We start from the raw sequence: 45028 nt of genomic DNA on the forward strand, positions 1-45028 counted from the left end.
CTCCCCCGCGTTCTCGGCGGCCAGGTGGGCCAGCATGGTCGCGCCGACGGTCCGGCCGTCCTCGCGGACCGCGCGCTGGACCTCGGCGCCCTCCGGGTTGGAGGTGAGGGCCAGCACGAAGAGGCCGGCGCCGGACTCGCGGGCCAGGTCGACGGCCGGCTTCAGGGAGCCGTAGCCGAGGTACGGGGAGACCGTGAGCGCGTCGGAGAACAGCGGGGCGTCCTCGCGCAGGAAGGCCTCCGCGTAGGCGCCCATGGTGGAGCCGATGTCGCCGCGCTTGGCGTCCATGACCACCAGGCCGCCGGCCGCGCGCAGATCGGCGACGGCGCGCTCCAGGACGGCGACGCCCTTCGAGCCGAAGCGCTCGAAGAAGGCCGCCTGGGGCTTGAAGACGGCGACGGTGCCGGCCAGGGCCTCCACGACGGTGTACGTGAAGCGCTCCAGGCCCGCGATGTCGTCGGCGAGGCCCCAGGAGCCCAGCAGGGCCGCGTGCGGGTCGATGCCGACGCACAGCGGGCCGCGCTCGTCCATGGCGGCGCGCAGGCGGGCGCCGAAGGGGGCCGGGGTCTCCGGGCTGGCAGCGGTCACTTCGCGTCCTTTCGGTGGGCGGCGCCGACGGCCTCGGCGAGGGTGGCGTACGGGGAGGCGGCCAGGCGCGCGGCGAGGCCCTGGTGGATCGCGCGGGCGTAGAACGGGCCCTCGTAGATGAAGGCGCTGTAGCCCTGGATCAGGGTGGCGCCCGCGAGGATCCGCTGCCAGGCGTCGTCGGCGTTCTCGATGCCGCCGACGCCGACGAGGACGATCCGGTCGCCGACGCGCGCGTACAGGCGGCTCAGGACCTCCAGGGAGCGCGCCTTGACCGGGGCGCCGGACAGGCCGCCGGTCTCCGCGGTCAGCGCCGGGTCGGAGGCGAGGCCCAGGCCCTCACGGGCGATCGTGGTGTTGGTGGCGATGATGCCGTCGAGGCCGAGCTCCAGGGCCAGGTCGGCGACGGCGTCCACGTCCTCGTCGGCGAGGTCGGGGGCGATCTTCACCAGGAGCGGGACGCGGCGGTCGGTGACGGCGCGGTCGGCGGCCTCGCGGACGGCGGTCAGCAGCGGGCGCAGCGACTCGGTGGCCTGGAGGTTGCGCAGGCCCGGGGTGTTGGGCGAGGAGACGTTGACGACGAGGTAGTCGGCGTGGCGGGCGAGCCGCTCGGTGGACTTCACGTAGTCGGCGGCGGCCTCGGCCTCGGGGACCACCTTGGTCTTGCCGATGTTGACGCCGACGACGGTCCGGAAGACCGGCTCGCGGGCGGCGAGGCGGGCGGCGACGGCGGCCGAGCCCTCGTTGTTGAAGCCCATGCGGTTGATCAGGGCGCGGTCCGGGACCAGCCGGAAGAGGCGCTTCTTGGGGTTGCCGGGCTGGGCCTCGCCGGTGACGGTGCCGATCTCGACGTGGTCGAAGCCGAGCATCGCCATGCCGTCGATGGCGACGGCGTTCTTGTCGAAGCCGGCGGCGAGGCCGAAGGGGCCGTGCATCCGCAGGCCCAGGGCCTCGGTGCGCAGCGCCTTGTGGCGGGGGGCGAGGACGGCCGCGACGAAGGTGCGCAGGACCGGGACGCGCGCGGCGAGCCGGATCCAGCGGAAGGCCAGGTAGTGGGCCTTCTCGGGATCCATCCGCTTGAAGATCAGGTTGAAGAAGAGCTTGTACATCGTCCGAAATATCCCTCGTGCGCTCATGAAGAGGGGGACACCGCGGTGCTGCCGGTGTCCCCCTGCTTCTCTCGGGCTGCTAGTCGCGGGCCGCGGTCAGGTGCTCCGCGTGCTCCTGGAGCGAGCGGACGCCCACGTCGCCGTGGTTGAGGGCGTCGATGCCCTGGACCGCCGCCGCCAGCGCCTGGACCGTGGTCAGGCAGGGGACGGAGCGGGCCACCGCCGCCGTGCGGATGTCGTAGCCGTCGAGGCGGCCACCGGTGCCGTACGGGGTGTTGACGATCAGGTCGACCTGGCCGTCGTGGATGAGCTGGACGATCGTCTTCTCGCCGTTCGGGCCCTCGCCCTCGGACTGCTTGCGCACGATCGTCGCGTTGATGCCGTTGCGCTTGAGGACCTCGGCGGTGCCGGAGGTGGCCATCAGCTCGAAGCCGTGGGCGACCAGCTCGCGGGCCGGGAAGATCATCGAGCGCTTGTCGCGGTTGGCGACGGAGATGAACGCGCGGCCCTTGGTGGGCAGCGGGCCGTAGGCACCGGCCTGCGACTTGGCGTACGCCGTGCCGAAGACGTTGTCGATGCCCATGACCTCGCCGGTGGAGCGCATCTCCGGGCCGAGGACGGTGTCCACGCCTCGGCCGTGGATGTCGCGGAAGCGCGACCACGGCATGACGGCCTCCTTGACGGAGATCGGCGCGTCGAGCGGCAGGGTGCCGCCGTCGCCGGTCTTCGGCAGCAGGCCCTCGGCGCGCAGCTCGGCGATGGTGGCGCCGAGCGAGATGCGGGCGGCGGCCTTCGCGAGCGGCACGGCGGTCGCCTTCGAGGTGAAGGGGACGGTGCGGGAGGCGCGCGGGTTGGCCTCCAGGACGTACAGGATGTCGCCGGCCATCGCGAACTGGATGTTGATCAGGCCGCGCACGCCGACGCCCTTGGCGATGGCCTCGGTGGAGGCACGCAGGCGCTTGATGTCGTAGCCGCCGAGGGTGATCGGGGGCAGCGCGCAGGCCGAGTCGCCGGAGTGGATGCCGGCCTCCTCGATGTGCTCCATGACGCCGCCGAGGTAGAGCTCCTGGCCGTCGTAGAGCGCGTCGACGTCGATCTCGATGGCGTCGTCGAGGAAGCGGTCGACCAGCACCGGGCGGGTCGGCGAGATCTCGGTGGACTCCGCGATGTACGACTCCAGGCGGGTCTCGTCGTAGACGATCTCCATGCCGCGGCCGCCGAGCACGTACGAGGGGCGTACGAGGACGGGGTAGCCGATCTCGTCGGCGATGGCCTTGGCGCCGGCGAAGGTGGTGGCGGTGCCGTGCTTCGGCGCGGGCAGCCCGGCCTCGGCGAGCACCTGGCCGAAGGCGCCCCGGTCCTCGGCGGCGTGGATGGCCTCGGGGGAGGTGCCGACGACCGGCACGCCGTTGTCCTTGAGCGCCTGGGCGAGGCCCAGCGGGGTCTGGCCGCCGAGCTGGACGACGACGCCGGCGATGGGGCCCGCGAGGGACTCGGCGTGCACGATCTCCAGCACGTCCTCAAGCGTCAGCGGCTCGAAGTACAGGCGGTCGGAGGTGTCGTAGTCCGTCGAGACGGTCTCGGGGTTGCAGTTGACCATCACGGTCTCGTAGCCCGCGTCGCTGAGCGCGAAGGAGGCGTGGACGCAGGAGTAGTCGAACTCGATGCCCTGGCCGATGCGGTTCGGGCCGGAGCCCAGGATGATGACCGCGGGCTTCTCGCGGGGCGCGACCTCGGTCTCCTCGTCGTACGAGGAGTAGAAGTACGGGGTCTTGGCGGCGAACTCGGCGGCGCAGGTGTCGACCGTCTTGTAGACCGGGCGGACGCCGAGGGCGTGCCGGACCTCGCGGACGACGTCCTCGCGCAGGCCGCGGATCTCGGCGATCTGGGCGTCGGAGAAGCCGTGGCGCTTGGCCTCGGCGAGGAGCTCGGGCTCCAGCTTCTCGGCGGCGGCCAGCTCGTCGGCGATCTCCTTGATGAGGAAGAGCTGGTCGACGAACCAGGGGTCGATCCGGGTGGCGTCGAAGACCTCCTCGGGGGTGGCGCCCGCGCGGATGGCCTGCATGACGGTGTTGATGCGCCCGTCGGTGGGGCGGACCGCCTCGCGGAGCAGCTCGGCCTTGTCGCCGGTCTCGCCGGTGAAGGCGAACTGCGAGCCCTTCTTCTCCAGGGAGCGCAGGGCCTTCTGGAGCGCCTCGGTGAAGTTGCGGCCGATCGCCATGGCCTCGCCGACCGACTTCATGGTCGTGGTCAGCGTGGAGTCGGCGGAGGGGAACTTCTCGAAGGCGAAGCGCGGGGCCTTGACGACGACGTAGTCGAGGGTCGGCTCGAAGGAGGCCGGCGTCTTCTCGGTGATGTCGTTGGGGATCTCGTCCAGCGTGTAGCCGACGGCGAGCCGGGCGGCGATCTTGGCGATCGGGAAGCCGGTGGCCTTGGAGGCGAGCGCGGAGGAGCGGGAGACGCGCGGGTTCATCTCGATGACGATGATCCGGCCGTCGGCCGGGTCGATCGCGAACTGGATGTTGCAGCCGCCGGTGTCGACGCCGACCTCGCGGATGATCGCGATGCCGATGTCGCGCAGCCGCTGGTACTCGCGGTCGGTGAGGGTCATCGCCGGGGCGACGGTGATGGAGTCGCCGGTGTGGACGCCCATCGGGTCGAAGTTCTCGATGGAGCAGACGACCACGACGTTGTCGTTCTTGTCGCGCATCAGCTCCAGCTCGTACTCCTTCCAGCCGAGGATGGACTCCTCCAGGAGCACCTCGGTGGTCGGGGAGAGCGTGAGGCCCTGGCCGGCGATGCGGCGCAGCTCGTCCTCGTCGTGGGCGAAGCCGGAGCCGGCGCCGCCCATGGTGAAGGAGGGGCGGACGACGACGGGGTAGCCGCCGAGGGTGTCGACGCCCTTGAGAACGTCGTCCATGGAGTGGCAGATGACCGAGCGGGCGGACTCGCCGTAGCCGATCTTGGCCTTGACGGCCTCGACGACGCCCTTGAAGAGGTCGCGGTCCTCGCCCTTGTGGATGGCCTCGACGTTGGCGCCGATGAGCTCCACGCCGTACTTCTCCAGGACGCCCTGCTCGTGCATGGAGATCGCGGTGTTGAGCGCGGTCTGGCCGCCGAGGGTGGGCAGGAGGGCGTCGGGGCGCTCCTTGGCGATGATCTTCTCGACGAACTCGGGGGTGATCGGCTCGACGTAGGTGGCGTCGGCGATCTCCGGGTCGGTCATGATCGTGGCCGGGTTGGAGTTGACCAGGATGACCCGCAGGCCCTCGGCCTTGAGGATGCGGCACGCCTGGGTGCCGGAGTAGTCGAACTCCGCTGCCTGGCCGATGACGATCGGGCCGGAGCCGATGACCAGGACGGACTGGATATCGGTGCGCTTAGGCACGCTCGGCCTCCATCAGGGCGGTGAAACGGTCGAAGAGGTACGCGGCGTCGTGCGGGCCCGCGGCGGCCTCGGGGTGGTACTGGACGGAGAAGGCCGGCTGGTCGAGCAGCTGGAGGCCCTCCACGACGTCGTCGTTCAGGCAGACGTGCGACACCTCGACCCGCCCGTAGGGGGTGTCGGAGACCTTGTCGAGGGGCGCGTCGACGGCGAAGCCGTGGTTGTGCGCGGTGACCTCGACCTTGCCGGTGGTGCGGTCCTGGACGGGCTGGTTGATGCCCCGGTGGCCGTACTTCAGCTTGTACGTGCCGAAGCCGAGCGAGCGGCCCAGGATCTGGTTGCCGAAGCAGATGCCGAAGAGCGGGGTCTTGCGGCGCAGCACCTCCCGCATGACGGCGACGGGGCCGTCGGCGGTGGCCGGGTCGCCCGGGCCGTTGGAGAAGAACACGCCGTCGGGGTTGACGGCGTAGACGTCCTCGGCGGTGGCGGTGGCGGGCAGCACGTGGACCTCGATGCCGCGCTCGGCCATCCGGTGCGGGGTCATGCCCTTGATGCCGAGGTCGACGGCGGCGACGGTGAACTTCTTCTCACCGATCGCGGGGACGACGTACGTCTCCTTGGTGGCGACCTCGGCGGAGAGGTCGGCGCCCTTCATCTCGGGCTGCTGGCGGACCTCGGCGAGCATGGTGCCCTCGTCGGGGAGCGCGTTGCCGGAGAAGATGCCGACGCGCATGGCGCCGCTCTCGCGCAGGTGGCGGGTGAGGGCGCGGGTGTCGATGCCCTGGATGCCGACGACGCCCTGCGTGCGCAGCTCCTCGTCGAGGGAGCGCCTGGCGCGCCAGTTGGAGGAGACGCGCGCGGGGTCGCGGACGACGTAGCCGGCGACCCAGATGCGGGAGGACTCGGGGTCCTCGTCGTTCACGCCGGTGTTGCCGACGTGCGGGGCGGTCATCACGACGACCTGGCGGTGGTACGACGGGTCGGTGAGGGTCTCCTGGTAGCCGGTCATGCCAGTGGAGAACACGGCCTCGCCGAAGGTCTCCCCCACGGCCCCGTAGGCGCGGCCGCGGAAGATGCGGCCGTCCTCCAGGACGAGTACGGCGGGAACCTTGTCGGCTCCCCTGGTGGAGGTCGTCATCGTGCGCCTTCCGTCGTGTGTGCGTGGTTCGTGGTGCTCATGGAGTTGACGGCCTCGACCCAGGCGGCGTGCTCGGCCGCGTGGTCGGAGCGGAAGCCGGAGTCGAGCAGGGTGTCGCCGTGCTCCCAGGTGACGACCAGCAGGCCGCCCTCGGTGAGGACCTTGCCGGCGATGCCCTTGTCGAGACGGGCCTCGCGCAGGGCGGCGGCCGGGATGAGGAAGTCGTGCGCGCCGGGGCGGACGACCGCGATCCCCTGGTCCGTCAGGGTGAGCTCGGCGCGGCTGCGGACGCCCAGGCCGTGGGCGACGATCCGGTCGAGCCACTGCCCGGCGGTGGTGGAGCCGTGGTAGCGGCCGGCCAGCGTGAGCTTCGCCTCACCTGGCTCGGCGGGCGGCTCGGGCAGGGCTGGGAGGCCGGACTGGAGGCTGCCGCGCCACTTCCATCCCTGGCGCATCAGCCAGTAGACGAAGACGACGAACAGCAGCAGTCCCGCGACCCAGCCGATGCGGCCGGCCCAGTCGGTGACCTCGGCGGATTTGCGTTCGGCCAGATGGATGAGTGGTGTCACGCCAGCTTCCCGTCGACGAGCGTTGCCCGACCCCGCAGGAACGTGTGGGTGACGCGCCCGGGCAGCTCACGGCCCTCGTAGGGGGTGTTGCGGCTGCGGGAGGCGAAGTCGGCGGGGTCCACGACACCACGGTAAGCCGGATCCACCAGCGTCAGGTTGGCGGGCTCACCTGCCGAGACGGGGCGGCCGTGCCCGGTGGCCCGCCCGATGGCGGCCGGCTTGACGGACATCCGGTCGGCGACACCGGCCCAGTCGAGCAGCCCGGTCTCGACCATCGTCTGCTGGACGACGGACAGCGCGGTCTCCAGGCCGACCATGCCCATGGCGGCGGCGGCCCACTCGCAGTCCTTGTCCTCGTGCGGGTGCGGGGCGTGGTCGGTGGCGACGATGTCGATCGTGCCGTCGGCGAGCGCCTCGCGCAGGGCCAGGACGTCCCGCTCGGTGCGCAGCGGCGGGTTCACCTTGTAGACCGGGTTGTACGAGCGCACGAGCTCGTCCGTGAGGAGGAGGTGGTGCGGGGTGACCTCGGCGGTGACGTCGATGCCGCGGGACTTGGCCCAGCGGACGATCTCGACGGAGCCGGCGGTGGAGAGGTGGCAGATGTGGACGCGGGAGCCGACGTGCTCGGCGAGCAGCACGTCGCGGGCGATGATCGACTCCTCGGCGACGGCCGGCCAGCCGCCGAGGCCGAGCTCGGCGGAGACGACGCCCTCGTTCATCTGGGCGCCCTCGGTGAGGCGGGGCTCCTGGGCGTGCTGGGCGACGACGCCGCCGAAGGCCTTCACGTACTCCAGGGCGCGGCGCATGATCACGGCGTCGTCGACGCACTTGCCGTCGTCGGAGAAGACGGTGACGCCGGCGGCGGAGTCGTGCATGGCGCCGAGCTCGGCGAGCTTCTTGCCCTCCAGGCCGACGGTGACGGCGCCGATGGGCTGCACGTCGCAGTAGCCGTGCTCGCGGCCGAGGCGGTAGACCTGCTCCACGACACCCGCGGTGTCGGCGACCGGGTGGGTGTTGGCCATGGCGAAGACGGCCGTGTAGCCCCCGGAGGCGGCGGCGCGGGTGCCGGTGAGGACGGTCTCGGAGTCCTCGCGGCCCGGCTCGCGCAGGTGGGTGTGCAGGTCCACGAGGCCCGGCAGCAGGATCTGCCCCTCGGCCTCGATCACCTGGGCGCCCTCGGCCGACAGGCCGGTGCCCACCTCGGCGATGGTCTCGCCGTCGATCAGGACGTCCTGGGCCTCGCCGCCGAGGACCTTCGCACCGCGGATCAGGATCTTGCTCATGTTCAGTTCTCCTCGGTGCGGGGGGTGGCGGGGGCGGCGGGCTCGTAGCCGCCGAGCAGCAGGTAGAGCACGGCCATGCGGATGGAGACGCCGTTGGCGACCTGCTCGACGACCGTGCAGCGGTCGGAGTCGGCGACCTCGGCGGTGATCTCCATGCCCCGGACCATGGGGCCGGGGTGCATGACGATGGCGTGCTCGGGCATCTTCGCCATCCGCTCGCCGTCCAGGCCGTAGCGGCGCGAGTATTCACGCTCGGTCGGGAAGAAGGCGGCGTTCATCCGCTCGCGCTGCACGCGCAGCATCATCACCGCGTCGGACTTCGGCAGCACGCTGTCGAGGTCGTACGAGACCTCGCAGGGCCAGGTCCCGACGCCGACGGGGACCAGGGTGGGCGGGGCCACCAGGGTGACCTGGGCGCCGAGGGTGTGCAGCAGGTCCACGTTGGAGCGGGCGACCCGGCTGTGCAGGACGTCGCCGACGAGGGTGATCCGCTTGCCGTCGAGGTCCTTGCCGAGCCCGGCGTCGCGGCCGATCAGGCGGCGGCGCATGGTGAAGGCGTCCAGCAGGGCCTGGGTGGGGTGCTGGTGGGTGCCGTCGCCCGCGTTGATGACGGGGGCGTCGATCCAGCCGGAGGTGGCCAGGCGGTACGGGGCGCCGGAGGCGCTGTGCCGGATGACGACGGCGTCGACGCCCATCGCCTCCAGGGTCTGCGCCGTGTCCTTGAGGGACTCGCCCTTGGAGACGCTGGAGCCCTTGGCCGCGAAGTTGATCACATCGGCGGAGAGGCGCTTCTCGGCGGCCTCGAAGGAGATCCGGGTACGGGTGGAGTCCTCGAAGAAGAGGTTGCAGATCGTCCGGCCACGCAGGGTCGGCAGCTTCTTGATCGGCCGGTCGGCTACCCGGGCCATCTCCTCGGCGGTGTCGAGGATGAGGACGGCGTCGTCGCGGGTGAGGTCGGCGGCCGAGATGAGGTGACGCATCATCGGGGTTTCTCTCCGGGGTGGGGAGGATGAGGGCATACGGGTGCGCAGGGCTGTGCCCCGGACCCGTCGGGGGCCGGTCCGGCTAGGAGGCGGGCTTGCCGCCGAGCAGCACGGTGTCGCGACCGTCCTCCTCGGCGAGCTGGACCTTGACCGTCTCCCGCAGCGACGTGGGGAGGTTCTTGCCGACGTAGTCGGCGCGGATCGGGAGCTCGCGGTGGCCTCGGTCGACGAGGACGGCGAGCTGTACGGCGCGCGGGCGGCCGATGTCGCCGAGGGCGTCGAGGGCGGCGCGGATGGTGCGGCCGGAGAAGAGGACGTCGTCGACGAGGATGACGAGGCGGCCGTCGATGCCGTCGCCCGGGATGTCGGTGCGGCCGAGGGCGCGCGCCGGCTTCAGCCGCAGGTCGTCGCGGTACATCGTGATGTCGAGGGAACCGACCGGGACCTTGGCGCCGGTGACCGATTCGAGCTTCTCGGCGAGCCGGCGGGCGAGGAAGACGCCGCGGGTCGGGATGCCGAGGAGGACCACGTCGTCGGCGCCCTTGGCGCGCTCGACGATCTCGTGGGCGATGCGGGTCAGGACCCGCTCGATGTCCGCGGCCTCGAGGACGGGCCGGGCATCGGTCTGCTGCTGTGCGTGCTGCTGTGCGTCCATATGAAACGGACCTCCTTCTCCGCCTCACGGGACGGATCTTAAAGGACGTCGGATTTGCGCCATCCACCTTACCAGGGGCGGACGGGTGCCCTGCTCACCACCCTCGCGCCACTCCGGGCGCCGCCCCCCGGGAGGGGGCGGTATGGACCATTCGGCTTGACGGGAGAGTGTCACGCTGCGTAACCTCACAGTGAGTTACCAGCCGCGCGGCGCCGCCGCAATCGTCACAGCGTCCGGGAGCGTTATGTCCAGCGAATACGCAAAGCAGCTCGGGGCCAAACTCCGTGCGATCCGCACCCAGCAGGGCCTTTCCCTTCACGGTGTGGAGGAGAAGTCCCAGGGCCGCTGGAAGGCGGTCGTGGTCGGTTCGTACGAGCGCGGCGACCGCGCCGTGACCGTGCAGCGTCTGGCCGAGCTGGCGGACTTCTACGGGGTCCCGGTGCAGGAGCTGCTGCCGGGCACCACGCCGGGCGGAGCCGCCGAGCCGCCGCCGAAGCTGGTCCTGGACCTGGAGCGGCTCGCCCACGTCCCCGCCGAGAAGGCCGGCCCCCTCCAGCGCTACGCGGCGACCATCCAGTCGCAGCGCGGCGACTACAACGGCAAGGTGCTGTCGATCCGCCAGGACGACCTGCGCACCCTGGCCGTCATCTACGACCAGTCCCCCTCGGTCCTCACCGAGCAGCTGATCAGCTGGGGCGTGCTGGACGCGGACGCGCGCCGCGCCGTCGCCCACGAGGACAACTGACCCCTCACGGGGTCGGGTGCCCCGCACCCGCGCAGAAACGTGCCGCCGGGCCCCTGGGAGTCGCTTCGACTCCCAGGGGCCCGGCGCTTTCGTGTGCGCGCCCCCAGAGGGCACGGAGGCGCCGCTCCCCGGGCGCGGCTCCCGGACACGGCGAAGGGGCCCGCAGCACGAGTGCTGCGGGCCCCTTCGAGCGCCGTACGTACGGGCGGGCGTCGGGCGGGGACTAGGCGTCCGCGTCCCGGCGCAGGCGCGGCTTCAGGTCCTTGAAGCGGCCCAGCAGCCCGTTGACGAAGGTCGGCGACTCGTCCGTGGAGAACTCCTTGGCGAGCTGCACGGCCTCGTCGATCGCGACCGCGTCCGGCGTGCCGTCCTCCCAGATCAGCTCGTACGCGCCGAGGCGCACGATGTTCCGGTCGGCGGCGGGCATCCGGTCGAGGTCCCAGTCGACCGCGTAGGTCGCGATGAGGTCGTCGATGCGGTCGATGTGCGAGGAGTAGCCCTCGACGAGCTGCATGGTGAACTCGTTGACCGGCGGCTGGTGCTCGTCCGACCGGGCGAGCCGGACCTGGTCCGCGAGGACCTCCTGGACCGAGGTGCCGCGCTGGTCGGCCTCGAACAGGATCTGGAAGGCCCGCCTGCGGGCCTTGCTCCGGGCGGCCACGGTTAGTCGTTCACCCGGCCGAGGTAGTCGCTGGTGCGCGTGTCGACCTTGACCTTCTCGCCGGTGGTGACGAAGAGCGGGACCTGGATCTCGTGACCGGTCTCCAGCTTCGCCGGCTTGGTGCCGCCGGTGGAGCGGTCGCCCTGGACGCCCGGGTCGGTGTGCTCGATCGTCAGGACGACGGCGGCCGGGAGCTCGACGTAGAGCACCGAGCCCTCGTGCTGCGCGACCGAGGCGGTGAAGCCCTCGATGAGGAAGTTGGCGGCGTCGCCGACGGCCTTGCGGTCGACCATGAGCTGGTCGTACGTGTCCATGTCCATGAAGACGAAGTAGTCGCCGTCCATGTACGAGAACTGCATGTCGCGGCGGTCGATGGTGGCCGTCTCGACCTTCACACCGGCGTTGAAGGTCTTGTCGACGACCTTGCCGGAGAGCACGTTCTTGAGCTTGGTGCGCACGAAGGCCGGGCCCTTGCCGGGCTTGACGTGCTGGAACTCGACGACGGACCAGAGCTGGCCCCCGTCGAGCTTGAGCACCATGCCGTTCTTGAGGTCGTTCGTGGAAGCCACGGTTGCGGAATCTCCTGGACTGACGTGGACCGAGGAGGCGTACGCGCCCTACAGCGCGAGCAGCTCCTTGGTCGTGATGGTGAGTAGCTCGGGTCCGCCGTCCGCCTCCTGGCGTACGACGAGCGTGTCATCGATCCGGACCCCGCCCCGGCCCGGGAGGTGGACCCCCGGTTCGACGGTGACCGGCACACAAGCGTCCAGTTTACCCATGGCCGCGGGTGCGAGCTGCGGGTCCTCGTCGATTTCCAGGCCCACCCCGTGCCCGGTGAGCGGTGCGCAGGCGTCCGTGTGGCCCCCGGCGAGCAGAATCTGGCGGGCCGCGCGGTCGATGTCGCGGTACTCCGCACCGGGCAGGAGCGCCTCCCGCCCGGCCCGCTGAGCGGCGAAGACGAGGTCGTACAGCTCGATCTGCCAGTCGGCCGGAGTGGTCCCGATCACGAAGGTGCGGCCGATCTCGCAGCGGTAGCCGCGGTAGTTCGCACCCAGGCAGACCGAGAGGAAATCGCCCTCCTCCACCCGCCGGTCGGTGGGCCGGTGCCCGCCCCGCCCGGAGTGCGGCCCGGTGGCCACGGAGGTGGGGAAGGCGGGGCCGTCGGCGCCGTGGTCGACCAGCCGCCGCTCCAGCTCCAGGGCGAGGTGCCGCTCGGTCCTGCCGACCAGGATCGACTCCAGCAGTTCTCCGAGGGCCTGGTCGGCGATCTCGGCGGCGATCCGCAGACAGGCGATCTCGTCCTCGTCCTTGACGATCCGCAGCTGCTCCACGGCGCCCGCCAGGTCCGCCAGGCGCAGCGAGGGCGCGACCGAGCCCATCGCCCGGTGCCGGGCGACGGTCAGGTGGTGCTCCTCTACGGCCAGGGCCTCCGCGCCGGCCCGGCGGGCGATGTCGGCCGCGGCGACCGCCGGATCACCGCCGCCGCCGGTCAGCGGCTGCTGGCGGAGCAGCTCGTCGAGCCGCCCGTCCGCCGGGTCGGCGCCCGGGGCGGTCGGGCAGAGCAGCACGTCCTCCTCGGGGCCGAGCAGCAGCACGGCCCCGGCGGGCGAACCGCCGGTGAGATACCGGACGTTGGCGGGGCGGGACACCAGCGCCGCCGGGCTGCCCGCCGCCGCGCACCGGTCGCGCAGTCGCACCCGTCGGTCCGCATACACCTCTGACATGTTCCGAGCGTACGAGCGCCCGCGCACCCCGGCCTGTTCAGCGGGTCCGACCGGGCGGGGCCGGACGCGGCGGCACGGCGGGCCCCGGCCCGGCCGTCAGCCGGCCGGGGGCCCCGCGAGCGCGCGGGCCAGGACCTCGTCGAGGACCCGGGCGGTGGTCTCGACGTCGTGCGTGGAGTTGTCGATGATCGGCAGGCCGGAGCCGTACCAGCCGGCCATCCGGCCGTGGATGGCGGCGACCTCCTCGTCCGACAGGCGCCGGTTGCCGCTGCGCTCCGCGTTGCGCTCCAGGACGACGTCGAGGCCGGGCAGCAGGACGACGGGGAGCAGTCCGGGGCCGACGTGCCGCTTCCAGCCGCCGAGGCCGACGACGGGCCAGTCGGGGAAGACGGCGTCGTCGAGGATGCAGGAGATGCCGTTGGCCAGGAAGTTGCGGGCGGCGAAGCCGCAGGTGCGGCGGGCGAGCCGGTACTGCGCCTCGGAGTGCTCGTTCCAGCCCGCCTGCGGGTCGGCGAAGCCGGAGCAGACCCATTCGCGCACGTCGTCGAGGCTGATGTGGGCCGTGGGGACGGGGCGGCGGCGTGCCCAGTGGCGGGCGACGGTGGTCTTGCCCGCGCCGGCCGGGCCGATGAGCAGCACGGCGAGGGTGGCGGTGGCGGTGCCGGCCACGGCGGGCGGCATCGCCCTGTGGACCGTGCCGGGGGCGCCGGTCCAGCCGGGCGCGGGCGGTGGGCCCTGCGGCGGTCCGGGCGGCGGCGCGCCCTGCGGGGCCGGGTAGGGGTAGGGCTGCTGTGGAGGGGCGGGCGGGACGGGGGGCGGCGCGCCGTGGGCGGCGCCGGGCGCGTGGGCCTGGGGGCCGTGCGCCCAGGCCGCGGGGCCGGCGGGTCGGTGCGGTGGCGACGGAGCCCCCATGCCGTGCTGCATCCCGGTGCCCACTCCGTCCCGTACGCCTGCTGCTTCCACTGTTGCCGGAACGTTACCGCCCCCGGCTTCCCGAGGGGAAACGACCGGGGGCGGTCAGGGGTGCCCGCGAGCGGGCACCGCGCGGCGGTCAGGCGGCCTGCTCCGCGGCGAGCGCGCGCAGGGCGAGCAGGTAGGAGCCGATCCCGAAGCCCGCGATGGTGCCGGAGGCCACGGCGGCCACGACCGAGGTGTGCCGGAACTCCTCACGGGTGTACGGGTTGGAGATGTGCACCTCGATGAGCGGCGCCGTGCGCTGGGCGGCGGCGTCGCGCATGCCGTACGAGTAGTGCGTGAAGGCCCCGGGGTTGAGCACGACGGGGAGCGAGCCGTCCGCGGCCTCGTGCAGCCAGCGGATCATCTCGCCCTCGTCGTTGGTCTCGCGCACCTCGACGTCGAAGCCGAGCTCCTCGCCGAGGGTCCGGCAGGAGTCGACGAGCCCCTTGTAGGAGGTGGCTCCGTAGATGTCGGGCTCGCGGGAGCCGAGCCTTCCGAGGTTCGGGCCGTTGAGCACGAGGACCCGGCGGGGCTCGCTCACGCGGACACCTCGCCGTAGGCCGCGATCAGGACGGCCGGGTCGGGGCCCTCCAGGACCGTCGGCTTGCCGATGCCGTCGAGCACGATGAACCGCAGCAGGTCGCCGCGGGACTTCTTGTCGACCTTCATGGTCTCCAGCAGCTTGGGCCACTGGTCGCCTCGGTAGGTCAGGGGCAGTCCGACGGACTCCAGGACGGCGCGGTGCCGGTCGGCGGTGGCGTCGTCGAGGCGGCCGGCCAGGCGGCCCAGCTCGGCGGCGAAGACCATGCCGACGGAGACGGCGGCGCCGTGCCGCCACTTGTACCGCTCGTTCTTCTCGATGGCGTGCGCCAGGGTGTGCCCGTAGTTGAGGATCTCGCGGCGCCCGGCCTCCTTGAGGTCGCCGGAGACGACCTCGGCCTTCACCTGGATCGAGCGCACGATGAGCTCGGCGGTGTGCGGCCCGGCGGGGGTGCGGGCGGCCTCCGGGTCGCCCTCGATCAGGTCGAGGATGACCGGGTCGGCGATGAAGCCGGCCTTGATGATCTCGGCGAGGCCGCTGACGTAGTCGTGCACCGGCAGCGAGTCCAGCGCCGCCAGGTCGCACAGCACGCCGGCCGGCGGGTGGAAGGAGCCGACGAGGTTCTTGCCCTCGGCGGTGTTGATGCCGGTCTTGCCGCCCACGGCCGCGTCGACCATCGCGAGCACGGTGGTCGGCACGGCGATCCAGCGCACGCCCCGCAGCCAGGTCGCGGCGACGAAGCCGGCCAGGTCGGTGGTGGCGCCGCCGCCGACGCCGACGATGATGTCGCTGCGGGTGAAGCCGGTCTGGCCGAGCGCCTTCCAGCAGTAGGCGGCGACCTCGGCGGTCTTGGCCTCCTCGGCGTTGGGCACCTGGATGGCGACGGCCTCGTACCCCTGGTCGGCGAGGTCGGCGCGGAGCGCCTCGCCGGTCTCGGCGAGCGCCTCGGGGTGGATCACGGCCACCCGCTTGGCGCCGGGGCCGATCAGGGCGGGGAGCTCGCCGAGCAGCCGCCGGCCGACCAGCACCTCGTACGGATCGGTGCCCGCCGAGCCGCCGACCTGGATACGGGTCACTTCCTGGTCCGTCATACGTCCTTCAACTCCAGTGCGTCGAGGATCGCCTCGGCGACCTCTTCGGGCGTGCGCTCGTCGGTGGCGACGACGGCGCTCGCGACTTCTTCGTACAGGTGGCGGCGGGCGTCCATCAGCTCGCGCCACTGGCGGCGCGGGTTGACGGCGAGCAGCGGCCGGGCGGCGCCGAGCCCGACGCGGCGGACCGCCTCCTCGACGTCCATCGAGAGGTACGCGACGGGCAGCCCGGCGAGCAGCTCCCGGGTGCCGGGGTCGAGCACGGCGCCGCCGCCGAGCGCGAGGACGCCCCGGTGCTCGGTGACGGCGGTGCGCACGGCGGCCCGTTCGAGGGCGCGGAAGTGCTCCTCGCCGTCCTCGACGAAGATGTCGGAGATCTCGCGGCCCTCGGCGGCCACGATGTCCGCGTCGGTGTCCCGGTAGGCGGCGCCCAGGCGGGCGGCGAGGAGCGCGCCCACCGTGGACTTGCCGGAGCCCATCGGGCCGACGAGGACGACCAGCGGGCCGCCGGTCACCGGATCTGCAGGTTGTCGAGGTAGGACTGGACGTTGCGACGGGTCTCGGGGACGCTGTCGCCGCCGAACTTCTCCAGCACCGCGTCGGCGAGCACGAGCGCGACCATGGCCTCGGCCACGATGCCGGCGGCCGGGACGGCGCAGACGTCGGAGCGCTGGTGGTGGGCCGCGGCGACCTCGCCGGTGGCGACGTCCACGGTGGCGAGGGCGCGGGGCACGGTCGCGATGGGCTTCATCGCGGCGCGCACGCGCAGCAGCTCGCCGGTGCTCAGGCCGCCCTCGGTGCCGCCGGCCCGGCCGCTGGCGCGGGTGATGCCGTCGGGGCCCTTGACGATCTCGTCGTGGGCCTGGGAGCCGGGCACCCGGGCGAGGTCGAAGCCGTCGCCGACCTCGACGCCCTTGATGGCCTGGATGCCCATGAGCGCGGCGGCGAGCCGGGCGTCGAGGCGCCGGTCCCAGTGCACGTGCGAGCCGAGGCCGACGGGCACGCCGTAGGCCAGGACCTCGACGACGCCGCCGAGGGTGTCGCCGTCCTTGTGGGCCTGGTCGATCTCGGCCACCATCGCCTTCGACGCGTCGGCGTCGAGGCAGCGCACCGGGTCGGCGTCGAGCTTCTCGACGTCGGCGGGGGTCGGGTAGACGCCGTAGGGGGCCTTGGCGGCGGCGAGCTCCACCACGTGGGAGACGATCTCGATGCCGGCCGCGGCCTTCAGGAAGGAGCGGGCGACGGCGCCGAGGGCGACGCGGGCGGCGGTCTCGCGGGCGCTGGCGCGCTCCAGGATCGGGCGGGCCTCGTCGAAGCCGTACTTCTGCATGCCGGCGAGGTCGGCGTGGCCGGGGCGGGGCCGGGTCAGGGGCGCGTTGCGGCCCGTCTCCTTGAGCTCCGCGGGGTCGACGGGGTCCGCCGACATGACCTTCTCCCACTTGGGCCACTCGGTGTTGCCGACCATGACGGCGACCGGCGAGCCGAGGGAGAGGCCGTGGCGGACGCCGCCGAGGAAGGTGACCTCGTCCTGCTCGAACTTCATCCGGGCACCGCGGCCGTAGCCGAGGCGGCGGCGCGCGAGGTGGTCGGCCACCAGCTCCGTGGTGACCGGAACGCCTGCGGGAAGTCCTTCGAGGGTTGCAACCAGCGCGGGTCCGTGGGACTCCCCCGCCGTCAGCCAACGCAGCCTGCTCAACGATGCTCCTCATGCTCGCGCCTGGGCTCTGCTCCGGCGCGACCTGGGTGCGCGGCCCTGGTCCGCCTCCCCTGATCCTCCCACGTCCCGGCGGCTGATCGATCGCCGGTCCACAGGTCGGAACGCATCTGTCAGGTGTCGGGTGGGGTTTCGGCCAGCTCCCCCGGCGCACTCCGCCGGGCCCGCCACCGGGTCACCACGCAGTACAGGAGGAACGCGCCGCCGAGCGCGAGGACCGGGTACCGGACCGGCGCGGGCAGTGACCCGATCCCGACCCGGAACAGCCCGGCCGCCAGATCCACGAGATCCCAGCCCGCGTCCCACCTGGACGCGAGCAGGACGTCCGCCGCCATGCTCACTCCCCCGTTCCCCCGTTCAGCCCCATACCGGTCGCGGTCCCGGTCCTCATCCCCGTCCCGGTCCCGGTCCCGGTCCCGGTCCCCGGCTCATCGCTCAGCGCTCAGCGCTCAGCGCTCAGCGCTCAGCGCTCAGCGAGTGCCCGTTCCCCCGCCGCACGCATCGCGGCCAGCGGTCCGGGCACCCGGCCGGTCATCTGCTCGACCTGGAGCACCGCCTGGTGGACCAGCAGGTCGAGCCCCCCGACCACCTTGCCGCCGCGCTCCGCCCAGGCCGCCGCGATCCGGGTGGGCCACGGGTCGTACAGCACGTCGAAGAGGGTGCCCGGCGCCTCGGGCACGTGCGCCACGAGGGCGTCCGTGGTCCCGGCCGGGGTGGTGGCGACGACCAGCGGCGCCGCGAAGGCACCGGCCGCGTCCTCCCAGGCGGCCGTGCGCACGTCGACGCCGAGCCGCTCGCCCCAGCCGCGCATCTCCGCCGCGCGCGCCTCGCTGCGCACGTACGCGGTGACCGGCCCCGCGCAGATCAGGGCCAGGGCGGCCAGCGCCGAGGAGGCGGTGGCCCCGGCGCCCAGGATCGCGGCCGAGTCCACCTTCTCCACACCCCGCTCGCGCAGCGCGGCGACGATCCCCGGGATGTCGGTGTTGTCGCCGACCCGCCGCCCGTCCTCGGTGAACACGACCGTGTTCACCGCCTCGACCGAGGCCGCCGCCTCGGTGACCTCGTCGAGCAGCGGCATGACCGCCCGCTTGAGCGGCATGGTGAGCGAGAGCCCCGCCCAGGAACCGTCGAGCTCCGCCACGAACCCGGGCAGCGCGGCCTCGTCCACCTCGAAGCGGCCGTAGGACCAGTCGTCGAGGCCGAGCTCCCGGTAGGCGGCCCGGTGCAGCACCGGGGAGAGCGAGTGGGCGATGGGCGAGCCGAGCACGGCCGCCCGTCGTCGGAGGGTCATCTCAGGTCCCTGCGTTGAACTTCTCGACGAGCCGGTCGTGCTCGGCGAGCGTCTTGGCGAACTCGGTCTTGTTCATGCCGTCCGTGGCGACGAAGTACATCCAGCCGTCCTTCGTCGGGTGGAGCGCGGCGGTCACCGCCTCCAGACCCGGGTTGCCGATCGGTCCCGGCGTCAGACCCCGGTGCTTGTACGTGTTGTACGGGTCCGGATTGGTCTTGACCTCGTTCCGGGTGATCTTGATCTTGCTCTGGCCCATCAGGTAGTTGTACGTCGAGTCGAACTGGAGGAGCTGGAAGGTCTCCTTGTTGTCCGGCGAGAGACGGTTGTAGATGACCTCGGCCATCTTGGTGAAGTCGTCGTGCGTCTTGCCCTCGGCCTGGATCATGCTCGAGACCGTGACCAGCTCCCACGGGCCCTTCAGCCCGAGCTCGCGCGACTTCGCCTCCAGGTCCAGCTTCAGGTACTCCGAGTTGGCCCGGCCGACCATCTTCCGCAGCACGTCCTCGGGCTTGCTGCCCTTGGCCACCGGGTAGCTCGCCGGGAAGAGGAAGCCCTCCAGCGGGTCCTTGACGTCGGGGTGGTTCTTCGCCCAGTCGGGCAGGCCGAGCGAGCCCGCCTGCTTGAAGGCGGTCTCCTTCGTGGTGCCGGGCTTGAGTTCGAGGCGCTTGTCGAGCTCGGCGTAGACCCAGGAGTTGCGGCGGCCCTCGGGGATGACGAAGTTGGCCTTGCTCGCCGGGCTGAGCATCAGCGCGACGGCACTCTCCGACGACATCCCCTTGCGCAGGGTGTAGGCGCCGGCCTGGATGGAGATGCCCTTGGGGTTCTTCTGCTGGGCCGAGACGAAGGCGTCGACGCTCTTGACCACGCCGGCCTTCTTGAGGATGTTGCCGATCTCGTAGCCGCCGGCTTCGTCCGGGATCACGATCTGGACATCGCCGCTGCCCTCGCCGACGTAGTCGGGCGCCGCGCCGAACTGGCCCTGCCAGAACTGGTAGCCGAAGTAGCCGATGCCGCCGACGCCGCCGCCGATGACGAGCGCCACGACCAGGCAGGCCATGCCGTTCTTGGCCTTGCGGCCCTTCTTGCCCTTGCCCTTGCCGCCGCCCCGGCGCCCGGAGCGACGGCCCGCGGGCTCGTCGTCGTACTCGTCCTCGTGGCCGTCTTCGTAGCCGTCGTGGTCGCCGTGACCGTCGCGCTCGTCGCGCGCGACCTGCTCGTCACCGGCGTACGCCTCGGCGGCGCCGTCGTCCGTACGGCCCCGTCTGCCGCGGCGTCCGCCGGGTCTCGCGGGCGGCGTCCCGTCCGGTGCGGCGTCCTCGCCGGTGAAGAAGGGGTGCGACTCCTCCGGCTCGCGCGCCGCCTCCGCCTCCCAGTCCGTGACCGGCTGCTGGGGCGGGACCTGGCGCCGGCCGGGGGGCTGCGGCGGCGGGTAGGCCTCGGGGGTGCCGTAGAGGTCCGGCTGCTGGCCGCCGTAGGGATCGGCGGGCGCGGCGTTGTACGGCATCGCCGCCTGCCCGGTCTCCCAGGTGCCGTCGTACTGCTGTGCGGGATACCCGGGCGTGTCATACCCGCCCGGGTTCCCGTACTGCTGTTCGCCGTAGCCCTGCGGATACTGCTGCTGGGGGTGCTGCGGCTGCTCGGGGTGCTGCGGCTGCTGCGCCTGGTGCGGCTGCTGGTAGGCGCCGTGGCCATAGGTCTGGCCGTACGGATCCTGCTGCTCCGGGTATCCCTGATGACCGGGATGCGCCTGGTGCTGTCCGTACTGCTGCTGCGCCTGATGCGGGTACTGCTGCTGGCCTTCCCACCCCTGGTCCCCGTACAGCGGGTCCGTGGGGTGCCACGGTTCGGAGCCCGGGCTCCGGCCATACTCAGTCATCGATCCCCAAACAGCCGCGAGGCTTCCGGACGATCCGCCTCTACGTAGTGCGGCAGCTGTTCGAACACCGCCGCATCGCGCGGAACGTTACCGTATCGCGATCAGATGACCACTTCGACGCCCTCGCCGGGCGGATTACCTGATACCCGTTCGGACTCAAGAGCGTTCTGCAGGATGATCACAGCGGCGGCCTGGTCGATGACGGACCGCCCCTTCTTGGACTTCACCCCGGAGGCCCGCAGCCCCTGGGTCGCCGTCACCGTGGTCATCCGCTCGTCGACCAGCCGGACCGGCACCGGGGCGATGCCCTTGGCCATCTCCCCGGCGAAGGCCCTGACCTTGGTCGCGGCCGGACCCTCCCGCCCGCTGAGCGAGCGGGGCAGGCCCACGACGACCTCGATCGGCTCGTACTCCTCGACGATCTGGCGCAGCCGCCGGTGGGCGGCCGGGACGTCACGTCCCGGCACGGTCTCCACCGGCGTGGCGAGGACCCCGTCGGGGTCGCACGAGGCGACCCCGATCCGGGCGTCCCCGACGTCCACCGCGATCCGGCGTCCGCGACGCATCGTCACGCGGTCTCCACCACGAGACGCTCGACGGCCTCGATGGCCTCGCCGACGGCCGCCGGGTTCTGACCGCCGCCCTGGGCGACGTCCGGCTTGCCGCCACCGCCGCCGCCGAGGGTCTTGGCCGCGGTGCGGACCAGCTCGCCGGCCTTGAGACCGCGCTCGCGGGCGGCCTCGTTGGTGGCGATCACCGTCAGCGGCTTGCCGTTGGCGGTGGTGAACAGCGCCACGACGGCCGGGCGGTCGGCGGAGATGCGGCCCCGCACGTCGAGGACCAGCTTGCGCAGGTCGTCGGCGCCGGTGCCGTCCGGGACCTGGCCGGTGACCAGGGCCACGCCGCGCACGTCCTTGGCGGAGTCGACCAGACCGGCGGCGGCCTGCAGGACCTTCTCCGCGCGGAACTTCTCGATCTCCTTCTCGGCGTCCTTCAGCTTGCCGAGCATGGTGGAGATCTTCTCCGGCAGCTCCTCCGGGCGGCCCTTGACCAGCTCCTGGAGCTGGGCGACGACCGTGTGCTCACGGGCGAGGAAGTTGTACGCGTCGACGCCGACCAGGGCCTCGATGCGGCGCACGCCCGAGCCGATGGAGGACTCGCCGAGCAGCTTCACCAGCCCCAGCTGGGCGGTGTTGCCGACGTGGGTGCCGCCGCACAGCTCCTTGGAGAAGTCGCCGATGGTGACGACGCGGACCTGCTCGCCGTACTTCTCGCCGAACTCGGCGATGGCGCCCTGGCGCTTGGCCTCGTCGATCGGCATGACCTCGGCGTGCACCTCCAGCTCGCGCGAGAGCACCTCGTTGATCTTCTGCTCGACGTCGGTGAGGACGGTGCCGGGCACGGCGTTCGGCGAACCGAAGTCGAAGCGGAAGCGGCCGGGCTGGTTCTCCGAACCGGCCTGGGCGGCGGTCGGGCCGAGCGCGTCACGCAGCGCCTGGTGGGTGAGGTGGGTGGCCGAGTGGGCGCGGGCGATGGCCCGGCGGCGCTTCACGTCGATGGTGGCGTAGGCGGTGGCGCCCACGGTCACCTCGCCGACCTGCACGGAGCCCTTGTGCACGGAGACACCCGGCACCGGCTGCTGCACGTCGCGGACCTCGATGACCGCGCCGCTGTGCAGCTTGATCCGGCCCTGGTCGGCGATCTGGCCGCCGCCCTCCGCGTAGAACGGGGTGCGGTCGAGGACGACCTCCACCTCGTCGCCCTCGGAGGCGGCCGGCGAGGAGACGCCGTTGACCAGCAGGCCGACGACGGTGGTCTCGCCCTCGGTGTTGGTGTAGCCGGTGAACTGGGTGGCGCCGTTGCCGTCGGCGATCTCCCGGTACGCCGTCATGTCGGCGTGGCCGGTCTTCTTGGCCTTGGCGTCGGCCTTGGCGCGGTCCCGCTGCTCCTTCATCAGGCGGCGGAAGCCGTCCTCGTCCACGGAGAGGCCCTGCTCGGCGGCCATCTCCAGGGTGAGGTCGATCGGGAAGCCCCAGGTGTCGTGGAGCAGGAACGCCTTCTCGCCCGCGAGCACGGAGCCGCCGGCGGCCTTGGTCTCGGTGACCGCGGTGTCGAGGATGTTCGTGCCGCCCTTGAGGGCCTTGAGGAACGCGGCCTCCTCGGCGAGCGCGACGGTCTCGATGCGCTTGCGGTCGGTGACCAGCTCCGGGTACTGCTCGCCCATGGTGTCGATCACGGTGTCGACGAGCTCTTGCACGACCGGGCCGGTGGCGCCGAGCAGCCGCATGTTGCGCACGGCGCGGCGCATGATGCGGCGCAGCACGTAGCCGCGGCCCTCGTTGCCCGGGGTGACGCCGTCGCCGATGAGCATCACGGAGGTGCGCATGTGGTCGGCGACCACGCGCAGCGACACGTCGCTGTCCTGGGCCTTGCCGTAGGCGACGCCGGTGAGGGCGGTGGCCTTGTCGATGACGACCTGGAGGGTGTCCGTCTCGTACATGTTCTGGACGCCCTGGAGGATCATCGCCAGGCGCTCCAGGCCGAGGCCCGTGTCGATGTTCTTCGAGGGGAGCTCGCCGAGGATCGGGAAGTCGTCCTTGCCCGAGCCCTCGCCGCGCTCGTACTGCATGAAGACCAGGTTCCAGATCTCCACGTACCGCTCGTCGTTGACGGCCGGGCCGCCCTCGACGCCGAACTCGGGGCCGCGGTCGTAGTTGATCTCGGAGCAGGGGCCGCAGGGGCCGGGGACGCCCATGGACCAGTAGTTGTCCTTCTTGCCGAGGCGCTGGATGCGCTCGGCCGGGACGCCGACGACGTCGCGCCAGATCTGCTCGGCCTCGTCGTCCTCCTGGTAGACCGTGATCCAGAGCTTCTCCGGCTCCAGCCCGTAGCCGCCGTGCTCCACCGGGGTGGTCAGCAGCTCCCAGGCGAGCTTGATGGCGCCTTCCTTGAAGTAGTCGCCGAAGGAGAAGTTGCCGCACATCTGGAAGAAGGTGCCGTGCCGGGTGGTCTTGCCGACCTCCTCGATGTCCGGCGTGCGCACGCACTTCTGCACGCTGGAGGCGCGCGTGAAGGGCGGCTTGACCTCACCCAGGAAGTAGGGCTTGAACGGCACCATGCCTGCGGGGACGAGCAGCAGAGTCGGGTCGTCCGCGATGAGCGACGCCGAAGGGACGACGGTGTGACCGCGCTCCTCGAAGAAGCTCAGCCAGCGGCGGCGGATTTCAGCCGACTCCATCAGTGGTCCTCATTCCGGTTGTACGAAAACGAATACGGGGTGGTGGTGCCAGGGTCCGTGCGCGGTCCGAGCGCGGCCCTGCGGCGCGGCGCCGGCAGCTCAGGGCCGGGGTCCTGGTCCGCCGGGGCGTCCAGGCCGAGGGCCGAGCCGAGCTCGGCCTCCCGCTGGAGCATCCCCGCCCTCACGTCGAGGGCGAAGTCCTTGAGGCGGTGGCCGGTCTCGACCGCCTTGTCGGCCGCCTGGGCGGCGAGGCTCTCGGGGGTCAGCTGCTTGAGCTTGCGGTTGACCTTGGCGGTGGCCCAGACACCGGCTGCCGCGCCGGCGGTGAACCAGAACGTACGGCGGAACATCCTGCTCAGCCCTTCTGCTTCCGGCGCCTCGCGGAGGGCACGGTACGACCGACGATGACAGTACGCCGGTCCTCGGCGGGCGGCGCGGCCTGCTGCCGGTCGCGCCCCAGCGCCCGGCGCACCCCGTAGCCGAAGGCCGCGACCTTGACCAGGGGGCCGCCGAAGGTGGAGGCGACGGTGGTGGACAGCGCCGAGGCGTTGGAGGTGACCTCCTGGACGTCCGAGGCGATGGCGTCGACCCGGTCGAGCTGGGTCTGCGCGGAGCGCACGGTCGCGGAGGCGTCGGCCAGCAGCGGGACGGCCTGCTCGGTCACGTCCGCCACCAGCTTGGTGGTGGCCTTGAGCGTCTGCGCCAGCCTCACCAGCACCACGGCGAGGAAGGAGACCAGGATCGCCCAGAACACGGCCACCAGGATCCCGGCAACCTCACCACCGGTCACTCCGCACCGCTCTCTGCTGTCGCTCTCGTCATCGGCTTCCGACGGACGTCGGGCCTGTGTACCTCAGACCTCCGACCCTATCGCGCCGGAGCTCTCCCGCCGCACCCCATTACCGCGCGCGGGAGGGGAGTTGCGCCGGTCCGATTGTACGGAGCGCGCGCGGATGAGTACGCTCCGTGTCCCATGCGACGGAGCAATCTCCCTGCCGAGCTCAACCGGTTCGTGGGCCGGGCCGCCGAACAGGACGAACTGGCCCGCCTCATCGAGGAGTTCCGCCTGGTCACGGTCGTCGGGGTCGGCGGGGTCGGCAAGACACGGCTGGCCCTGCGCACCGCCGCGGCTCTGCAGAAACGCTACGCCGACGGTGTCCGGCTCGCCGAGCTGTCCATGCTCTCCGGCTTCTCCGGGCTGTCTGGGCTGTCTGGGCTGTCTGGGCAGACCGGGCCGGCCGGGCCGCGCGACCCCGCGCTGGTCGCCCACGCCCTGGTCGAGGCGCTCGGCCTGACCGACCACACCCTGCGCGAGCCGCGCGAGGCGCTGGCCGAGCACCTGGCGGAGCTGCGGCTGCTGCTCGTGGTCGACGGCTTCGAGCACCTGGTCGACGCCTGCGCGGAGCTGCTGCGGGAGCTGCTGCTGCGCTGCCCGGGGCTGACGGTGCTCGCGGTGGGCCGCCGCCCGCTCCGGGTGGACGGCGAGGCCGTGTTCGCGCTGGCCCCGATGGACGGGGCCGACGCGGCGGCGCTGCTCGCCGAGCGGGCGGCGGAGGCGCTGGGCCGGTGGGCGCCGGCCGACCCGGAGCCGGTGCGGGAGCTGTGCCGGCGGCTGGACGGGATCCCGCTCGCGCTGGAGCTGGCCGCCGGACGGCTGCCGCTGCTCTCGGTGGAGCAGGTGCTCCAGCGGCTGGACGACCGCTTCCGGCTGCTGGACGGCGGGCGGCGCGGGGCGCTGCCCCGGCACCGGACGCTGCGCACGGCGATCGGCTGGAGCCACGAGCTGTGCACGCCGGAGGAGCGGCTGCTGTGGGCGCGCCTGTCGGTCTTCGCGGGCCCCTTCGACCTGGAGGCGGTGGAGTACGTGTGCTCCGGCGCCGGGCTGCCCGTGGAGCGGGTCCTGGACGTGCTCGGGGAGCTGCTGGCGCAGTCGCTGGTGGCGCGGGAGGAGTCGGCGGCCGGGCCGCGCTACCGGATGCTGGCCACGGTCGCCGCGTACGGGGCCGAGTGGCTGACCTCGCTGGGCGACGCCGAGCGGATGCGCCGGCGGCACCGGGACTGGTACATGGGGCTCGCCACCTGGTGCGAGCTGGAGTGGTTCAGCCCGCGGCAGGCGGAGGTGGCGGCGGTCACGGACGTGGCGCTGCCGAATCTGCGGGCGGCGCTGGAGCTGTGCCTGGAGTCCCCGGAGGACGTGCCGCTCGCGCAGCACCTGGCGGGGACCCTCTGGTTCTACTGGGCCGGGTGCGGGCGCCTGTCGGAGGGCCGGCACTGGCTGGACCGGGCGCTCGGCGCGGGCCCGGTCCCGGCGGAGCAGGAGGACGCTCGGCTGAAGGCGCTGTGGGTGCTGGGGTACGTGGCGGTCCTGCAGGGGGATCCGACGGCGGCGGTGGCGGCGCTGCACGAGTGCGGGGCGCGGGCCGGGGCGGCGGGCAACGCGCTGGCGGCGGCGTACGCGACGCACCGGCTGGGGTGCCTGGCGCTGCTGTCGGACGACATGCCCCGGGCGGAGGAGCTGATCGGGCGGGCCCTGGAGTCCTACCGGGAGCTGGGCGAGCTGAACAGCAACGTGCTGATGGGGCAGGTCGAGCTGGCGATGGCGCGGGCCTTCCAGGGCGACCTGGAGGGGGCGGTCGCGCTGTGCGCGGAGGTCCGGGAGATCTGCGAGGAGCGGGGCGAGCGGTGGACCCGGGCCTACGCGCTCTACGTGCTGGCGTACGCGGCGCTGACCGAGGGCGGGCACGCGCGGGCGCGGGAGCTGCTGGCCGAGTGCGTCGCCATCGACCACGCCTTCCACGACCTGGTGGGGCTGGTCCTCGCGTTCGAGCTGCTCGCGCTGGTGACGGCGGGCGAGGGGGACGCGCGGGAGGCGGCGGTGCTGCAGGGCGCGGCGACCCGGCTGTGGGACTCGGTGGGGCTGCCGCTGTTCGGCTCGGGCCACTTCAACGGGCCGAGGGCGCTGTGCGAGCGGCAGGCGGGCGAGGCGCTGGGCGGGGCGGGCTACGGGCTGGCGTTCCGCGAGGGGCGGGCGCTGTCGCTGGACGAGGCGGTGGAGCGGGCGCTGAGCGGGCGTCGGGATCCGGCCATCCGGGGCGACCGGGACGGGGCGGCGGCGCCGCGCCCGTTCCGTACCGCGCGCGCGAGGGTCCCCGGACACGCGGAAGCCCGCCGGCTCCCCCACCGGTGAGGCGGGGGAACGGCGGGCCGATACCGCGGGGGCGGTACTACTGCCGTGCCGGAATCAGCGGGCGTAGTACTCGACGACCAGCTGCTCGTCGCAGATGACCGGGATTTCCTTGCGGTTCGGGTCGCGGTCGAGGCGGAAGGCCAGGGCCTTCAGGTTGACCTGCAGGTAGCGCGGGGTCTCACCGTCGGCGGCGAAGCCACCCTCACGGGCGACCTCGAACAGCGGCTTGGTGCGGCTGCGCTCGCGGACCATCACGACGTCGTCGGGACGGACGCGGAACGACGGCTTGTCGACCTTGGTGCCGTTGACCTGGATGTGGCCGTGGACGACCATCTGACGGGCCTGGTAGATGGTGCGGGCGATGCCCGAACGCAGGACCAGGGCGTCGAGGCGACGCTCGAGCTCGACGACCAGCGCCTCGCCCGTCTTGCCCTCGGCCTTCTTCGCGCGGTCGTAGGCGCGGGCCATCTGGCGCTCGCTGATGTCGTACTGGGCGCGCAGACGCTGCTTCTCGAGCAGACGGACCTTGTAGTCCGAGTTCTGCTTGCGGCCACGGCCGTGCTCGCCCGGCGGGTAGGGGCGGGCCTCGAAGTACTTGACGGCCTTCGGCGTCAGCGCGATACCGAGCGCACGGGACTTCTTGACCTTGGGACGCGACTGGTTAGGCACGTTCTCCAGACCTCCGTTGTAGGTTAGGTTAGGCTCACCTTACTTAAGGAGATCGCATGTCTCGCCCGGGGAACACCACACGCATCACGGACGGCAGCACAAAGACCGATGCAGTTTCCACCACGGAAGCCGTGGAGGGCATCGATGCGACGGAGGTCCGATCAGCTCATGGTCAGCCGCGTCCAAACGGGCTTGATCTCGCACGGATGCCGTCAGCAGCCGAGCGCACACGAACTCTCGTACAGAGTACATGCTCCGCGGTGCTGCTGATTCCGGGGGCCGCCGGCCTCCGCCCCGAGCTGCTCTCCCCCGAGGCCCGCGCGGTCGGCCCGGAGGGCGAGGTGTTCCTGCTCTTCCCCGCGGACGCGCCGCCCGTGCGGGCCGCGACCCACGCCCAGGACGACGAACTGCCGGTGGTGCTGGAGCTCACCGACGTGGCCCCCGTCTCCGTCCCCCACCGCATCCGGGGGCGGGCCTGGATCTCCGGCTGGCTCACCTGTGTGCCCGGGATCGCCGAGCCCGGCCGGATGATGCTCCGCCTGGAGCCCGGGGCGGCCAGCGTCGACGACCTGTGGGGCACCGGCGAGGTGGACCCCGAGGAGTTCGCGGCGGCCGTCCCCGACCCGCTGCGGATCCACGAGACCGAACTCCTCCAGCACCTGCACGCCGCCCACGACGACCGGCTGCGCGAGCTGACCGCGCTGCTCGGCACCCACGCCGCCGGCCTGGTCCCCACCCGGGACGTGGCCCCGCTCGCCCTCGACCGCTTCGGTCTGCGGGTCCGCTTCAGCGCCGGACCCGAGTCCTGCTTCGACGCCCGCTTCGACTTCCCCCAGCCGGTCCGCGACGTCACCGGGCTGCGCCGCGAGATGCACCGGCTCTTCGAGGCCGCCCGCTCCTGACCCCGTCCGGCCCCCTCACGGACAGGTCCCCAGCAGCTCCTCCAGCGCCCGCTTCTCCGGCGGCGAGACCGACAGGCCGTACCTCGCCTTGATCCCGGTCCACCGCCGGCCGTACTCGCACCAGTACGCCCGGCGCGGAGGCCGCCACCGGTCGGGCGTCTTCGCGCTCTTCTCGTAATTGGTCTCCTTGCCGGTGGCCAGCAGCACGTCCAGGTCGTTGGCGTACGCGAGCCGCCGCGCGTCCGTCCACGCCCAGGCGCCCGCCCGCCAGGCCGCCGCGAGCGCGACCACGTGGTCCGTCTGGATCCGCGAGGCCCTGCGGTACGAGTACGGCAGCCGCTCGCCCGTGTACGGATCGTCCAGCACCCCCGACACCACCAGACACGGATCGCGGTCCCCCGTGCGCAGCTCGCCCAGGTCCCGCCGCAGCACGTCGTCACGGGTGTCGCAGCCGTTGCGCCCGCCGGGGGCGTCGGTGTCGTCGGACCAGGTCTCGCCGAACCTCGCCCGCTCGTACGTGTCCCCGTGCTCGCCCCACGCCACCCGCAGCCCCGCGAGCAGCCGCCGCGCCTCGGCCGCCGGGGGCGGGAAGCCGGGCGTGCCCGCCACCGGAACCGGGCTCGGAGCCGGCCGGACCGCGCCGGCGCCGCAGCCCGCGAGCCCCGCACCGGCCAGCAACAGGGCCCCGAGGCCGCCGAGGACGCGCACCGCACGGATCATGGTCCGAGCGTAGGAGCCCTCAGCCGCCCTCGCCCCTCAGCCGCCCCCGCACCATGTTCACCACATCCGCGTAGCGCGCCTCCGCCCCGTAACGGGTCGGCTCGTAGTACCGCTTGCCGTGCACCGGGTCCGGGGCGTACTGCTGGGCCGCGATCGCGCCCGGCACGTCGTGCGGATACACGTACCCCTGGGCGTGGCCCAGCTTGGCCGCGCCCTTGTAGTGCCCGTCCCTCAGATGGGCCGGGACCGGGCCCGCGAGCCCCTCGCGGACGTCGGCCCGGGCGGCGAAGATCGCGTTCGTCGCCGCGTTCGACTTCGGGGCGAGCGCCAGGGCGATCGTGGCGTGGCTCAGGGTCAGCGCCGCCTCCGGAAAGCCGATCATCGCGACGGCCTGGGCGGCGGCCACGGCGAGCGGCAGCGCGTTCGGATCGGCCAGCCCGATGTCCTCGCTCGCCGAGATCATCAGGCGCCGGGCGATGAACCTCGGGTCCTCCCCCGCCTCGATCATCCGGGCCAGGTAGTGCAGCGCCGCGTCCACGTCCGAGCCCCGGATCGACTTGATGAGCGCGCTGGCCACGTCGTAGTGCTGGTCGCCGTCCCGGTCGTAGGTCACGGCGGCCCGGTCGACGGTCTCCTCGACCGTCTCCAGGGTGATCTCCGCCTCGCCCTTGGCGAGGGCCGCGCCCGCCGCCGCCTCCAGGGCGGTCAGGGCGCGCCGGGCGTCGCCGCCGGCGATCCGCAGCAGGTGCGCCTCGGCGTCCCCGGGCAGCGTCACGGCCCCGCCGAGCCCGCGCTCCTCCGTCAGCGCCCGGCGCATCAGCCCGCTGAGGTCCTCGTCGGTGAGCGGCTCCAGGGTGAGCAGCAGCGAGCGGGAGAGCAGCGGGGAGATCACCGAGAAGTAGGGGTTCTCCGTGGTGGCCGCGATCAGGGTCACCCAGCGGTTCTCCACGGCGGGCAGCAGGGAGTCCTGCTGGGCCTTGGAGAAGCGGTGGATCTCGTCGAGGAAGAGGACGGTCTCCTTGCCGTAGCCACCCACCGCGCGGCGGGCGCCGTCGATGACCGCGCGGACCTCCTTGACGCCGGCGGTGATCGCGGAGAGCTCCACGAACCGCTTGTCGGTGGCCTTGGAGACCACGTACGCCAGGGTCGTCTTGCCGATGCCGGGCGGGCCCCAGAGGATCACCGAGGAGGCCCCGGCGGGGCCGCCGTCGCCGCCGACCAGGCGGCGCAGCGGCGAGCCGGGCTTGAGCAGGTGCCGCTGGCCCACCACCTCGTCGAGGGTGCGCGGGCGCATCCGGACGGCCAGCGGGCTGCTGGACGGGTCGTTCTCCTGGCGTTCTTCGGCGGCTGCGGTAAAGAGGTCGGGCTCCACGGTCATGAAGCCTAGGTCACCGCACTGACAGCGCGGGTGCCGTCAGCTGGTCCAGAAGTCCCACCAGCGGGTCAGGATCAGCATCCCGATGATCCCGATGTGCAGCACCGGCAGCACCCAGGTGAACTCGTCGAAGAAGGTGCGCAGCCCGCCGGGGGCGCGGATCACGCCGTGCCGCACGTTGTGCGAGGTGGTGTACCAGAACATGACGATGGTGGCGACCCAGGCCAGGCAGCACCACAGGCACAGCGAGTTGATCTCGTACAGCGACTGGTACATCAGCCAGGTGCAGAAGCCGACGCCGAAGAGCATGCCGGCGTTGAGGCCGAGCCAGTACCAGCGCCGGTAGCGGGCGCCGGCCAGCAGGCCCACGGCGATCGCGATCACCATGCCGTACGTGACGAGGCCGAGCATCGGGTTGGGGAAGCCGAAGACCGAGGCCTGCTCGCTCTTCATGATGTTGCCGCAGGAGACGATCGGGTTGAGGCTGCACCCGGGGGTGAAGTTCGGGTCTTCCAGCAGCTTGATCTTGTCGATCGTGATGACCCACGCGGCGAGCAGTCCGGCCGCGCCGGTGATCACCAGGAGCCAGGCGAAGGCGCGGCCGGCGCCGACGGCGCGGGGGTCCTCCCGCACGGCGGTCTCGTTCGCTGCCGCTGCTTTGGTCATGTCGCTCTGCTCGCTTCGCTCTACTCGTGCGCTGGGCGCGTTCGGCCGACCGGGGGCACGGCCATTGTGCCGCACAGGGTGTCACGGGCCGTGTCCGAGGGCCGTAAGCACGGCTCCGGGACAGCCCGGACGCCCCCGGACGCCCCCGGGCATGCGGAGGGGCCCGGTCCGCACGTGGCGGACCGGGCCCCTGACCCGTACGGGGCGCGGTCAGGCCAGCTTGGCCCTCACCGCGTCGACCAGGGCGTCCAGGGCGACCGGGCCCTGCTCGCCGGACTCCATGTCCTTGAGCTGGACCACGCCCTCGGCCAGGTCCCGCTCGCCGGCGACGACCGCGAGGCGGGCGCCGGAGCGGTTGGCGTCCTTCATGGCGCCCTTGAGGCCCTTGCCGCCGAAGGCGAAGTCGGCGGCGATCCCGGCCTTGCGCAGCTCGGTGACCTTGCCGAACAGGATCCGGCGGGCCTCCTCGCCGAGGGCGACCGCGAAGACGCTGGTGGCGGCGGGGAGGTCGAGCTCCACGCCCTCGGCCTCCAGTGCGAGGACGGTGCGGTCCACGCCGAGCGCCCAGCCGACGGAGGGCAGCGCGGGGCCGCCGATCATCTCGGACAGGCCGTCGTAGCGCCCGCCGCCGCCGACGGCGGACTGCGAGCCGAGGCCGTCGTGGACGAACTCGAAGGTGGTGCGGGTGTAGTAGTCGAGGCCCCGGACCAGCTTGGGGTCGTCCTCGAAGACCACGCCGGCCGCGGTGATCAGCGCGCGGACCTCCTCGTGGTACGCCGTGCAGGCGTCGCACAGGTAGTCGCGCAGCAGCGGGGCGTCGACGAGCTGCTTCTGGACGTCGGCCCGCTTGTCGTCGAGGACCCGCAGGGGGTTGATCTCGGCGCGGCGCAGGGTCTCCTCGTCCAGGTCGAGGCCGCGCAGGAAGGACTGGAGCGCCTCGCGGTAGACGGGGCGGCACTCCTGGTCGCCGAGCGAGTTCAGCAGGATGCGGAAGTCGCGCAGGCCGAGCGAGCGGTAGGCCTGGTCGGCCAGGATGATCAGCTCGGCGTCGAGCGCCGGGTCCTCGGCACCGATCGCCTCGGCGCCGACCTGCGAGAAGTGGCGGTAGCGGCCCTTCTGCGGGCGCTCGTAGCGGTAGTACGAGCCCGAGTACCAGAGCTTGACCGGGAGGTTGCCCTGCTTGTGCAGGCTGGCCTCCAGGGCCGCGCGCAGCACGGAGGCGGTGCCTTCGGGGCGCAGCGCGAGCTTGTCGCCGCCCTTGGTCTCGAAGGCGTACATCTCCTTGGTGACGATGTCGGTGGACTCGCCGACGCCGCGCGCGAAGAGGTTGACGTCCTCGAAGCCGGGGGTCTCGACGTAGCCGTAGCCGGCCGTGCGCAGGGGCGCGGAGATGGCCTCGCGGACGGCGAGGTACTTCGCCGAGTAGGGCGGGATCAGGTCGTACGTGCCCTTGGGGGCCTTGAAGGTGCTCACGTGGATCTCGTCACATTCCTCGTCGGGGAGCGTCCTGGCTCCCGAGGCCGGCCGCCACCTGCCGCAGATAGGGGTTGGTGGCGCGCTCTTGGCCGATGGTCGTCTGGGGACCGTGCCCCGACAGGACCACGGTCGAGTTGTCGAGCGGCAGGCACACGCGGGCCAGCGATCCGAGCATCTCGTCCATGTCACCGCCGGGCAGGTCGGTGCGTCCGATGGAGCCGGCGAACAGCAGGTCCCCGGAGAAGAACACGGAGGGGATCTCCGTGCTCTCGGGGGTCCGGAAGGTCACCGACCCCTTGGTATGACCGGGGGCGTGCGCGACGGAGAGCGTCAGTCCGGCGAGGCTCAGCTCGGCGCCGTCGGTGAGCTCGTGCACGTCGTCCGGCTCGCCCACGGTCAGTTCGCCCATGAGGGGCATCCCGATGGAGCGGCCGAGGGCCTTCTCCGGGTCGCTCATCATGTAGCGGTCGGCCGGGTGGATCCAGGCGGGGACGTCATGGGCGCCGCAGACCGGGACGACGGAGGCGACGTGGTCGATGTGGCCGTGGGTGAGGACCACGGCGACGGGCTTGAGCCGATGCTTCTTCAGCGTCTCCTCGACACCCTGGGCGGCCTGGTGGCCCGGGTCGATGATGACGCACTCCTCGCCTGCGGCGGGGGCGACCACGTAACAGTTGGTGCCCCAGGCCCCGGCGGGGAACCCGGCAATCAGCACGATCGTCCTTATTTGTCGTCCGGCAGATGGCTGCGGCGAAACGGAATGCAGCGGGTCAGAGCCTACCGGCGCTGCGTATTCCACAGCCAACCCGTATACGGTACGGGCACATCCGGCCAGGACTGAACAGACGATCGACAAGGAGCGGACCCGGTGGTCACCAGCGATCAGCGGCGGCGGCAGCTCGCCAGGGACAAGTACCAGCGTCAGCAGCAGCGGCGCGCGGACGCTCGGCGCAAGTCGCGCCGGATCAGCGTCATCGCCGCCTCGCTCGCGGTCGTGCTCGCCGCGGGCGGTGCGGTGTACCTCTCGGTGGCGCTGACCGGCGACGACAAGAAGTCGGACAACGCGGCCACCGAGCCGACGAACACGCCGAGCCCGGAGCAGAGCAAGTCCTCGCAGCCCGAGCCCGCGATGTCCATCGACAAGAAGGCCTCGTACACGATGGCCCTGAAGACCAACCAGGGCGACATCACGATCACGATGGACGCGGCCAAGGCCCCGCACACCGTGAACTCCTTCAAGCACCTCGCCGACAAGAAGTACTTCGACGGGACCAAGTGCCACCGCCTCACCACCTCGGGCATCTTCGTGCTCCAGTGCGGCGACCCGAAGGGCGACGGCACCGGCGGCCCCGGCTACGTCATCCCGGACGAGAACCTGACCGGCCTCGGCAAGGCGGGCGCGGACGGCTCCGTCACGTACCCGAAGGGCACGGTCGCCATGGCGAACGCGGGGGCGAACACCGGCGGCAGCCAGTTCTTCCTCGTCTACAAGGACACCAAGCTGCCCCCGAACTACACCCCCTTCGGCACCTTCGACGCGGACGGCCTGAAGGTCGTCGAGGACGTGGCGAAGGCCGGCGTCCAGGGCGGCGCCGGCGACGGCGCCCCGCAGAAGGGCGTGACCATCGAGAAGGCGGCCGTCACCAAGAAGTGACGCCGGGGCGGCCCGGCGGGGCCCGCGCGCGTGTGACCGTTGAATTTCGGTCGTGCTGAGTGCGGACAGCCGGGCCGCCGTTCGCCTAGATTGGCGTTGTGCAGCGCCGGCCGTCGGCCGGGCTGTGGAGGGCGGGCCAAGACCCGCCGGGAATCCGTGGACGATGCCAGGGGGCGGGGCCCCCGTGACGGCATCATGGTGAGGAGGCGCTGTGAGCAGCGACCCGTGGGGCCGCGTCGACGAGACGGGCACCGTGTACGTGCGTACGGCCGAGGGCGAGCAGGTCGTCGGATCGTGGCAGGCCGGCACCCCTGAGGAGGCCCTGGCCTACTTCGAGCGCAAGTACGAGGGCCTGGTGGTCGAGATCGGCCTCCTCGAGAAGCGCGTGAGGACCACCGACCTCTCCGCGAAGGACGCTCAGACGGCGATCGAGCACATCCGCGAGCAGGTCCGGGAGCACCACGCGGTGGGCGACCTGGCCGCGCTGTCGGCCCGGCTCGACAAGCTGACCGAGGCGGTCGAGTCCCGCCGCGAGGAGCGCAAGGTCCAGAAGGCCAAGCAGGCCGACGAGGCGCGCTCCGCCAAGGAGACCCTGGTCACCGAGGCCGAGGAGCTGGCCCAGAGCGAGCAGTGGCGGGCCGCCGGCGAGCGGCTGCGGGCGCTCGTGGACACCTGGAAGGGCCTGCCGCGCCTCGACCGCAAGTCGGACGACGAGCTGTGGCACCGCTTCTCGCACGCCCGCTCGGCCTTCTCCAAGCGCCGCAAGGCCCACTTCGCGGCGCTCGACGCGCAGCGTGAGGACGCCCGCAAGGCCAAGGAGAAGCTGGTCGCCGAGGCCGAGGCGCTGTCGAACTCGACCGACTGGGGCACCACCGCCGCCCGCTACCGCGAGCTCATGGCGGACTGGAAGGCGGCGGGCCGCGCCCAGCGCGAGCACGAGGACGAGCTGTGGAACCGCTTCCGCGGCGCCCAGGACGTCTTCTTCGCCGCCCGTGGCGAGGTCTTCGCCGAGCGGGACGCGGAGCAGACCGAGAACCTCAAGCTCAAGGAGGAGCTCGCGGCCGAGGCCGAGCGCCTGGTGCCGGTGTCGGACCTGAAGGCGGCCCGCGCGGCCTTCCGCTCCCTCAACGAGCGCTGGGAGGCCATCGGCCACGTCCCGCGCGACGCCCGCCCGAAGGTCGAGGGCCGGATGCACGCGGTGGAGCGGGCGATCGGCGAGGCCGAGGAGACCGAGTGGCGCCGCACCAACCCGGAGGCGCGGGCCCGCGCCGCGGGTCTGACCGGCCAGCTCCAGGACGCCGTCGACAAGCTGCAGAAGCAGATCGACACGGCCCGCGCCGCCGGGAACGACGCCAAGGCCGACAAGCTCGCCCGCGAGCTCGAGGGCCGTCAGGCCCTGCTCGACCAGGCCCTGAAGGGCCTGCAGGAGTTCGGCGGCTGACGCCCGTGTGACGTGCGGTACGAGGAAGGGCCCCCGGCTGGTGCCGGGGGCCCTTCCTCGTGCGTACGGGAGCCCCGCTCAGGGGCGCCGGGCGCTGGTGACCCGGTACACGTCGTAGACGCCCTCGACGCCGCGTACGGCCTTCAGGACGTGTCCGAGGTGCTTGGGGTCGCCCATCTCGAAGGTGAAGCGCGAGGTGGCCACCCGGTCACGGGAGGTCTGGACGGCCGCGGACAGGATGTTGACGTGCTGGTCCGACAGGACGCGCGTGACGTCCGAGAGCAGCCGGGAGCGGTCCAGCGCCTCGACCTGGATGGCGACCAGGAAGACCGAGGACTGGGTGGGGGCCCACTCGACCTCCAGGATCCGCTCGGGCTCCCGGGACAGCGAGTCGACGTTGACGCAGTCGCTGCGGTGCACGGAGACGCCGCTGCCCCGGGTGACGAAGCCGATGATCGGGTCGCCGGGCACGGGGGTGCAGCAGCGGGCCAGCTTGACCCAGACGTCCTCGACGCCCTTGACGACGACACCGGGGTCGGCGTTCGAGCGGCGCTTGGAGCGCCCGCGGGCCGGGGGTGCCGCCTCCTCGATGTCCTCGGTGGCCGCCTCCTCGCCGCCGAGCGCCTGGACCAGCTTCTGCACGATGGACTGGGCCGTGACGTGGCCCTCGCCGATCGCCGCGTACAGCGAGGAGATGTCGCTGTAGCGCAGCTCGTGGGCGAGGGTGACGAGCGAGTCGCCGGTGAGGATCCGCTGGATCGGCAGGTTCTGCTTGCGCATGGCCCGCGCGATGGCGTCCTTGCCCTGCTCGATGGCCTCGTCGCGGCGCTCCTTGGAGAACCAGGCGCGGATCTTGTTCCGGGCGCGCGGGGACTTGACGAAGCCCAGCCAGTCCCGGGACGGGCCCGCGCCCGCCGCCTTGGAGGTGAAGACCTCGACCAGGTCGCCGTTGTCCAGGGTCGACTCCAGCGGCACCAGCCGCCCGTTGACCCGGGCCCCTATCGTGCGGTGCCCCACCTCGGTGTGGACCGCGTACGAGAAGTCGACCGGGGTGGCGCCCGCGGGCAGCGCGATGACGTCGCCCTTGGGGGTGAAGACGAAGACCTCGTTGCGCGAGAGGTCGAAGCGCAGCGACTCCAGGAACTCCGAGGGGTCCTCGGTCTCCTTCTGCCAGTCGAGGAGCTGGCGCAGCCAGGCCATGTCGTTGAGGTGGTCGTCCTTGCCGGCCTTCTTCGGCACGTCGGCGCGGACCTTGGAGGCGCCGGCGACGGCCTCCTGCTTGTACTTCCAGTGCGCGGCGATGCCGTACTCGGCGCGCCGGTGCATGTCGAAGGTGCGGATCTGCAGCTCGACGGGCTTGCCGTTGGGCCCGATGACCGTCGTGTGGAGCGACTGGTACATGTTGAACTTCGGCATCGCGATGTAGTCCTTGAACCGGCCGGGGACCGGGTTCCATCGCGCGTGGACGGTGCCGAGGGCCGCGTAGCAGTCGCGGACGGTGTCCACGAGGACGCGGATGCCGACCAGGTCGTAGATCTCCGCGAAGTCACGGCCTCGGACGATCATCTTCTGGTAGACGCTGTAGTAGTGCTTGGGTCTGCCGGTGACGGTGGCCTTGATGCGGGCGGCGCGCAGGTCGGCCTGGACCTCGTCGGTCACTATGGCCAGGTACTCGTCCCGCTTGGGGGCGCGCTCGGCGACGAGCCGGACGATCTCGTCGTACATCTTGGGGTAGAGGATCGCGAAGGCGAGGTCCTCCAGCTCCCACTTGATGGTGTTCATGCCCAGCCGGTGCGCCAGCGGGGCGTAGATCTCCAGGGTCTCGCGGGCCTTCTTCTCCTGCTTCTCCCGCTTGAGGTAGCGCATCGTGCGCATGTTGTGCAGGCGGTCGGCGAGCTTGATGACCAGGACGCGCGGGTCCTTGGCCATGGCGACGACCATCTTGCGGACGGTCTCGGCCTGGGCCGCCTCGCCGAACTTGACCTTGTCCAGCTTGGTGACGCCGTCGACGAGCAGGGCGACCTGGTCGCCGAAGTCGCGGCGCAGGGTGTCCAGGCCGTACTCGGTGTCCTCGACGGTGTCGTGCAGCAGCCCGGCCATCAGCGTCGCCGGGTCCATGCCGAGCTCGGCGAGGATGGTGGTGACGGCGAGCGGGTGGGTGATGTACGGGTCGCCGCTCTTGCGCTTCTGGCCGCGGTGCCAGCGCTCGGCGACCTGGTAGGCCCGCTCGATCTGGCGCAATGTCGCCGTTTCGATCTTCGGGTCGTTGGAGCGGACGATCCGCAGCAGCGGTTCGAGGACCGGGTTGTACGGGGAGGAGCGCTGGACGCCCAGCCGGGCGAGACGGGCGCGGACGCGGCTGGACGAGCCGCCCGAGCGGCTCGGGGCCGCGGGGGTGGGCCGGACAGCGGGGGCCGGTGCCGGGGCCGCGGGCCGGATCTCCGCGGGCTTGTTCTGGTGCGCGGCGGTACCCGGCGCGGCCTGGTCGGCCTGCTGCTCGGGCTGCGCGGCGGAGAGTGGCTGGGCCTCGTCTGGCAAGAGCGCTCCTCTGGGGCTACCCCCGGACGGAATCCGGGGACGTCTCCGGGTCCCCCGGTCAGGCCCGGAAAGGCCATCGTATCGACCTGGCAGCGGCGGTGCTCACGCGCCCGCGGGATGGACGTCCGGCCCGCCTCCGAGGGATCCGGTCGCGGTGGGTGTCCGGAAAACGACGGGGGCGGCCCGGGGAATTCCCCGGGCCGCCCCCGTGTCGTCCCGCGTCCGCCGGACCCGGAGGTCCGGCGGACGCGCTCAGACGGTGATGAGCGCGGTGAGCGGTGCGCCCGACAGGGCCGGCTCCAGGCGGGCCCGGCCGGGCAGGAAGCCCAGCTCCATCAGGACGGCGACGCCGGCGACCTCGGCCCCGGCGCGCCGGATGAGCTCGATGGAGGCCTCGGCGGTGCCGCCGGTGGCGAGGACGTCGTCGATGACCATCACCCGGTCGCCCGGGGCCAGGTCCTCGGCGTGCACCTCGATCTCGGCGGTGCCGTACTCCAGCTCGTACGCCTGCCGCAGGGTGGCCCCGGGCAGCTTCCCCGCCTTGCGGACCGGGATGAAGCCGAGACCGGCGCGGACGGCGACCGGGGCGGCCAGGATGAAGCCGCGGGCCTCCAGGCCGACGATCTTCGTGGCGCCGTGCGCCGCGCACAGCGCGGCGAGCTCGTCGGTCAGCGCGCGGAACGCCTCCGGGTCCGCGAGCAGCGGGGTGATGTCCTTGAACAGCACCCCCGGCTTCGGATAGTCGGGGACGTCACGGATGCGGCTGAGAAGCAGCTGCACGGTGTCCTGGGCGCCGGCGGTCATCCGTGGTTCTCCGAGCGGCCTCGGCGGCCCTGGCCGACGACGGCGGCCTCGGCGAGGCCGTTGTCCTCGTCGGGGGACTCGCCCTTGGCGGCAGCGGCGGCCCGCTTGGCCAGGATGCGCTTCGTCAGGGCCTTCATCGCCGGCTCGCGCTCCTTGAGGTCGGCGACGAGCGGGGTGGCGATGAAGATCGAGGAGTACGCGCCGGCGGCGAGACCGACGAAGAGCGACAGCGAGATGTCGTTCAGCATGCCGGCGCCGAGGACGCCGCCGCCGATGAAGAGCAGGCCGGCGACGGGCAGCAGGGCGACGACCGTGGTGTTGATCGAACGGACCAGGGTGCCGTTGATCGAGCGGTTGGCGATCTCGCTGTAGGTCCAGCGGGTCTGCTTGGTGATGCCCTTCGTCTGTTCCTTCAACGAGTCGAAGACGACGACGGTGTCGTAGAGCGAATATCCGAGGATCGTCAGCAGACCGATGACCGTGCCGACCGTGACCTCGAAGCCCACCAGCGAGTAGATGCCGACGGTGATCGTGAGGTCGTGGATCAGCGCGATGAGCGCCGCGACCGCCATTCTCCACTCGAAGGCGATGGCGAGGTAGATCACCACCAGGATCATGAACACCCCGAGGCCGGTCCAGGCCTTCGCGGCGATCTGCTCACCCCAGCTCGGGCCGACGAGCTCGGCCGCGATCTTCTCCTCGGGGACGTTCAGCTCCTTGGCGAGCTGCGCGCGCACCTTGTCGGACTGCTCCGTGTCGAGACCGCCGACCTGGATGCGCAGCGCGCCGCTGCCGAGCTCCTGGACGATCGCGTCGTGGCCGGAGGCCTCTTCCGCGTAATCCTGGGCCTGGGTGACCGAGACGGTCGTCTTCGGGGTCGTGAAGACGGCGCCGCCCTGGAACTCGATGCCCATGTTGACGCCGCGCACCGCGAGGGCGACGATCGCCGTGATGGTGATCAGGATCGACAGGCCGTACCAGATCCTGCGGTTGCCGATGAAGTCGTAGCCGACCTCACCTCGGTGGAGCCGGGCGCCGAGATCTCCGAGCTTCGACATCTCACGCCTCCTTCGTGTCGGCAGGGCCTGCGGCGGCGGAAACGGGCTGGCGACGGGTGCGTCGCAGCGGCGGCTGGACGCCGAGGCTCTTCGGGTCGAGACCGGACAGCTTGTGCCCGTTGCCGAAGAACTTGGTGCGCGCGAGGAGCGTCATCACCGGCTTGGTGAAGAGGAACACCACGACGACGTCGAGCAGGGTGGTCAGACCGAGCGTGAACGCGAAGCCCTGGACCTTGCCGACGGTGACGACGAAGAGCACCGCGGCGGCGAGGAACGACACGAAGTCGGAGACCAGGATGGTGCGGCGGGCGCGCGGCCAGGCGCGCTCGACGGCCGGGCGCATGGTGCGGCCCTCGCGGATCTCGTCGCGGATGCGTTCGAAGTACACGATGAACGAGTCCGCTGTGATGCCGATGGCCACGATGGCGCCGCAGACCGCCGGCAGGTTCAGCGCGAAGCCGATGGCCGGGCCGAGCAGGGCCATGATCACGTAGGTGAGCAGGGCCGAGGCGCCGAGGCTGAGGATGGCGATCATCGACAGGCCGCGGTAGTACACGACCAGGTAGATGATGACCAGGCCGAGGCCGATGGCGCCGGCGATCAGGCCCGCCTTGAGCTGCTCGCCGCCGAGGGCGGCGGTGACGGTGTCCACGCTCTGCGTGTCGAACGTCAGGGGCAGGGCGCCGTAGGACAGGATGTTGCCGAGGTCCTGGGCGGACTGCTGGTTGAAGCTGCCGGAGATCTCGGCGCTGGCGCTCAGCGTCTGGTTGACGGACGGGGCCGAGACGACCTCGCCGTCGAGGACGATGGCGAACTGGTTCTGCGGCGCCTGCTGCTGCGAGAGCTTGCCGGTGATCTTCTGGAACTTCTTCGCGCCACCGCTCGTGAAGTCCATGGTGACGATCCACATGCCGCGCTGCTGGTCGAAGACGCCCTTGGCGTCGTCGACGTCCTTGCCGTCCACCTCGGCCGGGCCGAGGATGTACTTCTCCCACTGCCCGGCGCCGTTCTGGCCACAGGCGACGGCGGTGTCGGTCGGCTTGACGCCGTCACCGACGGCCGTGCGCTGCTTCGGGTCGAGGCAGTTCAGCGTGGCGAACTTCTGCTGGAGGGCGGCGGTCGCCGGGTCGGCCGGGGTGTCGGCCTTCGGGCTCTCCGTCGACTTCGGCGTCGTGGACGACGTGGCGGTCGGCGTCGGGCTCGGGGCCTTCAGCGCCTCGGTGACGGCGCGGCCCTGGGTGGACGGCGACGAGGTCGCGGTCGCGGTCGGGCTGCTCGACTTGTCCGTCTTGCCCTTGCCGGCGGTGGCGCCGGAAGCCGTGGGCGTCGGCGTGGGCGAGCCCGTGGCGCTCTTGTCGGGCGCCGGCTGCTCGGCGGCGGCGACGGCCAGGACCGGCCGGAAGTACAGCTGGGCGGTGGTGCCGACCTGCTCGCGGGCCTGCTTCTCGTTCGTCCCCTTGGGGATGTTGACGATGATGTTCTCGCGGCCCTGCGTCTGGACCTCCGCCTCCGAGACACCCAGACCGTTGACACGGCGCTCGATGATGCCGACCGCGGTGTTCATGTTGGTCTCGTTGACGGCGGACTCCTGTCCGGGCTCCGCCTTCGCCTTGAGCGTGATCGACGTACCGCCGGCGAGGTCGATGCCCAGGCGGGGGATGGTGTGCCCCGACCAGAACATGCCGCCGGTGAGTGCGACCATGGCGATCAGAATGAGTGCCAGGGCGCGGCCCGGCCGGCTCTGTCCCCCCGCCGGCCTTCGGCCCTTCTTCGGTGCTGCCACCTGTCGTTTCTCCCTGTCCAAACCGCCCCGCGCGGATGAGGCGCGAAGCGGCCACGAAGTGTGTGGTGGGGACCTGCCCCCGCAGACGTGAGACCGTCGCCACAGCCGCGCGCGCCCGGACGGGGCTGACGCGCGGCTGTGGCGGCGAAGCTACTTCGCCTCGGTCCCGCCGTCGGTCTTGCCGTCCTTGTCAGCCTCGGCGGCGTCCGACTTCTTGGTGAGGTCGGCCTTGACGTCCTCGGTCGTCTCCTCGGCGGCCTCGGTCAGCGAGGAGGCGTCGTCGGGGACGACCTCGCCGGGCTCGTCGCCGTGGACGATCCGGTTGTACTCGGAGTCCTCCATGACGGCGCCGATGGAGTTCTTCGCGTAGACCGCGTGGACGCCGGGAGCGACCTCCAGGAGGACGGTCTCTTCGCCGACCTCCTTGACGGTGGCGTACATCCCCCCGATCGTGCGGACGCCGGTGCCGGGCTGGATCTGGTTGCGCATCTCCGCCGCCTGCGCCTGCTTCTTCTTGGCAGAACGGGTCATGAGGAACATGGCCCCGATGAGCACGATGAACGGGAGGAGCATGCCGATGTTATTCACGGGACGGAATTTCCTTCGCAAGGCCGCGGTAGATGTCGCGGCCTGATTCGGGGGTGGGTGCGCCGACCATAAGGAGCGGCACCGGCGGAGTCTAGGCGAGTCCGCATCGATGGAACAACGCCCAGCATCGCACCCCGGTTCCCATACGGGCGAGTCTCCGCGCCGTCACGCCCCGAAGAGCCCCTGTTGTCCGCTTCCTGCGGGCCCCGTGCCGCCTGCCTGCGGCGGAACCATTCCGAGGTGGTGCCAGGCGGCGGGGGTGGCGACCCGGCCACGGGGCGTGCGCGCGAGGAGTCCCTCACGTACGAGGAAGGGCTCGGCGACCTCCTCGACGGTCTCGCGCTCCTCGCCCACGGCCACCGCGAGGGTGGACAGGCCGACCGGGCCGCCGCCGAAGAGCTTCAGCAGGGCCCCCAGGACCGCGCGGTCGAGGCGGTCGAGGCCTCGGCTGTCCACCTCGTACACCCCGAGGGCGGCGGCGGCGATCTCGCGGGTGATCACGCCGTCGGCCCTGACCTGCGCGTAGTCCCGGACGCGGCGGAGCAGCCGGTTGGCGATGCGGGGGGTGCCGCGGGAGCGGCCGGCGATCTCGGCGGCTCCCGCGGTGTCGATCTCGACGTCGAGGAGGCCGGCGGAGCGGTGCACCACACGCTCCAGCTCGTGCGGCTCGTAGAACTCCATGTGGGCGGTGAAGCCGAAGCGGTCGCGCAGCGGCGGCGGCAGCAGTCCGGCCCTGGTCGTGGCCCCGACCAGGGTGAACGGCGGCAGCTCCAGGGGGATGGCGGTGGCGCCGGGGCCCTTGCCGACGATGACGTCGACGCGGAAGTCCTCCATCGCCATGTAGAGCATCTCCTCGGCGGGCCGGGACATCCGGTGGATCTCGTCGAGGAAGAGGATCTCGCCCTCCTGGAGCGAGGACAGGATGGCCGCGAGGTCGCCGGCGTGCTGGATGGCGGGGCCGCTGGTGATCCTGATCGGCGCGTTCATCTCCGCCGCGATGATCATGGACAGGGTGGTCTTGCCGAGGCCGGGGGCGCCGGAGAGGAGCACGTGGTCGGCGGTGGCACCGCGCTGGCGGGCGGCCCGCAGGACGAGGTCGAGCTGCTGGCGGACCTTCTCCTGGCCGACGAACTCGCTGAGGTCCTTCGGCCGCAGCGCGGCCTCGACGGCCTGGTCGTCGCCCTCGGCGGAGGCGTCGACGATGCGCTCCTCGGCGGCGGGCGCGGTCTCGTCGTCCCAGTTCACGGTGATGGGGCCTTCTCTTCGTACGGGGGAGGTCAGCGGGCGCGGTTGAGGGTCTGCAGGGCGGCGCGCAGCAGCTGCGGGACGGGCGCGGAGCCGGTCTCGGCGAGTGCGGCCTCGGCCTGCGGGGTCACGGCGGCCACGGCCTCCTCGGCGTCGCGGCTCGCGTAGCCGAGGCCGACGAGGGCGGCGGAGAGCTGCTCGGTCCAGGGGGCGGGGCCGGCGGCGACGGCGCGCTGCTGGCCGACGAGGCCGCTGCCGCCGAGCGGGGAGCCGAGCTTGTCCTTCAGTTCGAGGAGGAGTTTCTGGGCGCCCTTCTTGCCGATGCCGGGGACGGCCGTCAGGGCCTTCTCGTCGCCGGTGGAGAAGGCGAGCCGCAGCGCGTCGGGGCGGAGCGTGCCGAGCATGGCCTGGGCGAGCCGGGGGCCGACCCCGCTGGCGGTCTGGAGCAGCTCGAAGACCTGCCGCTCGTCGTCGTCGGCGAAGCCGTACAGGGTCAGCGAGTCCTCGCGGACGACCAGGGAGGTGGCCAGCCGCGCGTGCTCGCCGAGGCGCAGCCCGGCGAGGGTGTCGGGGGTGCACTGGACGGCCATGCCGACGCCGCCGACCTCCACGACCGCGGTCGTGGGGGCGAGGGCGGCGACCGGGCCGCTGACGAAGGCGATCATCGGGTACGGCCTTTCGAGGCGTGCAGGGCGACGGCCTGCTGGAGGCGGTTCTGGGCGGGGGCGCGCCAGATGTGGCAGATGGCGAGGGCGAGGGCGTCGGCGGCGTCGGCCGGCTTGGGCGGGGCGGAGAGCCGCAGCAGCCGGGTGACCATGGCGCCGACCTGGGCCTTGTCGGCCCGCCCGCTGCCGGTGACGGCGGCCTTGACCTCGCTGGGCGTGTGCAGGGCGACGGGCAGGCCGCGGCGGGCGGCGCAGAGCATGGCGATGGCGCTGGCCTGGGCGGTGCCCATCACCGTGCTCACGTTGTGCTGGCTGAACACCCGCTCCACGGCGACGAGTTCGGGCTGGAAGCGCTCGATCCACTCCTCTATGCCGCGCTCGATGCCGACGAGCCGGAGCCCGATGTCGGCGTCGGCGGGGGTCCGCACCACACCGACCCCGAGCATGGTCAGCGGCCGTCCGGCGACCCCCTCGACGACACCGACGCCGCAGCGGGTCAGTCCGGGATCCACCCCCAGAACGCGCACCGTGCCCTCCCTTTTCGCTCACCTGTTTGTGCAGGCTATCGGCTGCCGCCGACAACGCAGCGGGGGGGCGGGGGGGGGGGCCCCCCCGGCCCCCGGCCCGGGGGGGGGGGGGGCGGGGGGGGCCCGGGGCCCCCGGCGCGGCGGGGGCGGGGGACTTTGTGGGGTTATGGGGGGGTTGGGGTATA

42 protein-coding genes (1 of these 42 cut by a window edge) are annotated in these 45028 nt (G+C 72.1%); 5 read left to right on the top strand and 37 right to left on the bottom strand.

The features are described from left to right. The 8 genes from pyrF to pyrR form a co-directional block, all read right to left on the bottom strand. Positions 1-588: the 5' portion of an orotidine-5'-phosphate decarboxylase gene (gene pyrF / locus ACZ6J5_RS30445; RefSeq protein ID WP_469396831.1), read on the bottom strand. The gene continues 270 nt to the left of window position 1, outside the view; only the first 588 of its 858 coding nucleotides appear in the window; it begins with the start codon at positions 586-588; the stop codon falls past the left edge of the window. Beyond that, a complete protein-coding gene (locus ACZ6J5_RS30450) occupies positions 585-1694 on the bottom strand; it encodes a quinone-dependent dihydroorotate dehydrogenase (RefSeq protein ID WP_469396832.1) in 1110 nt (369 codons plus the stop codon). Before ACZ6J5_RS30450 ends, pyrF begins: the two co-directional genes overlap by 4 nt. Positions 1695-1773: 79 nt before the next feature. Further along, entirely contained in the window at positions 1774-5082 is a 3309-nt protein-coding gene (gene carB / locus ACZ6J5_RS30455; RefSeq protein ID WP_469396834.1) for a carbamoyl-phosphate synthase large subunit, read from the bottom strand. Continuing rightward, positions 5075-6217: a glutamine-hydrolyzing carbamoyl-phosphate synthase small subunit gene (carA, locus tag ACZ6J5_RS30460; RefSeq protein ID WP_469396836.1), complete on the bottom strand. Its 1143-nt coding sequence runs from the start codon at positions 6215-6217 to the stop codon at positions 5075-5077. The genes carB and carA overlap by 8 nt, the downstream gene beginning before the upstream one ends. Continuing rightward, positions 6214-6786: a PH-like domain-containing protein gene (locus ACZ6J5_RS30465; protein ID WP_469396838.1), complete on the bottom strand. Its 573-nt coding sequence runs from the start codon at positions 6784-6786 to the stop codon at positions 6214-6216. Before ACZ6J5_RS30465 ends, carA begins: the two co-directional genes overlap by 4 nt. Beyond that, positions 6783-8069 (bottom strand): dihydroorotase, encoded by a 1287-nt coding sequence (locus ACZ6J5_RS30470; RefSeq protein ID WP_469396839.1) that lies wholly within the window; start codon positions 8067-8069, stop codon positions 6783-6785. The genes ACZ6J5_RS30465 and ACZ6J5_RS30470 overlap by 4 nt, the downstream gene beginning before the upstream one ends. A gap of 2 nt (positions 8070-8071) precedes the next feature. Next, positions 8072-9052, bottom strand: coding sequence for an aspartate carbamoyltransferase catalytic subunit (locus ACZ6J5_RS30475; RefSeq protein ID WP_469396840.1), 981 nt, complete (start codon positions 9050-9052; stop codon positions 8072-8074). A gap of 82 nt (positions 9053-9134) precedes the next feature. Continuing rightward, positions 9135-9707, bottom strand: coding sequence for a bifunctional pyr operon transcriptional regulator/uracil phosphoribosyltransferase PyrR (gene pyrR, locus ACZ6J5_RS30480; protein WP_469396841.1), 573 nt, complete (start codon positions 9705-9707; stop codon positions 9135-9137). A gap of 244 nt (positions 9708-9951) precedes the next feature. Here pyrR and bldD point away from each other — a divergent pair, with 244 nt between their 5' ends. After that, positions 9952-10452, top strand: a complete 501-nt coding sequence (gene bldD, locus ACZ6J5_RS30485; RefSeq protein ID WP_046907471.1) for a transcriptional regulator BldD — start codon at positions 9952-9954, stop codon at positions 10450-10452. A 223-nt stretch (positions 10453-10675) separates the two neighbouring features. Here bldD and nusB read toward each other — a convergent pair whose 3' ends face one another. The 15 genes from nusB to ACZ6J5_RS30560 all read right to left on the bottom strand — a co-directional run bounded on the left by nusB (position 10676) and on the right by ACZ6J5_RS30560 (position 24335). Beyond that, positions 10676-11113: a transcription antitermination factor NusB gene (nusB, locus tag ACZ6J5_RS30490; protein ID WP_469396843.1), complete on the bottom strand. Its 438-nt coding sequence runs from the start codon at positions 11111-11113 to the stop codon at positions 10676-10678. Between the two features lie 2 nt (positions 11114-11115). Continuing rightward, positions 11116-11682, bottom strand: a complete 567-nt coding sequence (gene efp / locus ACZ6J5_RS30495; protein WP_469396845.1) for an elongation factor P — start codon at positions 11680-11682, stop codon at positions 11116-11118. Positions 11683-11730: 48 nt separating this feature from the next. Further along, positions 11731-12837 carry an aminopeptidase P family protein gene (locus tag ACZ6J5_RS30500; RefSeq protein WP_469396847.1) on the bottom strand — a complete coding sequence of 369 codons (1107 nt, stop codon included), beginning with the start codon at positions 12835-12837 and terminating at the stop codon, positions 11731-11733. A gap of 96 nt (positions 12838-12933) precedes the next feature. Then, positions 12934-13761 (bottom strand): AAA family ATPase, encoded by an 828-nt coding sequence (locus ACZ6J5_RS30505; RefSeq protein WP_469396849.1) that lies wholly within the window; start codon positions 13759-13761, stop codon positions 12934-12936. 127 nt (positions 13762-13888) lie between these two features. Further along, on the bottom strand, positions 13889-14335 hold the full coding sequence (gene aroQ, locus ACZ6J5_RS30510) for a type II 3-dehydroquinate dehydratase (RefSeq protein WP_362469038.1): 447 nt from the start codon (positions 14333-14335) through the stop codon (positions 13889-13891). Then, the gene (gene aroB, locus ACZ6J5_RS30515; RefSeq protein ID WP_469396852.1) at positions 14332-15426 is read right to left on the bottom strand and encodes a 3-dehydroquinate synthase; all 1095 of its coding nucleotides are present in this window, start codon (positions 15424-15426) and stop codon (positions 14332-14334) included. Before aroB ends, aroQ begins: the two co-directional genes overlap by 4 nt. Continuing rightward, the gene (locus ACZ6J5_RS30520) at positions 15423-15941 is read right to left on the bottom strand and encodes a shikimate kinase (protein WP_469396853.1); all 519 of its coding nucleotides are present in this window, start codon (positions 15939-15941) and stop codon (positions 15423-15425) included. The genes aroB and ACZ6J5_RS30520 overlap by 4 nt, the downstream gene beginning before the upstream one ends. Next, on the bottom strand, positions 15938-17122 hold the full coding sequence (aroC, locus tag ACZ6J5_RS30525; RefSeq protein ID WP_469396855.1) for a chorismate synthase: 1185 nt from the start codon (positions 17120-17122) through the stop codon (positions 15938-15940). Before aroC ends, ACZ6J5_RS30520 begins: the two co-directional genes overlap by 4 nt. 131 nt (positions 17123-17253) lie before the next feature. Beyond that, positions 17254-17475, bottom strand: coding sequence for a hypothetical protein (locus ACZ6J5_RS30530; RefSeq protein ID WP_469396857.1), 222 nt, complete (start codon positions 17473-17475; stop codon positions 17254-17256). Between the two features lie 128 nt (positions 17476-17603). Next, positions 17604-18431, bottom strand: coding sequence for a shikimate dehydrogenase (locus ACZ6J5_RS30535; protein WP_469396858.1), 828 nt, complete (start codon positions 18429-18431; stop codon positions 17604-17606). Position 18432: 1 nt separating this feature from the next. After that, positions 18433-20307 carry an endolytic transglycosylase MltG gene (gene mltG, locus ACZ6J5_RS30540; RefSeq protein ID WP_469396859.1) on the bottom strand — a complete coding sequence of 625 codons (1875 nt, stop codon included), beginning with the start codon at positions 20305-20307 and terminating at the stop codon, positions 18433-18435. Between the two features lie 101 nt (positions 20308-20408). Beyond that, positions 20409-20873 (bottom strand): Holliday junction resolvase RuvX, encoded by a 465-nt coding sequence (gene ruvX / locus ACZ6J5_RS30545; RefSeq protein ID WP_351667440.1) that lies wholly within the window; start codon positions 20871-20873, stop codon positions 20409-20411. 2 nt (positions 20874-20875) lie between these two features. After that, positions 20876-23545: an alanine--tRNA ligase gene (gene alaS / locus ACZ6J5_RS30550; RefSeq protein WP_469396861.1), complete on the bottom strand. Its 2670-nt coding sequence runs from the start codon at positions 23543-23545 to the stop codon at positions 20876-20878. After that, positions 23545-23895 carry a hypothetical protein gene (locus ACZ6J5_RS30555; RefSeq protein WP_469396863.1) on the bottom strand — a complete coding sequence of 117 codons (351 nt, stop codon included), beginning with the start codon at positions 23893-23895 and terminating at the stop codon, positions 23545-23547. Before ACZ6J5_RS30555 ends, alaS begins: the two co-directional genes overlap by 1 nt. A 5-nt stretch (positions 23896-23900) precedes the next feature. Further along, entirely contained in the window at positions 23901-24335 is a 435-nt protein-coding gene (locus tag ACZ6J5_RS30560) for a DUF948 domain-containing protein (RefSeq protein ID WP_469396864.1), read from the bottom strand. A 183-nt stretch (positions 24336-24518) separates the two neighbouring features. Between ACZ6J5_RS30560 and ACZ6J5_RS30565 the strand changes: the two genes are divergently transcribed. Then, positions 24519-26732, top strand: coding sequence for an ATP-binding protein (locus tag ACZ6J5_RS30565; RefSeq protein WP_469396866.1), 2214 nt, complete (start codon positions 24519-24521; stop codon positions 26730-26732). A 54-nt stretch (positions 26733-26786) separates the two neighbouring features. Here the strand turns inward: ACZ6J5_RS30565 and rpsD are convergent, their stop codons facing one another. Continuing rightward, positions 26787-27401: a 30S ribosomal protein S4 gene (gene rpsD / locus ACZ6J5_RS30570; RefSeq protein ID WP_046907488.1), complete on the bottom strand. Its 615-nt coding sequence runs from the start codon at positions 27399-27401 to the stop codon at positions 26787-26789. A 206-nt stretch (positions 27402-27607) separates the two neighbouring features. Here rpsD and ACZ6J5_RS30575 point away from each other — a divergent pair, with 206 nt between their 5' ends. After that, positions 27608-28303 (top strand): DUF2470 domain-containing protein, encoded by a 696-nt coding sequence (locus ACZ6J5_RS30575; protein ID WP_469396867.1) that lies wholly within the window; start codon positions 27608-27610, stop codon positions 28301-28303. A gap of 15 nt (positions 28304-28318) precedes the next feature. Here ACZ6J5_RS30575 and ACZ6J5_RS30580 read toward each other — a convergent pair whose 3' ends face one another. The 5 genes from ACZ6J5_RS30580 to ACZ6J5_RS30600 all read right to left on the bottom strand — a co-directional run bounded on the left by ACZ6J5_RS30580 (position 28319) and on the right by ACZ6J5_RS30600 (position 33255). Beyond that, entirely contained in the window at positions 28319-29023 is a 705-nt protein-coding gene (locus ACZ6J5_RS30580) for a GmrSD restriction endonuclease domain-containing protein (protein WP_469396869.1), read from the bottom strand. A 19-nt stretch (positions 29024-29042) separates the two neighbouring features. Continuing rightward, positions 29043-30395, bottom strand: a complete 1353-nt coding sequence (locus ACZ6J5_RS30585; protein WP_469396902.1) for a replication-associated recombination protein A — start codon at positions 30393-30395, stop codon at positions 29043-29045. A 42-nt stretch (positions 30396-30437) separates the two neighbouring features. After that, positions 30438-31064: a vitamin K epoxide reductase family protein gene (locus tag ACZ6J5_RS30590; protein ID WP_469396870.1), complete on the bottom strand. Its 627-nt coding sequence runs from the start codon at positions 31062-31064 to the stop codon at positions 30438-30440. Positions 31065-31274: 210 nt separating this feature from the next. Further along, positions 31275-32537, bottom strand: coding sequence for a histidine--tRNA ligase (gene hisS, locus ACZ6J5_RS30595; protein ID WP_469396872.1), 1263 nt, complete (start codon positions 32535-32537; stop codon positions 31275-31277). A 10-nt stretch (positions 32538-32547) separates the two neighbouring features. Further along, positions 32548-33255 carry an MBL fold metallo-hydrolase gene (locus tag ACZ6J5_RS30600; protein ID WP_469396873.1) on the bottom strand — a complete coding sequence of 236 codons (708 nt, stop codon included), beginning with the start codon at positions 33253-33255 and terminating at the stop codon, positions 32548-32550. 153 nt (positions 33256-33408) lie between these two features. Between ACZ6J5_RS30600 and ACZ6J5_RS30605 the strand changes: the two genes are divergently transcribed. Beyond that, positions 33409-34194 carry a peptidylprolyl isomerase gene (locus tag ACZ6J5_RS30605; RefSeq protein ID WP_469396875.1) on the top strand — a complete coding sequence of 262 codons (786 nt, stop codon included), beginning with the start codon at positions 33409-33411 and terminating at the stop codon, positions 34192-34194. 211 nt (positions 34195-34405) lie between these two features. Beyond that, positions 34406-35635, top strand: a complete 1230-nt coding sequence (locus ACZ6J5_RS30610) for a DUF349 domain-containing protein (RefSeq protein WP_469396877.1) — start codon at positions 34406-34408, stop codon at positions 35633-35635. Positions 35636-35713: 78 nt separating this feature from the next. Here the strand turns inward: ACZ6J5_RS30610 and ACZ6J5_RS30615 are convergent, their stop codons facing one another. The 8 genes from ACZ6J5_RS30615 to ruvC form a co-directional block, all read right to left on the bottom strand. Beyond that, positions 35714-38173 carry a RelA/SpoT family protein gene (locus ACZ6J5_RS30615; RefSeq protein WP_469396879.1) on the bottom strand — a complete coding sequence of 820 codons (2460 nt, stop codon included), beginning with the start codon at positions 38171-38173 and terminating at the stop codon, positions 35714-35716. 252 nt (positions 38174-38425) lie between these two features. Next, the gene (locus ACZ6J5_RS30620; RefSeq protein WP_469396881.1) at positions 38426-38977 is read right to left on the bottom strand and encodes an adenine phosphoribosyltransferase; all 552 of its coding nucleotides are present in this window, start codon (positions 38975-38977) and stop codon (positions 38426-38428) included. Then, the gene (gene secF, locus ACZ6J5_RS30625; RefSeq protein WP_469396883.1) at positions 38974-40035 is read right to left on the bottom strand and encodes a protein translocase subunit SecF; all 1062 of its coding nucleotides are present in this window, start codon (positions 40033-40035) and stop codon (positions 38974-38976) included. Before secF ends, ACZ6J5_RS30620 begins: the two co-directional genes overlap by 4 nt. Before the next feature lies 1 nt (position 40036). After that, positions 40037-41818 carry a protein translocase subunit SecD gene (secD, locus tag ACZ6J5_RS30630; protein ID WP_469396885.1) on the bottom strand — a complete coding sequence of 594 codons (1782 nt, stop codon included), beginning with the start codon at positions 41816-41818 and terminating at the stop codon, positions 40037-40039. A 150-nt stretch (positions 41819-41968) separates the two neighbouring features. Then, positions 41969-42391: a preprotein translocase subunit YajC gene (yajC, locus tag ACZ6J5_RS30635; RefSeq protein WP_469396903.1), complete on the bottom strand. Its 423-nt coding sequence runs from the start codon at positions 42389-42391 to the stop codon at positions 41969-41971. 180 nt (positions 42392-42571) lie between these two features. After that, positions 42572-43651: a Holliday junction branch migration DNA helicase RuvB gene (ruvB, locus tag ACZ6J5_RS30640; RefSeq protein WP_469396887.1), complete on the bottom strand. Its 1080-nt coding sequence runs from the start codon at positions 43649-43651 to the stop codon at positions 42572-42574. 32 nt (positions 43652-43683) lie between these two features. Beyond that, a complete protein-coding gene (gene ruvA, locus ACZ6J5_RS30645) occupies positions 43684-44316 on the bottom strand; it encodes a Holliday junction branch migration protein RuvA (RefSeq protein ID WP_469396888.1) in 633 nt (210 codons plus the stop codon). Further along, complete coding sequence (ruvC, locus tag ACZ6J5_RS30650; RefSeq protein WP_469396890.1) at positions 44313-44843, bottom strand: crossover junction endodeoxyribonuclease RuvC; 531 nt, start codon at positions 44841-44843, stop codon at positions 44313-44315. The genes ruvA and ruvC overlap by 4 nt, the downstream gene beginning before the upstream one ends. Positions 44844-45028: the final 185 nt, after the last annotated feature.

It is taken from the genome of Streptomyces sp. NPDC042100, from assembly GCF_055582325.1.

What these genes read in the sequence shown, in the direction of transcription:
- ACZ6J5_RS30450 (WP_469396832.1), bottom strand. Translation starts at nt 1,694, where the DNA reads ATGTACAAGCTCTTCTTCAACCTGATCTTCAAGCGGATGGATCCCGAG.
- carA (WP_469396836.1), bottom strand. Translation starts at nt 6,217, where the DNA reads ATGACGACCTCCACCAGGGGAGCCGACAAGGTTCCCGCCGTACTCGTC.
- ACZ6J5_RS30470 (WP_469396839.1), bottom strand. Translation starts at nt 8,069, where the DNA reads ATGAGCAAGATCCTGATCCGCGGTGCGAAGGTCCTCGGCGGCGAGGCC.
- ACZ6J5_RS30475 (WP_469396840.1), bottom strand. Translation starts at nt 9,052, where the DNA reads ATGATGCGTCACCTCATCTCGGCCGCCGACCTCACCCGCGACGACGCC.
- pyrR (WP_469396841.1), bottom strand. Translation starts at nt 9,707, where the DNA reads ATGGACGCACAGCAGCACGCACAGCAGCAGACCGATGCCCGGCCCGTC.
- bldD (WP_046907471.1), top strand. Translation starts at nt 9,952, where the DNA reads ATGTCCAGCGAATACGCAAAGCAGCTCGGGGCCAAACTCCGTGCGATC.
- ACZ6J5_RS30500 (WP_469396847.1), bottom strand. Translation starts at nt 12,837, where the DNA reads ATGTCAGAGGTGTATGCGGACCGACGGGTGCGACTGCGCGACCGGTGC.
- ACZ6J5_RS30505 (WP_469396849.1), bottom strand. Translation starts at nt 13,761, where the DNA reads ATGCAGCACGGCATGGGGGCTCCGTCGCCACCGCACCGACCCGCCGGC.
- aroB (WP_469396852.1), bottom strand. Translation starts at nt 15,426, where the DNA reads ATGACGGACCAGGAAGTGACCCGTATCCAGGTCGGCGGCTCGGCGGGC.
- ACZ6J5_RS30530 (WP_469396857.1), bottom strand. Translation starts at nt 17,475, where the DNA reads ATGGCGGCGGACGTCCTGCTCGCGTCCAGGTGGGACGCGGGCTGGGAT.
- ACZ6J5_RS30535 (WP_469396858.1), bottom strand. Translation starts at nt 18,431, where the DNA reads ATGACCCTCCGACGACGGGCGGCCGTGCTCGGCTCGCCCATCGCCCAC.
- mltG (WP_469396859.1), bottom strand. Translation starts at nt 20,307, where the DNA reads ATGACTGAGTATGGCCGGAGCCCGGGCTCCGAACCGTGGCACCCCACG.
- ruvX (WP_351667440.1), bottom strand. Translation starts at nt 20,873, where the DNA reads ATGCGTCGCGGACGCCGGATCGCGGTGGACGTCGGGGACGCCCGGATC.
- alaS (WP_469396861.1), bottom strand. Translation starts at nt 23,545, where the DNA reads ATGGAGTCGGCTGAAATCCGCCGCCGCTGGCTGAGCTTCTTCGAGGAG.
- ACZ6J5_RS30555 (WP_469396863.1), bottom strand. Translation starts at nt 23,895, where the DNA reads ATGTTCCGCCGTACGTTCTGGTTCACCGCCGGCGCGGCAGCCGGTGTC.
- ACZ6J5_RS30565 (WP_469396866.1), top strand. Translation starts at nt 24,519, where the DNA reads ATGCGACGGAGCAATCTCCCTGCCGAGCTCAACCGGTTCGTGGGCCGG.
- ACZ6J5_RS30575 (WP_469396867.1), top strand. Translation starts at nt 27,608, where the DNA reads ATGCCGTCAGCAGCCGAGCGCACACGAACTCTCGTACAGAGTACATGC.
- ACZ6J5_RS30580 (WP_469396869.1), bottom strand. Translation starts at nt 29,023, where the DNA reads ATGATCCGTGCGGTGCGCGTCCTCGGCGGCCTCGGGGCCCTGTTGCTG.
- ACZ6J5_RS30590 (WP_469396870.1), bottom strand. Translation starts at nt 31,064, where the DNA reads ATGACCAAAGCAGCGGCAGCGAACGAGACCGCCGTGCGGGAGGACCCC.
- ACZ6J5_RS30620 (WP_469396881.1), bottom strand. Translation starts at nt 38,977, where the DNA reads ATGACCGCCGGCGCCCAGGACACCGTGCAGCTGCTTCTCAGCCGCATC.
- secF (WP_469396883.1), bottom strand. Translation starts at nt 40,035, where the DNA reads ATGTCGAAGCTCGGAGATCTCGGCGCCCGGCTCCACCGAGGTGAGGTC.
- yajC (WP_469396903.1), bottom strand. Translation starts at nt 42,391, where the DNA reads ATGCTCCTCCCGTTCATCGTGCTCATCGGGGCCATGTTCCTCATGACC.
- ruvA (WP_469396888.1), bottom strand. Translation starts at nt 44,316, where the DNA reads ATGATCGCCTTCGTCAGCGGCCCGGTCGCCGCCCTCGCCCCCACGACC.